Genomic DNA, 57,671 nt, shown 5'->3' with positions numbered 1-57,671 from the left:
TATTTTATTAAATGGTAAAAGAGAGATAGTTTTTTGCTGAAACGCCACCTCCAAACGCGGTTCCCCTCGCGCGGTAGTGGAAATGGGTTTGCCATTTGCCGAGAATATGTTACAAGAATAGTGCGATCCGAAAAAATCCCTTGAACACCCGATTCATTTATAGCAACTGATAGGAAACCTCCAAAAGAATCGGTAAATTATGGGCTCAGGAGGCTGTTCGAGAATGGTCCTTTCCCCAACGCCTTTTTCACTCCTTAATAAATTATCATCAACATATCAGCTATCTGCCGGTAGGAATCGGGTTATAGAATCTCTATCTCTTGGAAAAAACTTTAATTTTTTGATAAACACCCATAAACTTCACAATACGCATGCATTCAAGGGGGCAACTATTTTTGATCTCCCGGCCCTTGGTTGCAATCGGGGACCCAAGTCAAATAAACGGGTTGTTCCTGGTAAACGTGAACAGATAACTTCATTCCCGACGGGCGTGAACCTAAAAAGGAGGATCTAATTTGAAAAAAAATATTTTAGTCGCTGTCGATGCGTCCACCCAATCGAAAAAGGCTGTTAAATACGCCCTTAAAATGAGGTCTCTGATCGAGAATCTGCATTTTACCTTGGTGAATGTTCAACCCGCCGTTTCAGATTTTCTGGTGAAGGATGCCTGTCTTGATTCAAAAGCCAAGGCGGCACTGGAGGCATTCAGGGCAAAAAATGAAAAGCATTCCATGACGTTGCTTGAGAAATACAAAGCCGATATGATTGCCGCGGGTGCCGACAATCAATCCATTGAATTGGTCAGTCTGCCCAGAACCATGGGAGCAGCCAAAGATATCCTGACATATGCGAGGCAACAGCAGCAATCCGCTATCCTTCTGGGTCGAAGAGGTGTCTCGAAACTGGAAGAATTGTTTGCGGGCAGTGTGACAAATGCTGTTTTGGAGCACGCTGACGTCACACCTGTTTGGGCCATCGACGGCGACGTGTCATCTACTAAAATCCTGGTTGCCGTGGATGGATCGCAAAGCGCATTGAATGCCGTGGATTATGTTTGCCAAATGATGGGTGATACCCCCAGCGTCCGTTTTACTCTTCTGCATGTAACCTCATCCGTTAAGGATTTTTGTGCCATTGACTTCCAAGAAGACGTTGGAATTGTGGAGGAAATCATTGCCAGTGGCGATCAAAAATGTCTGAGCAATTTTTATTCTCACGCACAACAGAAATTCAAGGCGGCGGGTGTTGCACAAGATCGGATATCCATCGAGGAGGTCAAAAGCACCGGAAGCATTTCGAAAACCATCGTAGATGAAGCCAAAAAGGGCAACTTCGGAATCGTGGTAGTGGGAAGAACCGGTGCCCATGATTCATTCTTTGTTGGAAGCGTCTCCAGATATATTGTTAAAAACGCCACCAACTGTGCGGTCTGGCTGGTTCCGTAGCAAGTGTTGGCGGCCGTGTGAAAATGTATCAATAATGGCGGGCTAAAAATACCGCCGGAATTGGTATTTCCGATTTCGGTGGTATTTTTTTTGGGCGCTATCGTCTGTCGCTCGAATTTAAGATGTCGCCCCTGGAAAGGGCGCTGATAACCGCTTTTCTTGCCAGGCCGTAAGTTTCATCAGGGGCCTTTTCATCCGCAAGCGGGCCGCCTATGCTGTCGATGCCACTTATATGGCCATCCGCGTTACGGTCGACAAGGACAAGGAGCGGCTCCTTCCGGGCGTTGTTTTTATAAACCATGACGTTAATGGATCTGCCATAGTCTTTTCCTTCCCTTATGGTCAGTATCATTCGGCCCAAAAATGTCGGGATTTCGATATGATAGGCGCAAATTCCGTTCGGGCAGATTGGCACCCCGTTTTTCCCGATATCTTTTATGGCGGCAAACGGTCTGATGATGCCGCAGAGGGTTTTGCGGCTGTTGAAGATGATGACAGGATCTCCCAGGCCACAGAAATTGAATACCTTTTCTATGTTTTTGTTGTCTAATGCAATGCAGCCCTCGGTCCAGTCTGTCTCTCTGGTTTTGCCGAAATATCGAAAAACCCCTCCGCCATGTATCCCGATGCCGCAGCCGAGACCGGTATCACAGGGCATCCAGCCTGATTTTTGAATGGCGTTATATATCCTTTTATATTCCGTGCTGGATAATACGCCTTGAGCCAGGCCCCTGGCCGCATTCGTAAGGTTTGGGTATGATATGCCCAAAAATCGGTGAAAGCGGCTTTTGTGTTTTTTATAGGTAATGAAATACAGCCCTTCAGGGGTCGCGCTGTCAAGCGCCTTGTATTTGTCTGAATCGGGGTCTATCCCAAAAGCGGCGGGAAATTCGGCCACCTGCTCACGGTCCTTGAATAAGACCAATTTTTTTGGGGCCTTGTCTATTACTACGAAGCGCCTTGCCGTGGCAGGCCATTCCGACGATAGGGCCGTTAAGGTTGAAAAAATCAAGACTAAAAAGATTATGGATTGACTTTTTAAAAAGAAATTCGATAGCATAATCTATAAATAAAAAACGTAACCAAAAGGAGGATAGAAGATGTTGACACAAAAAATGAAGGGGATGTTGTCAAAGGCATTTGTTTTTGTTGCTCTTTTATGCTTCGTAGGGATAGGCGGTTGCGCCAGCCTCTCCAAAGAAGACAGGGCGCTTTTGGAGAGCTCAAAGCAATCGGCTGAAGAGGCTAAGGCCGCTGCCGCCAGGGCTGAGGCTGTTGGTAATAAACTTGAAGACATGGGCGCTCGCCTCGAAAAGGCCGCATCCAGCGCTGAACAGGCTGCAAACAGTGCCGAAATGGCCGCCACAAAGGCGATGGACGCAGCAGAGCGTGCGGAAGCTGTGGCCAACAAAACGGAGCGCATCTTCAATAAATCTCTTAGGAAGTAGGCATACGCCGGTTAAGGTTTTTGTAGGCGCGCAACCTCCGTAGGCACGCCGGTTTTATCCTTCAAGGCCCTCCCTAGGGCCTTGAAGTCAACTTTAAGAGGACCTAAAGCTGTTTCACAGTGAGAAAGCCCGCTCAAAGCCTTTGGAAGCGGATTAACCATCTGGTTGTCAAAGTCATCAAATACCTGTATCCAACACTTTCCATCCCCCCATCCGACCTTGATCGGTTCATAAATGACATAGACCTTCGTTCCCACGGGTACCATGGGATAGAAAGCGCTTATGTCTTCCGGGTACATGCGGATACAGCCATGACTCACTCTTCTGCCAATGCCCCATGGTTTGTTTGTCCCGTGTATTGCGTATTCAAATTGAGATAGACGGAGTGCAAAATCGCCCAGCGGATTGTCCGGCCCCGGCGGCACCTTGTCCGGCAGATCGGGTTCCGCTTCCTTGATTGACGCCGGTACCACCCAGGTTGGGTTAGGCGTCTTGCTTTTTACTTTATAAGTGCCCAATCTGGTGAGAAAGCCCTCTGTGCCGATGCCGATGGGGGCCGTGAGAAAATAATCGTGGCCTCCCTCCGAGAAAAAGTAGTAAAGGCGCATTTCCGCCAGATTTACGACAATGCCGGTACTTATACGTTCCTGAGGGAGCACAAAGGCCAAGGGCGTAATTACAAGGCTCCCCTTGGGCGGCACCCAAGGGTCAATGTTCGGGTTCGCAGCAATGATCTGATTATAACCAAGGCCAAAGTCACGTGCGATGTCCAGGAGTGTGTCGTTTTCATTCACCTTTATCCAGCGTGTTGCGCCGTATAAGGTCCTGTCAGGCGATAAAATAAAACATTTCAACGCCCATGAGGAATGGGAATAAAACAATATCCAAATAAAGGTTGCGACTGCGAACAACAACGGGCTGTTTCGCTTCATAACTGTTTTCAAAAACGCTTCCCCTCCGACAAGCACCGCATGCGGAATGAACCTTACAGGGATGGATACTCCGCATCAGGCACAACTTCGGTCATCCGCTCAGATAGTGCAATGACCGTTCAACAACAGGCCGCTTTTGGGTAACGAAAAACTGTTTATAGCGCGCGTGAAAAGCACAAAAAGAGGACGCCAAGCACGAAAGTGGACTGTGGCGGTCATCGGTTTTCCTTTCATTCCGAATTGTTGGGATACGGACTGCGGCGCATTTTTACCTCGCTTTGAAATTCATAAAAAGATAAACTTTTTATATCACATTATTGCTACTATTACAAGTGGTTAAATTGCACTTGAATGGGACGAAGCAGCATGATGGTAGCGAACAAAAAAGGGCTCGCAATGTCCGCCACAACTTCGGCCTAATTGAAAAAGCTGTCGAACCAGAAGCGATCTCCTTGAAAAGCTCAGATTCAATACCTCAAGTTTACGGTTGCCGAGGTTTTGTACTCAACCGGTGGCGTTAAACCTTGACACAAAAGATCGGTTCGCCTATAGTCCATGCTATAGAAGAGCCAGTCCTTATCCACTTGCAATGTTTTGAAATAATGCCACAAACAGAAATAACGAAAAGGCTGATGCATTTTTCTATCTTTTTTCTTACTTTTGTATTGCTTTGTTTTCAGGGGCATGCCGCTCCTGCTGCTCAATTCGACAAGTCTTCGACGCCGACATTGGCGTTATCTTCCCCGAAGGTTCAAATCCAGGACCATGCCGTCCGAGCCGGACTTTTATACGACCTTTCTACAGACACCGTTGTTTGGAATAAGAATATGCATCAGGCCTATCCCATTGCATCCCTGACCAAAATGATGGTGGGCCTTCTGGCTGTTGAAGATATTCATGCTGGAAAAATATCCTGGAATACTATCATTCAGGTCACTCCCGACGCGACCCGTGTGGGGGGGTTCATGGTTGGGCTGACATCAGGCAGTTCTCTTTCCGTGGCGCATCTTTTGAAAGCCGCCCTCATATCCTCTGGCAATGATGCGGCATATTTGCTGGCGAAATTTTTGGGGGGGACGGAGCGAAAATTCGCGCATCGCATGAATCGACGCGCTCAACAACTGGGGATGGAATCAACCCGTTTTTCCAACGCTACCGGCATGCCTGCACCGAATAGTCGCAATGACAATCATTCCAGTCCTTCGGATCTTCTGATCCTTTGCAAGGAAATACTCAAACATGATGAGTTGCTGCGCATTACCCGCATGAGTGAATCCTCGATCTCTCAAGGTGGAAAAATCATCAGGCTGAGAAACCATAACCGGCTTCTATCTATTTATGAAGATGTGGACGGATTTAAAACAGGCTTTACCAATAATGCAAAATTCTGTCTGGCAGCCACTTCGAACAAGAACGGCCGACGAATTATCGCCATTGCTTTAGGTGTTGATTGCAAGCATGTAAGGAATAAATTTATCGCAAATATACTTTCCCAATCCTATGTTGCCTTGGGTATGGGATCTCTCCAGCCAAAAACCGCCTCTACCATAGCCTACAAACCTAAAGCAAGCCATTCTGGACCCGGCGCTTCAACTATCCATCAGGTAAAAAAGAGAGATACCCTTTATGGTATTGCAAAACTTCATGGATGCTCGCTTGCACAATTAAAAAGTTGGAACCGGCTTCAAGGAAACAAGATCAAACCGGGGCAGAAATTGCACATATACAAAAAAACCCGGGCAATTCATGCCTCCGTGTCTCAACCCGTTGGGTCAACCGTTATTTATTACAAGGTCCAGCCCGGCGACACACTATGGGCAATTTCTCAAAAATACAACAAGGTGTCAGTAGACCGATTAATGCGGCTCAACAGAATAAAACGGGCCAGTGATTTGAAAACCGGCGATACCGTCAAAATCGTTCTCGATATCGGGTAATGGCTGTTCGAGACCCTTCTTCATGGCAACTTAAGGGCTGCAGAAACAATAAATTATTGCAAATTGCGCCGGCGGTAGGTTCGTATTCAAGGCGAGCCGACCGGAGAGCTGTTGGCATCGTTTATAACCGCTTGCGGATTGCGTTTCAATACACTGGTGCATAGTACGATCCCTGTTTTACCTTGATCACTGCGGCGGATCCGCTGCGTCAAAAAGAACGCCGGCACTATCCCGTTCATCCAGCACCTCCCGAACAGCCCCAGCCAAATCCCGAAAAGAAACCGGTTTCATGAGCAATCTTTTAAATCCGAGTTTGACGGCCTTGTCGCGGTCCATGCCCTCGCTGAACCCAGTCATGATGATAACGGGAAAGTCCGGGTAGATTTGGGCCGCCTGCATTCGCAGTTCAATGCCGGTCATATGCGGCATGTTCATATCCGTAATCAGAAGGTCGAAATGGCGAGGTTTGGCCCTGATCAGCGCCAACGCTTCCAGGCTGCTGGTTCTGAACTCGACAACATAGTGCATTCTCTCGAGCACGTCCTTCATCATTTCTATGATCGCCGGTTCATCGTCCACCAGAAGGATTCTTTCCGATCCGCCGGCAATTTGTCGGGCCGTCTCGCCGGTCATATCGGCATCCGCGATCGCGAGGGGCAGATACACATGAAAACTCGACCCGTTTCCGGGTTCACTTTCTACCGTGACGCAGCCCTTATGACCGCTGACAATACCGTGAACCACGGACAGCCCCAGGCCGGATCCCCGGTCTTTTTTGGTGGTAAAATAGGGCTGAAAAATTCGTTCGAGCACCTGCTGATCCATGCCGTGGCCGGTGTCCGTTACGGTGATGAGCAAGTAATTTCCCGGCTCTATTTCAGGGTGCAATTCGGCGAATTTTTCATCCAGGTGCCTATTGGCCACGGTGACGTCGATAAGGCCGTTTCCCGAGGTAATGGCATGATACGCGTTGGTGCACAGGTTGATGATGATCTGATGTATCTGGGTCGCATCGGCAATCACCGTGTCCTTGTCGGCTTTGATGTGCTGTCGGATTTCAATTCTTGCGGGAACAGTGGCGCGAAGCAGTTTCAGGGCTTCCATGATGATTGGTATGATCAAAACGGGTTGTTTTGAGTCTTCGGATTGACGGCTGAAAGTCAGAATCTGATGGATAAGATCCTTGGCCCTGTGTATCGCTTTGCGAATTTGTTCCAGATAAGAATTTGATTTTTGATCCCAGGAGATTTCCTGCAGCTGCAATAGATCGGTATATCCAAGAATGCCGCCTAAAATATTATTGAAATCGTGAGCGATGCCGCCGGCGAGGGTGCCGATGGCTTCGAGTTTCTGCGACTGTTGATGCTGCTTGTCGGTCAGCATCCGTTGTTGTTCGGCTTCAATCCGCTCGGTTATGTCCCTGATAACCATCAAGGATACTTTTTGTCCCTGCAGTTCAAAATGCCGGGCCTTTATTTCGCACGGAAAAATGGTGCCGTCTTTTTTCCGAAGATATCGGATCGGTGTCCGTTGAATCCGGTTACGCATAAACGCAAGGGTTCTTTCCGGTTCGGCCGATAGTGGTAAAGCGTTCGCACCCAACAAGTCCTCCCGGGAATAGCCAAACAATTCGGTGGCGGCCTGGTTGACCTCAAGAATCCGAAAGGTTTCGCTTTCGAGCAGGGCAAGGCAATCCGACTCCATTTCGAAGAGCGTACGATATTTCGTTTCGCTCATTTGAAGGCGTTCATCGAGAATATGACGTTCGTTAAGTTGCAGGGCAAGGCCCCTGCTCAAATCACTCAGCCGGCCGACCATCACGATGGTGATCAGGCCGGCAAACGGCCCGATCAAACCGCCTTCAAATTGAAAATGGAATTTTTCGTGAAGCAATAAATTGATCAGGAAAGTAACGGCCCCGGTAGCCAGCCCCCCCCATAGGCCCCATAACAGTGCGGCAAGCAGAAGGTAAACGATAGGCAGGAGCCGCACGGCGGGGCCAAGGGTCTCAAAAAGGTAGGGAAAGGCGATCGCGTAGGAGAGCATCAAGCCGGCAATGAAAACAAGAGAGGCGGTGTTGACCAGGTAATTTTCTCTACCCCAGTTATTCGTCAAAAGAATGAATTTTGTCATGGCCCTTTTGCTCCCTTGATTCGTTCATGCTTTATTCCTGTTCAAAAGGCTGACGGTTAGCCGCTTGACGGTTTCCATTTCGTCCGTCCGGCCGATGGCGACCATTTACGTCAGACGGATAGCTTCTTCGCCACTTGCGCAACGTGCGTTCCCTGAAACCGGGCGATTTTTATCTCGTTCTCGGACGGCTGGCGGCTGCCGTCCGCTCCGGCAAGGGTGCCTGCCCCATAGGGGGACCCGCCGGTGATCTCACTCATATTCGTGAGCTCTTGGCAGGAATAGGGAACCCCCACGATGATCATGCCGTGATGCAGCAGTGTTGAATGAAACGAGGTGATCGTGGTTTCCTGCCCGCCGTGCTGTGTCCCCGTTGAGGTAAAGACACTGCCCACCTTGCCGACCAACTTTCCGCCGGCCCATAGCCCGCCGGTCTGGTCCAGAAAATTGCGCATTTGCGCGCACATATTGCCAAAACGCGTCGGCGTGCCGAATAGGACGGCATCGTATTCCGCCAGTTCGCCCGGTGTTGCAACCGGCGCCGCCTGGTCCAACTTGGCGCCGGCCTTTCGTGCCACATCTTCCGGAAGCAGTTCGGGCACACGTTTGACGATCACCTCGATACCCTCGACGCTGAGCGCGCCTTCAGCCACCGCATACGCCATGGTTTCGATGTGGCCGTACATGCTGTAATAAAGAATGAGAATTTTTGTCATTTTGTGCCTCCTGTTTCATTGTGTTGCCGTCAGTGTGCCTAAAGGCCAAGACCGTCGCCCGGGTCAAACCAAGTTATCATGCGGGATCTTGGCGGGCGTGCGCGGCCAATTACGAGCCGCCGCAAGCGCTGGTGTCGTTATGTTTTTTCTCTGTATTCAACAAACCCATCCATCAATTCCTTGAACGATTTGGGGCTATATTTTTCAAAACTGTCTTCGTCGACAAACACGCAGTCAAATACGGTCATCTGCTGTGACCGATTGATGTCTTCGCACCATTGCCGCAACCGGGCCATTTTAAGCGGGACTTCGAGGTCTTCCCGGCCTTTGGTTTCGACAATGACGGTATGGTTGTCAGAGAGCTTGACGATGAAGTCCGGGTAATAATTCGAGATATCCCCATCGGCGGTCACATAGTCCAACTTGAAATGTACGGCCAAGTAATTCTTCGCGTAAGAAATCACATCCTTGCAATCTTCCAGGAATGCGGCAAAGCGAAGCTCCAGGTGGCTGTCACCAATGATTCGGTTGAAAACGCTCTTCTTCGGGACCAGATAGCCCTGGTCTTTGGCCACAAAGGGGCGGGTTTGACGTAGCTTGATGGTGTCGCGGATTTCGGCGTTGCCTTTGTCTTGCACGGTCAATGCGTTGATGACTTTTTTAAAAGTTTCGAAAAGCATTTTGGTGGTGGCCATCTCGGACAGGTTGCGCAAGGTGTTGGCGCTTTCGAGATTAACCGCCCGGTCAAAGAGTTCGTCCTGAACAAAGGCTTTGACTTTGCCGTAGAGAACATCGTAGCCGCTGACCAAGCGAAGGTCTTTCATGAGGGTTTGCGCAAAGTAGCCGATCACACTGCGGTAATCCGCGACGCCGGCGGTGTCGAGAAGGGTGGTATGGGACACTTCGCCGGTGGTGATGTCTTTGAAGACAATTTCCCGCTGTTCTTCATCGCTGAACTGCCGGTAGGCCATGTGCTGGTGGCCCTGGGCGGCCACGTTCAGATCGTTGAGGTTCTTGTATTCCCGGTAGACGCGGGGGGTGAGGACCGGGATTTCAATGTCGAGAGCGGCGATGTTCTTCGTTTCATTCCCGTTGTCAACTTCCACCACCAGCGGCGTTTTGGGCTCAGTCCCCGCGCCCATGGCCTTGCGTTCCAGGACCACGCCTTCAGCCTGGATCGATTCAACGAAGTCCATAAAGGCATCTGTGCCGACGACGCTGACATATTCTTCAGTGCCGTCCGGGTACATCTTGCGGAGCCCGCGGCCGAGCGTCTGTTCCGGGAGGATGTTGCTTTTGGCTGAATAGGCGCGCAAGCCCACGATGGTGGTGACATTGCGCACATCCCAGCCTTCTTTCAGCATCATGACCGAGATGATCGCCTTAAAGGGGTTGTCGGCCGCGTCAATGTCATTGGCCTGTCTGCGCAAGGCGTCCAGTTCTTCTTTGGCCTTGCCGGACCGGGCTTCGGAAATCTCGCCGTTGTTTTTTGTGTGGATGACGAGAACGGAATCTTTCAAGTCCGGATAATGACCTTCCAGGTACTCGGCCACATCATCGCAGTTGCGGGTGTCGTCGGTCATGACGAACAGGATGGCTTTCTTGCCGAGCTTCTTATGTTCGGCATGAGCCTTGCGCCATTCGATGACCCCAAGATCGATGTAGTCGGCGTATTTTTCGGTATATTTGGCGCTTTGCCGTTCAGTGAGTTTTGCGCGGCTGGGCGCATCGGGCAGGACGGGGTGTTTGACCACGTTTTGCGAGATGGCTTCGACCAAAGGGTAATCGGCGACGGTCTGAACGAAGATAGCGCCGTTATTATGTTTCGGGGTAGCGGTGACATCAAGCTGAAGGGAGAGGGCGGCATCTTTCTGTTTGAGGCGGTTGTGGATGTCTTCGATGGATTTGAACCAGGCCATGCCGGGATCATGCATATGATGCGCTTCATCATTTAAAATCATGAGCTCGTTGATATCGCGCACGATCATGCTCAAATCCACCTTGGAATCCGTGGTTGCGCCAGTCGGCCGCTTGCCCAGGAAATAGTCCATGCTGTTTTCGTCGTCGGGCGAGGGCGGGATATCGTTGCCCGCATAGACGCGGTGAATATTGGTCAGAAAGATATTGCCGGTCGGCCGGGTGATCGTGACCTCATCCTGTTTATGCAGGGTGAGTTGAAAATCGTCGCGCCAGTTGCGGCCGTCCACGCCGTTATCGGGGAGCGCCGGATCCGCAAAGAAAATCCGAAGTCCCTGAAAGTCTCGATAAATGCGATCGAGCACGATAATGTTGGGGGTGATGACCAGAAAGTTTCGGGCCAGTTGGGAATCGGGCTCATAGCGTTTATGAAAAAAGCTCCACACCAGGGCAAGGCTTAAGATCTTTGTCTTGCCGCTTCCGGTAGCCATCTTGATCACAAAGCGCCGCCATGTCTCGTCAAACATGCTGCCGGATACAAGGCCGCCGGCGTCAAAGCGCATCATATCGTGCTTATCCTGAACGCCTGCAACGTCGTACAGGAAAACGATTGTTTCCAATGCTTCACGCTGGGCGAAATAATACTGAAACCGGGACATGGTCCCATCTGCCTGCTCAAGCATGTGCGGCGTGTTGAACCACCAGTTGAGAAGGCTCCTGCTGGTATCGGCCGCGCCCGCATAGCCGCTGTCGCGGAACGTCTTCACCTTCCTGCGGAGTTGTGAGACCAGGGGCGGCATGAGTTTTTCCATGCTTGTTTCGCGCAAGGCCTCATCGGCCGGAAACCAGCGAATGTCCGGGTCGAGGACGGCGTGGGGGGAATCGGGGAAGTTCTTGTGCAAGGCCATTATTTGTCCCCCGTTACAAGGCGCTTGAGCCCGGTTTCGTTTGTCAAAATTTTCATCTGCTGTATGGCAATCCGGTTCAGCTGACGGAGCCGCTCTGCCTGCGGCGTCTTTTCCTGGATAAAAAGCGCGTTCAGGTTTTCCAGGTTGGACAGGCACACGAGTTGGGATATATTCGCGTAATCTCTAATATTGCCCTTATCGCCCGGATGGTCGTCGCGCCATTGTTTGGCGGTCATGCCGAACAAGGCCATATTTAAAACATCCGCTTCCGAGGCGTAAACCAAGTTTATCTGATGTGGCGTGAGTGCCCGCGGGATCAAGTTCTCTTTGATGGCATCGGTGTGAATCCGGTAGTTTATTTTGGCGAGGTTTCGCTTAATATCCCACCCCAGTTGTTTGAGTTCCTCCTCCTTCAGCCGCTGAAACTCCTTGATCAGGTAGAGCTTAAACTCCACCGACACCCACGAGGCGAACTCAAAGGCAATGTCTTTATGGGCGAAAGTGCCGCCATATCGTCCTCGTTTAGATATGATGCCGATGGCCCCTGTGGCGGTTATCCATTGCGTTGGCGTAAGGACGAAGCTGTTCAAACCAGCCTGTTTTTTAAACCCCTCGAATTCGAGGGGTTTAAAATCCGGATTGTTGAGCTTCTCCCAGATGCCCAAAAATTCGATGGTATTTCGGTTGCGAATCCAGTTCTGAATCACATGATCCGTCCGTTCCGGTTCCTGATAACGGGCAATATCGGTGATGCAAATATAATCATCCTCGTGCATTCTTTGCACGGTGACGGTCTCTTTCAAGACTTCAATTTGTTTAATTTTGTTCATACCCGAACCTCCACAATGGTCATGGTATCGTTGCCGAAGATATCCACCACCTTGACCGCGATCTTACGCCGTCCGGGAGGGCACTCATGGAAAACGCTCGTCAGTTCCAGGGTGCGGTCTTTTTTGGTCCGGAAGGATTGCCATTCGTTTTCAAAGATGTAGTCCCCGGTCCAACGTTCTTCCCATTGGCCGGTGTCTTCGTTCCGGACCCGGATAATTTCACGCTTGCTCTCGAAATTGAAATCCACGGCCCAGTAATCGATCCAGTCGGTCCAGGTCTTTGTAAGCACCTCGCGGGTGACAATGCCGTCCTTGTCCTTGCTCACCTTCACGATCTGCCCCTTTTCCACCACGATGCGGCTGGCCTTGTTCTTGATGGCAGCCTCGGCGTTGGCAATCGAGTCCTGAGAATAAAACACTGAAAAGTCAGTCAGTTCCACCGCAATTGAGGCGGGTTTTTTCTTTTTACCTGCCTTTACAATCGGCTTGACCTCAATGAACGCCACATCGTGAAACACGACCTGGTTCTTCTCCACCGCCCGCTTATCGAAAACCTCGGCCGGGATGTATTTCGGGGCAATGTCAATGCCCTTGGCGCGCGCCTCGTCCAGCACGTTCGGGAAAAGCCCCATTTCAAATTCAAAGCCCAGGATGTCCACTTTCGTAATATGCTTCTTGCGGCATTCCAGAATAACCTCTTCCACAAACAGCCGCGTCACCGGCAGGTTGACCGGGCCGACGGCCACGAGCCGACCGGCCTTCTTGCCGTGGAAAGCGGCGAAGTTTTCCACCTTCTCCGCCCGGTAAGCCTTGAGGATGAGATCGACAAAGGCCTTTTCTTTCTCCTCGATCATCCGCCGCGTCATCTCCGCCCGTTGTTCATCCGCAGATGGCGCAGATTGTCGCAGATTATTTTTTACTTTTTCTCTTAAATCTGCGTCCATCTGCGTAATCTGCGGATTGATGCCGATGTAATGTTGACGTTCATACTTGCCCAGGTTGAGAATCTCAAAGGCCCGGTAGTCCTTTCCGTCCTCCTTAAGCTTGCGCTGCACCCCGATCAGGCGCTTGCGGGTGGTGTGGATGGCGAACTTGCCCAGGTCGGTGGCGATCCACTTGCGGCCAAGCTTTTCGGCAACGGCGGCTGTGGTGCCGGAGCCGCAGAAAAAATCGGCTACGAGGTCGCCTTCGTTGGAAGATACTTTGATAATTCGTTCGAGGAGGGCTTCGGGTTTTTGCGTGGGGTAATCAATTCTTTCAGCGGAAGTATTCCCAACACGCCCGATATCTGTCCAATTCGCAATTAACCTTTTCCCACCTTTCGTTTCATCTAAGTAGGTTTTCAACCCATCTAACCGAGGAGTTCCATCCTGTTTGAGCAAAATACGGCCTTCATTCCACCACATTTCGAGTTTCTCTAAATCTGCTCCCCATGAACGATTATCCGGTGGTTTTGTCCCTCTCCATTCAAATTGTCTATTTGGATTTTTACCTGAAAAAGTTAAGTCTCTACCTGTGAAAAGCCGCCCATTCACATCTTTTTTGTACCTACTCAATTGAGCATCACTATAATCTGTATATTGCTCATTAAATGTATACTTGTTGCCGACTGAATAAAACCAAATAGTATCGTTCGACCGAATATATCCATCTGTTTTCATATTATGTGCATTGGTTCGTTGCCACACTATTTCATTGCACAACCGTTCTGAACCAAGAACCTCATCCAGCACCAGCCGAATATGACTATTCACCCGCCAATCACAATGCACATAAATGCTCCCATCCTCCGCCAGCAGATCCCGCATCAACACCAGCCGTTCATAGATCATGGCAATGAAGGAATCCGCGCCCCTGCCCCAGGTGTCACGGTAGGCGATTTCTTCAAGGATGTTGGGCTTCTTGGTGAAGGTGTCTGTTTTATCTCCTGAGCCGATCTCGATATCCATGGAAAAATCCGCGCCCACGTCAAATGGCGGGTCGATGTAAATCAGCTTCAGACCGCCCTGTTTTTCGATCTCTTCGCGGAGCGGCCCGTTCTTGAGTGATGACAGGATCAACTTGTTGTCGCCCCAGATCAGCTTGTTCGTCCACCCCTTTAGCTGACGGCCGCGCTCGTCAAAGAGGGACATCTGCGCTTCGGTATCCTCAGGTTTTTCGGCTCTTGGTTCGTCCACCTGCTCGATCACCTGAAACGGAAGAACGATATTGCAGACCTCGTTGGTCTTGCCGTTCCAGACCAGCTCCACCTCGCGCTTCTCGTCGAAAAGAAGAAAACGGTATTTGTCCGGCAATGGCTTATCCGCTTCGATGTAGCGGATAAGCTCCTGTTGTTCCTGTTCAGTCAGTCTCGGCATTTGTTTGTCCTTCATTCACTTCCTGATGGTATCCGCCTTTAAGACATAACACTATTCTTTACGTCCTAGAAAATTTAGCGAATACGGCTCGATCAGTCATATAAACAAAAACAACAAGAAATATGAATGGCTAATATGTGATTGAAAAACAATTAGATAAAAGAGTTAAAGGAAATAATGCCATCAGGATAGCGCTCCCGCTGAATTCAATCAAAAAAGGCTCTGTTTGCTTATAGTTAAGTTTAGATTTGTGTCAATAGGCACAAATGCCTATAGGTTGAGCCCAAAAACGATATTTATCCAAAAAATTTAATAGGATTTGGCAATAATTCTAACAACAGCGGTGAGAAAAATTTTCGAGGTTGTTTCATGGAAACGGATTAAAGTAAAAAAGGTCGGGGGCTGGTGCACCGGGTGGATTTTTTGTTTTGGTCCCCCACCAGAGAGGGGGACCAAAACAAATTGCTTTAAATGGTAGGCACGATTGGGTTTGAACCAACGACTTCTACCGTGTCAGGGTAGCGCTCTCCCACTGAGCTACGTGCCTTAATAATGGGCTCTCCGATAACATTTGAATCCGGGATCTGTCAAGGGAAATAAGCCCCTCCGGCCGCGATTGAATTGGGGCGGCGCGGATTTTGGGCGCCGGGCGGGGGAACAAATGCCGCGATAAGGCGCAGCAAAACCATTGACAGGAAAAAAATCTTTATTCTATATTAGCGATCGATTTTGTTTTAACAATTAAAAACAGTTGCTTAATTTGAGAAAGGATTTGGCATGCCGATTTATGAGTTTTATTGTGGGGTTTGCCATACCATTTATAATTTTTTTTCCAAAACCGTCAACACCGCCGCCGTGCCTTTTTGCCCGAAGTGCAAGAGCGACACCCTGACCCGCCAGGTATCCGTTTTCGCGGTGACCGGTCGGGCCTCCGATGAGGCCGACACGGATATGCCGATCGATGAGCAAAAACTGGAGCGCGCCATGGCGCTGCTCGGCCGGGAAGCGGAACATATCAATGAGGAAGATCCCCGTCAGGCCGCCGATTTAATGCGAAAACTCACCGACATGACAGGGCTTGAACTGGGGCCGGGCATGAGCGAAGCCCTTCGCCGCATGGCGCAAGGAGAAGACCCGGATTCCATTGAAGCGGAGATGGGCGATGTACTGGAAAGCGAGGATCCTTTCATTCTGCCGGATGGCAAAGGAAAAACGGGCCCGGCCCAGAGGCGCTCCTTGCCGGCAAAGGATGATACGCTTTACGACCTGCTGTGATGCCTGACGGATCAACAAAGGACGGGATGAAACATGCAAAAATCGATTCTCGATAAAATGGAAATTGTTTGCGGTGACATTACCCGCTTGAAAGTGGATGCCATTGTCAATGCCGCCAATAAATCGCTGCTGGGCGGCGGCGGCGTGGACGGCGCCATTCACCGGGCTGCAGGTCCGGAGTTGTTGGCAGAATGCCGAACCCTGGGCGGATGTGCCACCGGAGAAGCTAAGATCACTAAAGGATATCATCTGCCGGCCCGATATGTTATCCATACGGTCGGGCCGGTTTACAGTGGAACCGAAAAGGATGCCATTCTACTGTCCGCCTGTTACAAAAACAGCCTGAATCTGGCGGCGGCGCATTCACTGACCACCATTGCGTTTCCCGCCATCAGTTGTGGTGTTTACGGGTATCCGATGAATGCGGCCGCCCGTATCGCGATTCGCACAACGGGTGAATTTCTGGCTAAAAACGATTTAATCAAAAAAGTAAGTTTTGTTTTGTTTTCCGAAAAGGACGAAAGGATTTATCGCGATCTCCTTTTGAGCAAAACGTAACAAACAAGGAGAGTCGTCATGATTCGGGCCGAAAGACTGGTGGCCTTTTTAGCGATATTTCTTGCCATTGAAATTGTTGCCTATATTGCGCTGACCAACCACCCCATTCCCTATAAGAAGCCAAAAAGCACGCTGGAGTCCATTCTCGAAAAGGGTGTTCTGACGGTTTTAACCAGAAATGCGCCCACCACTTATTACGTGGGATCGGTAGGGCCGATGGGATATGAATACGACATGATATCCCAATTCGCCGACCATCTGAAAGTCAAGCTTTCAATCAAAACGATGACACATGTCGGCGAAATCCTTCAGGCGATCGAGGCGGGGGACGCCGACATCGCTGCGGCCGGTATCGCCAAAACCGCTGAACGGAGTGCCGCCCATCTGTTCGGCCCGGTTTACCATTCGGTTCAGCAACAAGTGGTTTACCGCCGTGGCGCCCGAAGGCCCAGGAATGCGAATGAATTGGCCGGATATCATATTTTGGTCATCAAAGACAGCCGCAATGAGGCGCTATTAAGGGAACTTGAAAAAACAGTGCCGGGGTTGACCTGGGCGGCGACCGATCACCTGTCCATCGAAGAAATTCTTGAAAAGCTGTGGCGGAAAGAAATCGATTGCACGATTGCCGACTCAAATATTGTCGCGATCAACAGGCGATATTTTCCGGAACTGGCGGTCGCTTTTTCTCTCAATGAAGAAGAGCCGCTGGGGTGGGTGCTGAAACCGGGCAGCCGTTGGCTTCGGGAGGAATTGGCGGATTGGTTTGAGCGGTTTCACGCTTCCGGAAAACTTTCGGAACTGAACGACCATTATTTCGGAATCAAAAACCTGTTAAATTACGTCGACTATAAGATGTTCCATCGCCGGATTAAAAGCCGGCTGCCCAGACTCATGCCTCTGTTTCTCGATGCCTCGGTGAATAGCCGAATGCCGTGGGAGCTTCTGGCCGCGCAGGCCTATCAGGAATCCCACTGGGATAACTTGGCCGAAAGTCCCACCGGCGTCAAAGGGATTATGATGCTGACGGAAAAAACCGCGGCAGCGATGGGGATTAATGACCGCGTCAACCCGGAAAACAGCATTAAGGGCGGCGCGGCGTACCTGACGGAATTATTGACTCGCATACCGGAAACCGTGAATGGAGAAAACCGGGTAAAATTTGCACTGGCAGCCTATAATGTCGGGTTGGGGCATATCACCGACGCCCGGGACTTGGCGGGAAGGTTGGGGAAAAATCCGGACTCATGGAAGGATTTGCAGGAAGTCTTGCCGCTGCTGACCCAGGAAAAATATTACGCGTCCCTTAGAAACGGGTATGCCCGCGGCATGGAGCCGGTCCAATATGTCAACGCCATCTATACCTATCGGGATATTCTGGAAAAATATTTTTTATTGTTTTGACGGCAACAGTACGCGGGCCAGGGCCGGCAACAGAAAAATGGCGCCCAACATATTGACCAGGAACATGAAGGTCAAAAGAATGCCCATATCCGCCTGAAATTTCAGCGGGGAAAAAATCCAGGTGGCCACGCCGATGCCCAACGTCAGGCCGGTGAAGAGCACCCCGACGCCCGTAATTTGAAGGGTGCGATGAAAGGCCTCCTCAAGGGGTTCCCCGGTTATCAGAATGCTTTCCAGGCGGTTGTAAATGTAGATGCCGTAATCCACACCGATGCCGACACCCAGGGCCACCACGGGCAGCGTGGACACCTTCAGCCCGATCTCAAGCGCGCTCATCAGCGCATAAGCCAGAATGGAAACCAGCCCCAGCGGTAGAACAATACACAGCGTCGCCCGAACCGACCGAAAGGTCACCAGGCACAGTAAAATAATAGCGGAAAAAAGGTACATCAGGATCGGAAACTGAGAGGCCGCAACCTCTTCATTGGTGGCCGCCATGACACCGACATTGCCGGTCGCAAGTCTGAACCGTACTTTTTCCGTGCCATGTTGAGTCCGAAAGGATTTAACCGCGGACACGATTCCGGAAATGGTTTGAGCCCGGTGGTCCCGGGTGAAGATCATGACCGGCATCACGGAGCCGTCCGTGTTCAACAGGCCGCTGCTCGTGGGCACATAGGCGACCGCCTGAACCATCACATCCCGATTGCGCGGCAGAATGCGCCATTTCATGCTGCCCTCGTTCCACCCGGCGTTGATCGTTTTGGCAAGTTGCGGCAAAGATACGACCGATTGAACGCCGGGCACATTTTGCATATGCCAGGCAAATCGATCGATCAGGGTCATGATGTCATAATCAATGCAGCCTTCCGGGGCGGTTTCCACAATCACCGAAATCATGTCCACGCCGATGGAGAATTTTTCACTGATAATCCGGCTGTCGAGGTTATATTGCGAATTGGCCCGCAGCTCCGGAACACCGCTGTGAAGATCTCCGATTTGAACGCTGTTGGCCTTAAAAAGACCATAAACAAGAAACCCTCCTGCAATCACCAGCACGAGCAGCGTCACCTGCGGATGGGTGACATGGGCCAAGCCGCGCCATAACAGCCGCAAATGCGCAGTGCGCGCCGCCAATTTCTCGATGTACCGGGCGTTAAAGGTAAGATAGGAAAGCAGCACCGGAATCAGTATCAGGTTGGTAAAGATGATCGCCGCCACGCCCAGGCTAGCCGTAATGGCAAGTTCCTGAATAATCTGAACCGTGATCAACAAAATGGTGATAAACCCAAGCGTATCGCTGGCCAGGGCGATGCCGCCCGGCACCAGAAGCCGCCGAAAGCTTTTACGCGCTGCATCAAAGCCGGTGACCCCGTCAAAAAGCTCGGCCTGGACGGCGCCGACCATTTGAACCCCGTGGCTGACGCCGATGGCAAAGATAAGAAACGGCACCAGGATTCCCATGGGATCCATGCCGAAACCCAACACCGTTACCATGCCAAGCTGCCACACCACGGCCATCAAGGATGCCGCCAGGGGAATGATCGTCAGTTTAACGGATTGCGTATAGAAAAACACCAACAGGGCGGTGATGATGAAGCTGACAGCAAAAAAGAGCACCACGCGGCCGGCGCCGTCGGATATATCCCCAATCACCTTGGCAAACCCGATGATGTGAACCGTGACATTCTCGTCGCGGGCTTCGAATTTGGCTCGCAGCTTTTCCTCCAACTCGTGCGCGACATCGATGTAATTGAGCTTCTCGCCCGTGTTCGGATTGATCTCAAGAAGCTGGGCGGAGATAATGGCGCCCGAAAAATCATTGGCGACCAGCCTTCCCACGATATTGGCCTTGAGCATATTCTTTCGGACGGTGGCCAACCCTTCCGGAGTGGGGCGAAAATCATCAGGAACCACATTTCCGCCCGAAATGCCGTCTTCCACCACCTCCGTAAACCGGACATTGGGCGTAAAGATGGAATACACCTGCGCCCGATCGACGCCCGGAATAAAAAAGACTTCATCGGTAGCGTCTTTAAAAAGCGCAAAAAACGACTGAGTGAAAATATCGCCTTTTTTTACCATGCATGCGATGAGCACCCGGTTCGCTCCGCCGAATTCCTGCCGATGCATCATGTAGGTTTTCATATATTCGTGTTGCAGCGGCAAAAGTTTGCTGAATCCGGCATCCACCCGCAGCTGAAAGGCAAAGTAGGCCATTACCAGGGTGACGGCAAGAAAAAAGCCGATGACCCATGGGCGATGAGCAAAAATGAACGTTTCAAGGCGCGAAACGGAAAAGGAAAAATGCATGCTGGTTCCTTAATGAACGGACACTCATGGTATCAATCGAAGGTGACGGGAATCTTCTTAGCGCCGCCTTCGCCAAACAACAACAGGTGGTTGTCCTGCGTCGGCACAAGGCAAGAGATCCCTTTTCGGTCCGCCTGCGGGTGCAGGGTGAAACTAAGGCCCTCATCCCGGCTGACGATCAGCGTCCCTTCATTTCCCGCAATCACGATCCGGCCGTCTGAAAGCCGAACGCCCGCGTTGAGCATCGCTTCCGTGCCGGTCTCGATTTTTTCCCACGCGTCCCCGGCATCTTCGGACCGAAAGAGATGCCCCCGCAAGCCGAACAACAAAACCGTGTCATGGGCAAGGGGCAACAGGCCGAAAAAAGAGCCTTCATAGGGGGCACGGATATCCTGCCAGGTTTGGCCGGCATCCACGGAACGCAAGGCCAGGCCGGCTTCGGCGGCGATATAGAATTTGCCATTTGATGCGGCAGCCACCTGATTTAAATGGCGATCTTCTTCAATAATGACGTGCGGCCGCCAGGTGTTTCCCCCGTCATTCGTTTGAAGAAACAAGCCATAGGCGCCGACGGCAAACCCGTTTTGGCTATCAACGCACCATAAATCCAAAATGGGTTTTTCTTCCTTCGGGGCGTCACGCAGTTTTTCCCATGTTTTTGCACCGTCACGGGTCATCAAAATCACGGCATCGTGACCGGCGGCCCAGCCCGTGGCATCATCATGAAAGGCAACGCTCGTGAGGGTGGCCCGAGTGGGAACTGCCACCTGATGCCAGCTTTCCCCCTGATCATCCGAATAGAGAATATGCCCCCGCTCGCCCACAACCACGCACCGGCCGCTTTTCAGCATAACGCCGTCGAGCAGCAGGGATCGGGCGGCAAGGGGCATGATCTCAGCGGATTCGGATTCAGATTCAAGGGCCGCTGCCGGGTCGCCCCAGATCATGGTCAGGGCTACACCGGCATACAACAGCCATTGAATCCGCCGACAGGTCATGACGCGCATCAGCGTTTGCCTTCCCGCCTCAATGCGGCAGGCACATAATCTTCAGCCGTTCGCTGAATATTAAAGTCGTACATACTGCTTTCATTGTCCAGGCCGATGGCCAGATAGCGCCCCGATTGAAGATCCGTGTGCACTTCAAGTGTCGTCCAGAGGGTGGGTTTTTCGTAATAATTGATGACATGGCCTTCCGAAACCCGCCACAACTGATCCCGGTTATCATAGATATCGACCAAGAGCACCTGCCAGGAATCTTCGTCCACATAAAAGGTGCGGCGTTTATAAAGATGACGGGCACCGTCCTTTAGCGTGGCGTCCACCACCCACACCCGGTGAAGTTCGTAGCGGCAATAATCGGGGTTGATGTGCAATGGGGTCAAAATATCCTTGTATTTCAGCTTGTCACTGTGAAGCTGATAGGAATTATACGGCACATAGATCTCTTTTTTTCCGACCAATTGCCAATTATACCGGTCCGGAGCACCATTGAACATGTCGAATTGATCGCTGGTCCGAACGCCGTCCGAAGCGGTTCCGGGATTGTCGTAGGCCACATTGGGCGCCCGCCGGACACGGCGTTGGCCCGGGTTGTAAAGCCAGGCTTTTCGGGGTTCTTTGACCTGGTTGAGGGTTTCATACACAAGAAGAATGCCCCCGGCGAGTCGGGCCGGTGCGGTAACCGTCTGCTTGAAATAAGCAATCCGATTATTGAGCCCTTCTTCGGTCATCCCCACATGGCAATACAGCAAATCGAACTCATCTTCAAATTGAACCAGCGTGTATTGGCCGTTTCGGGTCGGCGCGGCCTGCGCGAACAGTCTGAGTGCGATCTCTCCCCGGTACCGAACCAAATGATTCCAGATGACTTCAACCCCTTGTTTGGGAATGGGAAAGGGAATGCCGATCACGGTGCCTTGAACGCCGTCCCCGTTGTTGACGATCTCGGCCGTGGCCGCCACTTTTTTTGTGGCCTCATAGATGCGCTGAGGGACGGCCGCGCTGCGGTGGGTCGGATAAACGTTGAGTTTAAAGGTGTCATAGAGTTGCAGCATGGCCTGGTGACCGGGCGTGAGCTTGTCTTTATACTGATTCATATTGGCGGCGGTAATCGTAAAAAGAACGGTATCCGCTGCATAGGGGTCGGGATGATGCATGCCGATCGTATACCCTTCGGGTGGCTGCGTGATGCCGCCGGTCCAGGGCGGAATCGTGCCGTCTTGATTTCCCGCCATTTCACCCCCCAGCGGGGTCAACTCCTTGCCCAGCCGATCAATCTCCTCGATAGACAGCTTGCCCACGGCCACCGAGGCGCCGACAGCGAGCAGCAGGGAAAGACTGAAACAAATAAAAACATTTTTAACCATAACATCCTCCCCTTTTTTCAGAATGAGTACTTGATATTGGCCCCGATAAAATCGCGGTCATTGATCAGGTTGTATCGGCTGCCGCCGAAAAAGCACGTATAACTGATATCCATGGTCAGGTTCGTCAGATAACCGGCGGTCAGTCCCAAGGTAACCGCTTTTCTCCCCTCAAGGAAATTGCCGCCCGGACCGGGGCTGTTTCCCTGCACATCGTGCTGCCAGGCAAAATGCGGCGTCAAGCCGACGGGACCAACGGCGTTGCTGTACTCCAGCCGGCCCGCGATTCGATATCCCCAGGAATCCTGATCCGCAAAGTTGTCGGAGGGCTCGCTGGCAATTCCGGCGTGCGCGCCGCCGAAGGGTTTCGTGGGGTCTGTTCCCGGCAGAATACTTTGAGAAGCGTTTCCGCTGGTGTAGGTGCCGGAAGATTCCAGCCGCAGCTCGTCCTTATCGGGCATGTTGTGAACATGCGTCCAGCCGACTTCTCCCACCAAAATAAAGGTGTTCGCCCGAAGGGTCGGCCCGAAAGCCTTGGTTGCAGTGGCTTGCACCTGGGTGATGTCCTTTTCGATATACCCGTGAATGGTCTCGTCGGCACCGAACACTCTCAGTTGGTTATCTTTATAGGCGGGGTTAAATCCGATGGGTGAGAGGGCCGCAAGCAGCAACTCAATATCATCCACCTGCAACGGAACATCCCGGCGATGGGAGACTTCCCCCTGCAACGCGATGCCGGAGGTGCCAAGATCCGTGTTGAAGCTGACGCCGAAGAGTTGAATATCTTCCGGATACTCCAGAAAATACCGGGCCGTTTGGGAATAGGCATCGACAGACAGGCTTGCGGCGGTGGAAACAGCCGTGGCGTAGGGGAAACCCGCCGCCGTCAAATTGGCGACCCTGGCACCGAATGCGGCTGAGGAGGATAAGTCGACCCCGGCCACCGTTCCGGTTTGAGCACTGATCACGGGAACCCGGCTATGATAATTCATAAAGTAAAAGCCGAACTCCGCATCCGCCAGCATCGGTGTAAACAAACGAAGTGCGACGCCGAACTGGCCGTCATCGTCCGCATCCTGATCGGCCGCTCTGCCGACCGCCAGAAAATCCGGATCAAATCCCAGCGGTCCCAAATTCGTCCCGAACTCCCACACCCTTCCCCACCCCAGCATCACGCGGCTGCCGCCGTCACCGGCAAAATCGCTGGTGCTGAAATAGGAGCCGGGCGGGTCAATATCCGTGTTATCCCAGTCATAGAGATAAAAGCCCTCTACCGAGATCATCTCGCTCAAGCCGATGGCGGCGTAAATCATGCCTTCGGGCAGCAGCGCTTCTTTAAGCTCCGCGCCGGGCAAACGAATGGCGCTGACATCCACGGGGTTGATGGTGTTGATGCTGTTCTGAAAAAAGGTGCTCTCTCCCCAACTGACGAGCTGCTCGCCGATTCGAAACTCAACGGGTCTGCCCAGCAAATCAAAGCCTGCGGAGAAATAGGCATCCAGCAGTCGCACATCCGAACCGACCAGGTCCAAGGCCTCGTCGGTCAGATCTATGTGATCCCTGTTGCCGTCCTTGTACTCAAAATCGTAAAACCCGGAGCCTCTGACGAACACACCAACGTTTTTGTACTTAAGGTCCAACTCCGAAGTCGCTTTTACGGCATTGCTGAAAATTTCTCTTCCGAAATTAAGATTGCCGTCATCCCCATTGACGGAGTATGCCTTGCCACCGTTGGCCAGACCGACAATCTCCTCGTCCCTCTCCGCCACACGCCAACTTAGGCCATAGGAAAGCGTGGTGTCCAGGCTGCCCTGCATGTCTCCGGCATTAAACTGAAACCCCGCCGCCGGTGAAACCAATAAGAACATCACGGCAAGGCCCCACAATAAATGGCCGGCAGGTCGTTTCCGCCGGCAAAACGGGTTCATGGACTTGCGTCTCATAGGCTCTCCCCCCTTATGGTTTAATTGGTGAAAGAATAATCCATGGTGCATCGGCCTGTTCATAGGGTGCTACACAACGATCATGCGTCCTGTTTATGGGTGCTTGTGCTGCGATGAAATTAGGGCGAAGGAAGACAATCGGGACGTCAGTTAACGCGGGCCGCCGCCGATGGTCATGTGCTGTGCAACCGATAGCAAGTCATATCGCTCACACTACCGTATTGCCGCTTCTGTTTAACGGGCTTTTTCGTTAAATCTCTTTCAAATTTAGATAGTTGTCAAGCAAAAAGTCATTCGAAGCCGTTTTTCCTGAATCTAACGCGCGGTTATGGTATATGAAAAGAAAGGTTAGTCCCAAATCGGAAAGCGGTTATCCATTCGTTTCTTTCCGGGTTTGCCACCCGGGTACGGTGATTTTCAGAAAGTGTAAAGGGGACTGGCTTTTATTGCACCCGGTGACTTCGGATTGACAACAACGGCGGCGTGTTTATTTTTCTATCAATTAAAACAGATGGTTTTTATAGGGGGAAGAAAATATGCGCTTTGATAAATTAACCATAAAAGCTCAGGAATTGCTCAGCAACGCCCAATCTCTGGCCTCAACCAGAGGGCACCAGCAAATCGAGCCGGAGCATCTGCTGGCGGCGATGTTGGAGGAAAAGGAGGGCATCGCCATCGGCGTTTGCCGCAAACTCGGCGTGTCCCCCGGTGTCGTATTGCAGGAAGTCAACCTGGCCTTGGCTCGATTTCCGAAAATCAGCGGTGGCATGGATGACGTTTATTTATCCAAGCGGGCAAAGGACGTTTTGGATAAAGCCTTTGCCCAGGCGGCCAACATGAAAGATGAGTATGTCAGCATCGAGCATGTGCTGCTCGCCCTATCGAATGAAAAAGAAGGAGACGCCGCCGCCATTTTAAACCGAAACGGCATTGGGTCCGAATCGATTTTAAAGGTATTGATGACGCTCAGGGGCTCACAGCGAATCACAGACCCCAACCCGGAAGAAAAATACCAGGCGTTGGATAAGTTCAGCCGGGATCTGACCGATTTGGCCCGGCTGGGGAAGCTCGATCCGGTCATCGGCCGGGATGATGAAATTCGCCGAATCGTGCAAGTGCTTTCCAGGCGAACAAAGAACAATCCCGTGCTTATCGGCGAGCCGGGGGTGGGGAAAACCGCTATCGTCGAGGGGTTGGCGCAACGGATTGTGGCCGGTGATGTGTCGGAAACACTCAAAAACCGCCGACTGGTCGCACTGGACATGGGCGCCCTCATCGCAGGCGCCAAATACCGGGGTGAATTTGAGGATCGGTTAAAAGCGGTCTTAAAAGAGGTAGAGCGTGCCGAAGGAGACGTGATTCTGTTTATTGATGAATTACACACCCTGGTCGGGGCCGGCGCCGCCGAGGGCGCAATGGACGCCTCCAATATGTTAAAGCCCGCTCTGGCGCGGGGAACACTTCGGTGCGTGGGGGCCACCACCTTGAACGAATATCGCAAATATATCGAAAAAGACGCGGCCCTGGAGCGCCGGTTTCAGCCGGTACTGGTCACCGAACCCACCGTGGCGGACACCATCTCGATTCTTCGGGGGCTTAAGGAAAAATATGAGGTTCACCACGGCGTAAGAATCAAGGACTCGGCCATCGTGGCCGCCGCGAAATTATCGCACCGGTACATCTCGGACCGGTTTTTGCCGGATAAGGCCATAGACCTGATCGATGAATGTGCTTCCGGCCTGCGAATTGAAATCGACAGCATGCCCGTTGAAATCGATGAAATTCAGCGGAAAATCATTCAAGCTGAAATCGAACGCGAAGCCCTGAAAAAAGAAACGGACCCGGCGTCGCGGGAAAGACTGCAAACGCTGGAAAAAGAAATTGCCGACATGCAATCCGACATCACTGGCATGAAAGCCCATTGGCAAAATGAAAAGGAGTTGATTCAGACCCTTCGTCGAATCAATCAGGCACACGAGCAGTTGAACATGGAAAGCCAGCAGGCCGAGCGCAACGGGGATCTGGCCAAGGTGGCCGAGATTCGCTACGGAAAGCTTGAAGAACTTAAACGGCAACTCAACCAGACCAATGAGCAGCTGTTGAAACTGCAGGCGGATCGGAAAATGCTCAAGGAAGAGGTCGATGACGAGGATATTGCCGAAGTCATTTCCCGGTGGACCGGCATTCCCGTCAGCAAGATGCTGGAGGGGGAAAAGGAAAAACTCGTCCATATGGAGCAACGGCTTGAACAGCGCGTGGTCGGCCAAAGCGAGGCCATTTCCGCTGTTTCCGATGCGGTGCGCCGCGCCCGGTCCGGATTGCAGGATCCGAACCGGCCCATCGGCTCCTTTATCTTCATGGGCCCGACGGGCGTGGGAAAAACCGAGCTGGCCAAGGCCCTGGCGGAGTTTTTGTTCGACAGCGAGCTGGCCATTGTCCGAATCGACATGTCCGAATATATGGAAAAGCATGCCGTTGCGCGACTCATCGGCGCCCCGCCGGGTTACGTAGGCTATGAAGAGGGCGGATATCTGACGGAAGCCGTCCGCCGCCGCCCCTATTCGGTTGTGCTTTTTGACGAGATTGAAAAAGCACATCCGGAGGTGTTCAACGTGCTGCTGCAGATTCTCGATGACGGCCGCATGACGGACGGTCACGGCCGCACCGTCAGCTTCAAAAACTGCATCATTATCATGACCTCCAATGTGGGCAGCCAGTGGATTCAGGAATTGGGTGTAAATCGGCGCGAGGAGTTGGAAGCGCGCATTACGCAAGCGCTTCGAGCCAATTTCAAACCGGAATTTTTAAACCGGATCGACGAAACCATTATCTTTCACAATCTCACGCCCGAGCTGATCGGTCGCATTGTGGAGATTCAACTAACCGGATTGCGTGAAAAGCTTGCCGAACGAAAGGTAACGATTGAATTATCCGACGATGCGTTGGGACTACTGACAACACTCGGCTATGACCCGATTTATGGGGCGCGCCCCTTAAAGCGGGCCATTCAAAAACACATGGAAAATCCGCTCTCCATGGCGATTTTAAAAGGGGAAATTCGGGAAGGAATGAAAATTACCGTGGAAGAGGCGAATGGCGCGCTGGTTTTTAAGTCTGCCTGACACTCAATGCGCCGTTTGCCGAGAAAAACACGGCAGCCGCATCCCACATAACAGGGTGCGGCTGCTTTATTTTAAATCAGATGGACTCGACTTGCGCCATGAAAAGATCCTGATATTTACGATCGTCTTCGGGCGTTATCTCCGTCGGAAGCTTCTCCATGGCAGCGGCAACAGCCATGTCGACCAGTTCAGCCATAAAGGAGGCTCTGGCAAAATGGATTTTGCTCTCTACGCGCCGTTTGGCGCTTTCGAGCATCAAGCGACTTTGCGCCATGGCCTCTTGAATCATCCGTTCTTTTTCAGCCTCCGCCTGACGAATGATTTTCTCTTTTATTTCAGCCGCCCGAATATCGCTTTGCGCTAAGAGGGTTCGGGCTTCCTCGACCTTTGACTGAACCGCCGCCTTTTCATTTTCAAGCGACTTGATTTCAACCGCCACATTTTCCTTTTGCCCTTCCAGAAAATTCTTCAGTGGGGTCCGGCCGAATTTCACAATCAAAAAGGCCAAAATAAAAAAGTTCAGCCATTTCATTGCCGTATCGTAGGTTCCCCGCCAACTGGCGGCGCCTTCAGACGCCAGTGCGGTCTGGCCCCATAAAAGAAGGCCGAGCACCAACAAGGCGACAACACATTTCGAATAACGCGAATAGGGATTAGACTTCATGATGCCAGCCTCCGATCCAACATCTTTTCCATGATGGAAACGGTCAGCCGCTCGGCCTCCTCGGTGATATTGGCTTTGGCGGCGTCGACCATTTTCGTCACATCGTCTTCGGCCTTTTTCCGAATGGCGTCCATTTCCCTGCTCGTGGCTTTCAGCACGGCGCCGGCTTCCTGCTGCGCGCTCGCTTCCAAACTCGCCTGAACCTCAAAAGCGTCCGCCTTGATAGCCGATTCTCTTTTTTTCGTCTCCGCCGATACGGTTTCCAGCGCCTGCTCCGCCTGATCGATATCCTTACGAATTCGATCGATCAACGCGCCTCGTTCCTCAACGGTCCGCCGAAGCGGCCGAAACATGATCCGATTTAAAAGAAACACCAGTATGAGAAAGGAAACAACCTGAACAATCAGGGTTTCATTGATACTGATCAGGGCAATGTTGCTTACGATTTCCATAATCTTTTTCCAGATAAAATATGTTGTCCGTCCGGATTAGACGACAAACAGGAGCAACAGGGAAATAACGAGCGCATAAATGCCCGTGGACTCCGATACCGCCTGACCTACCAGCATGGTCCGGGTCAACAGCCCTGCTTCCTTCGGATTTTTTCCAATGGCCTCGCATGCCTTTGCCGCTGCCATGCCTTCACCAACCCCCGGCCCGATGGCACCCAGTCCCATGGAAATACCGGCGCCCAAAAAAGCCGCCGCTTTTACAATGTCCACGCCTTCAATCGCCATGATGTGATCCTCCTAGAATTTTTTAAATTTCGCCGTTCGGCAACCCCGCCGACAGCCTATATGACAAAAATCAATACCAATGCAACAACCAGTGAATAAATGCCCGTGGACTCGGCTACAGCCTGCCCCACCAGCATGGTTCGAACCAGGGTGCCACGGGCATCCTCGTTTCTTGCAATCCATTTTACCGCATTATGCCCCGCAAAGCCTTCCCCGACGCCCGGACCAAACGCACCAAGCCCCATACAAATACCTGCCGACAGAAGCGCTGCGCTGGGTGCAAGCAATGTAGTAGACGGAAACTCTTTGAATATCAGAATAAAACTAATCAAAAGGCTGTAAATGGCCGTGGTTTCGGTCACTGCAAGCCCAAGCAGCATAATGTTGGTAATGGGCCCGGCTTCAGATGGATTTCTGGCCACCCCCTCACAGCCCGCACCGGCCACCAGCCCCTCTCCGATGCCGGATCCGATCGCGCCCAGCCCCATGGACAGGCTCGCCCCGAGAATTGCGGCCCATGTGGGGGAAAATGGATGCGTGCTGAAATTAAAAAAGAGTAAAATCAAGGAGGTTACCAATGCAAAAATGGCCGGTGTCTGACATACCGCCGACCCTACCAGCATGGTGGTGGTCAAGCGCTTCATGGACGCCGGTTGGCGACCGATGCCTTTGCAGGCTTGCGCTCCGGGAAATCCGGACCCAACCCCTGAGCCGATCGCGCCCAACCCCATGCACAGCCCGGCCGCCAGCAGCGAAAAGGCCACGGTGAGATTGCCCGTGGGCGCCGGTGTAAACAGCAGCAGCATGGCAACAACCAACGCAAAAATAGAGGCGGATTCGGCAACCGCCTGCCCCACCAGCATGGTTTTAAAGATGTCACCGGTGGATTCCGGAGTCCTCGAAATCGCCAGGGTGGCCTCGGAGGCCACGTATCCCTCACCAATGGCGGCACCCATGGCACCAAACCCCATGGCGGCGGCAGCGCCGATAAATTGTGCCAGCCTTTCCCAGACATGGATATCTTGTATCATTTTTTAATTAACCTGAACCGAAATGTAGACGATTGTTAGCATGGTGAATACAAAAGCCTGAACCGTACCCACAAAAAGGCCGAAAAACGCGTTCAAAAACGGGGGCAGCAACACGCTGTAAGTCAGATAGGAAACCACCAGGATGATGATGGAACCGCCCATGATATTTCCGAAAAGACGGAACGAGATCGATACCACCTTTGCCAGCTCACCAATCACATTCAGCGGCATCATGAAAAACATCGGCTCGAAATAGGCTTTCGTATAAGATTTCAATCCCTTGGCGCGAATACCCGCCCAGTGGGCAATCACAAAGCCCAACAACCCGAGACTCAACGGCGTATTCAAGTCCTTGGTCGGCTCCTCCAGATGGGGAATAATTCCCAACCAGTTGGAACATACCAGAAACATAAATAGCGCACAGATCATCGGCGCATATTTTTGGGCCAGTTTTTTGTCCAAAGCATCGTCCGCCAGTCCGTACAGGTTGGCAACCAATAGCTCGCCTACCACCTGAAACGGATTCGGCAGAATGCCGCGCTTTCGGGTCGTCATGTAGCCGAACAGAACCAACGCCAAAATGACAATCCATGTCATGATGATGACCTCGAGATTGAAAGTCATTTTATATCCACCGACGGAAATCAGCAGCTGATGTATTTTGCCTAGTTCCTCCATGCCCCTTACCCTTATTTTTTAGTCAATGGTGTGATCAACCGTAAAATTTGTTCTCCCAGAAGAACGAATTGAACCATAAATATGCCGATTATCGCAGCCGCCACATTGAACTCGGGAAATCTGACGCCGATAAATATCGGTATGGCAAGCAACGCGTATCGGAAAAGAATGGAAACTGCTGAAATGGCCGTGGCTTTATTTTTGGATTGGCCGACCCGCCAGGGAAGGGTTTCCCCCATCAGAATAAAATTGAGGATGCCGAAGAGTGTCCCGAGAATCAGCCCCTTGCCAATGGGTTTATATCCGGCCAAAATAAACCCCAACCCTAAAACTATCGCCAGGATAATGGCACGGGAACAATACTTTTTCTGTATTTGACGAATCGATTCCAACGGCTACCCCTCGTTGTCCGGTTCGTCCGGTTTCTTTTGAGATGATGTCATCGTCTCATCTATCTGCCGATAAACGGTAACCCCGCCGCCGGCAATCCCCAGAAGTATGAAAATCGTAGTAAAAACGCCCTTCGTGCCGAGCCACTGGTCCAGCTTGATACCGAGCCACAGACAAAACAGTATGCAACCGACCATCGTGAGCCCGATTTGCATTAAAATATGAAGATTGTCCGTCCATGCACGATTTTTTTTGAAATCGAATAACACGCGTATTCACCCGGAGACTTCCTTTACACCAGGGTTTTTCATGAAACAAAGCACAACCGATTGCTGAATTTCCACCGGCATGTCGGATGCCGACCGATCGTAAAATCATTAAAATTAAGAAAGTAGGTTTATCAACGCCTACCTTTTGTTGTCAAGGGGAAAAAAGAAATCCATGTTTCCGAATGTTGAGGCTGGTTCATTGGAATACATTTGTGTTATAGTAGGTTACAGAAATAAAATTCTGATTGATGCCTGAAGAAATAATTCAGTATGCCATAAGTCAGAAATGAATTGAGTTTCGCATTCGTTCTAACCCGTCATCGAGGAAAGGGAACACCCATGGCCCTGTCGGCACAGGAAAAACTGAGGAGATTCTACGCGGTTTTTAAAGGAGACGACCAGGTTCTGATCGTTATCAATGCGGACCCGGACGCCATTGCCAGCGCTATGGGTGTCAAACGGTTATTATGGCGTAAGGTTTCCGGCATCGTGATAACGAATATCAATATTATCAAGCGACCGGACAATCTGGCCATGATTCGGTTATTGGGGGTGCAATTGGTCTATATTGAAAAGATCGATCCCTCGCGATTCAGCCGAATCATCATGGTCGATTCGCAGCCGGAGCATAACAAGGCCTTTTCCCAGCTTGCGCCGCATGTCGTTATTGACCATCACCCGGCTACTGCCTGCAATGCCGCTTTTCTGGATATAAGACCCACCTATGGCGCCACAGCCACCATCATTACCGAATACCTGCGGGCAGCCGCCATCAAGCCTTCGGTCAAGTTGGCAACCGGGCTGTTTCATGCCATTAAAACCGATACCAGCAATTTCGAACGCCCGGCGCTTGTCGAGGATATTCGGGCCTTTCAATTTTTATATCAACACGCCAACATTCAACTGGCCAAAAAAATAGAGCACGATGAAATTCGGCTCGACTTTCTGAAATACTACCGAATCGCCCTGGAAAACATGCGTATTCGAAAAGGCAGGGTTTTTGCGTATCTCGGCCCCGTGGCCACACCGGATATCTGTGTGCTGATCGCGGATTTTTTCATGCGCGTGCATCAAATCAATTACAGCATTGTCTCGGGCATTTACGAAGGCGTTCTGGTCATCATTTTTCGAAATGACGGGTTACGAGCCAGCGCCGGAAACCTCGCCAAACAAAGTTTCGGGCCGTTCGGTTCCGCAGGCGGCCACAAAAGCATGGCCCGCGCGGAACTCAATGTCGCAAACCTGCCCGAAGGCGTAGCGGCTTGGAACAACAAAGTCCTATTCAAGTGGATCGTGGATCAGATTGAATATAAAGGGGGTAAAAAGCCTCCCCGCGAAAAAAAGAAAAGCACCGCAGGGGATAGTTGATTGAGACGACCGCACACCCGCATAACAATTCTTGGCTCCGGCACATGCGTCCCTTCGCTGGCGCGCAGCGCCTGCGCCGTACTTGTGGAAACCGGAGAGGCCAAAATCCTGCTGGATGTCGGGCCGGGCACCATGCACCGGCTTTTAAAGGCCGGTCTCCGTGTTTTCGAGATATCTCATCTGTTTTTGAGCCATTTTCACCCGGATCACACGGGTGAATTGGTTTCGTTTTTATTTGCCAACAAATATCCTGAAAAAGTGCTGCGATCCGGGCCGCTGACCCTTGTGGCGGGAAAGGGGATTCACACTTTTTTTAATGGTCTCAGGGCGGTATATGGCGAGTGGATTGAATTGCCGTCCCCCTTTTTTGATATTCTGTCAATGGACACCGCCGGCGCAAATTCCATTCAATTTCAGGGCATCCGCGTAGATTCGATGCCGGTGGACCACCGGCCCGAAAGCCTGGCCTATCGCATCACTGGCGTGGACGGCAGATCAGTGGTATATTCCGGCGACACGGACATGAGCGAGAACCTGATCAACCTGGCCCGAAACGCCGATGTGCTGATTTGTGAGGCGGCCTTGCCGGATGCGTTAAAAACCCCGGGGCATCTGACCCCGTCGCTGGCCGGTTCGATCGCGGCGCGCGCCGGCGTTAAACAACTCGTGCTCACTCACTTTTATCCGGAATGCGATAGGGCCGATATGCTGGGTCAGTGCCGGAAAACCTATGACGGGCCGGTGGCACTGGCCAAGGACTTAATGCGCTTATGAGGTATTATCCCATCAATCTGGACATTAAGGGGCGGCATTGCCTCGTGGTGGGCGGTGGTGGTGTCGGGTTCAGGAAAGTCACAACACTGCTGGCCTGCGGCGGGCTGGTTACGGTGGTCAGCCCCGCGCTGGTTCCCGAATTGCAGGCCCTTGCGGATTCCTGCGATATCACCTGGCATTCGCGCGGCTACCGGGCATCCGATCTGGCGAATATGTTTCTCGTTATCGGCGCAACGAACGATGAACAACTCAATAACCAAGTGAGCACCGACGCACACGGCCAGAATATGCTTTGCAACATTGCCGACCGGCCCGCTGCGTGCAACTTCATTCTCCCTTCGATCGTCCATCGGGGGGATCTGGTGCTCACCATTTCAACCTCGGGCAAGAGCCCGGCATTTGCCAAACAGCTTCGAAAAGAGCTTGAAAAGCAATTTGGGGCGGAATATAAGGCCTTTCTTCTGTTGATGGGCGCGATCAGAGATAGACTCCTCTCGCAAGCCCACGAACCGGAAGCGCATAAGCCGCTGTTTGAAAAGCTGATCAACGCGGGATTGTTGACGCGCATTCGGGAAAACGATACGGACGGCATTAACCGCCTGCTTTTTGAAACGCTTGGTTCGGGATATGAACTGAATCGTTTGATCGATAAGGACTGATCGCAACCCCTTAACTTTGATTTGAAAGTGTATCGTCTCATGCAGGAAGCCAATTTGTTCACTTTCTTTTTTTATTTGCTGAGCATGGCCGCTTATATCGCCTATCTTTTTTTTCAGCATGACCGCCTTCAAAAAATAGGGTACCTGCTGATGCTCACGGGCTTTGTCAGTCACAGTCTTTCTCTTTTGCTCGGGTATTTCACGACCGGTTTTTTCCCCGGGCACAACCTGTATCAGACACTTCTGATCGCAGGGTGGGCGTTTACGGGTGTGTTTTTACTCTTTCAATACCGGTTTAATTTAAAAATACTGGGTGTTTATGCCGCTCCGCTGGCAACTGTAATCATGGCGGTATGTTTGCGTGCACCGGAACCTGCGGAAAATGTGGCGGTTTTTTTTAAAAGTTTTTGGCTGTTTTTTCATGTGATCACCATCTTTCTGGGAAATGCCGCCTTTGCGCTGGCCTGCGGCATCGGTGTGCTCTATCTGATACAGGAGCACAATATAAAGACCAAGCACCGCGGATTTTTCTTTCGGCGGCTACCGTCCCTGGATCTTCTGGACAGCACCGGACACGGCTGCATTATTGCGGGATTTACATTGTTGACCATTGGACTGGTAGCAGGGATTTTATACGCCAAGGCAATCTGGGGCAGATTCTGGAGTTGGGATGTCAAGGAAGTCTGGTCCGGCATCATGTGGCTGTTTTATGCCGCCTTACTGCATGAGCGCCTGACCGTGGGGTGGCGGGGACGTAAGGCAGCCGTCATGTCCATTATCGGATTTATGGTATTGCTCTTTACCTTTTTCGGCGTCAACTTTCTTCTGGGCGGTCATCATGGTGACTTTACCCGATAAAGAGCTGTGCCGCCTTTTCCGGACCGGTGCTTTTCCTTATCAAAAACAAAGATTAACAAAATTATAATGCACGATATATTTCTTTTAGGACTCAACCATAAAACCGCCCCCGTAGCAGTGCGCGAATGCCTCGCGTTCACGGCTCCCGAGAGCGTTCAAGCCATGGCTTGGCTTCGCAAACATGCGGCCATTGGCGAAGTAGTCCTTTTTTCCACCTGCAACCGCGTTGAAATCCTTTATACGGCCAGGGACAACGCGGCGGCGCTGGCTGCAGTCAAGGGGTTTCTTTCCGAATACAAACAGGTGTCCACGCATCAATTTGAATCGTCCCTTTATTTTTACTCGGGAGAGGAGGCGGTTCGCCATATATTTCGCGTGGCGGCCAGCCTGGATTCCATGATGGTCGGAGAACCCCAGATTCTCGGACAGATCAAGGCGGCCTATCGCACCGCCACTCAGGAGAAAAGCACGGGCGTGATTCTTAACCGCTTGCTTCACCGAACCTTCTGGCTGGCCAAGCGCATTCGCAGTGAAACCGGCATCGGGGATCATGCGGTTTCCATCAGTTATGCGGCCATTGAGCTGGGTCGAAAAATTTTCGGCAGCCTGGAGAAAAAGAAGGTATTATTAATCGGTGCCGGAGAAATGGCGGAACTGGCTGTTGAACACCTGATCCGCAACCGCGCAGGGGATATTCTGGTGGCCAATCGAACCTTTTCCCACGCCGTGGAATTGGCCGGCCGATACCGGGGGCAAGCCATACGATTCGAAGAAATTGCCAAGGCCCTGGCAACGGTGGACATTATCATCAGCTCTACCGGCGCACCCGGATTCGTCATTTTGCCCGACCACGTCAAGGGGGTCATGCGGGGCCGGAAAAACCGGCCGTTGTTCTTTATCGACATTGCGGTTCCCCGGGATATCGATCCGAAAATCAATCGCATCACCAACTCCTACGTATACGACATTGACGATTTAAAGGGGGTTGTGGACGAGAACATCGAGGATCGGGGGCAAGAGGCCATCAAGGCGGAGCGGTTGGTGGATGAGGCAGTTATTCAGTTTCATAAATGGTATAAGGGGCTTGAAGTCGTTCCCACCATCGTGGCCTTGCGGCAGCAAATGGAAAAAATCGTGGAGGCGGAAATCAATCGAACCCTTCATGGTCTCGGGTATGAAACCGAAACGGACCGCGAGGCATTCAGCCGCATGAAAACCGCACTGATCAACAAAATACTCCATTATCCAACGCTGTTTTTAAAACAAAAGGATACGCACGGCGATACGGCCGCCTATCTAAATACGGTTCGGCGAATGTTTCAATTGGATGAAAACAATGATTGCGGAGGTAAACATTGAAAAAGAAGATAGCCTTTTTATTCCCGGGTCAGGGGTCCCAGAACGTGGGCATGGGGTTGGATTTATATCGGGAATTTGATTATGTCAGGGAAATTTTCGACATGACGGATGAAACGGCCAAAACGAGTATCGCCAAGCTTTGCTTTGAAGGCCCGATGGATGCGCTGACGCTGACGGTCAATCTGCAACCGGCTGTAACCGCAGTGAATTTGGCCTGTCTGGCCGTGCTGGAAAAAGAGGGCTTGGCGCCGGATTTTTCCGCCGGTCATAGCCTGGGCGAATTCAGTGCCCTCTCGGCAGCCGGCGTGATCAGCAAGCCGGATGCATTGCGACTCGTCTTTGAACGGGGAAAATTGATGCACCGGGAGGCGACAAAACACACAGGCGCCATGCAAGCCGTTATGGGGCTGCCCATTGATGCGGTCTCGAAACTGGTGGCTGAGGCCGCAGCGGAAGGCGTAGTCTCTGTCGCGAATCATAACGCACAAACCCAGATCGTGATCACCGGCGCTCCGGAAGCCGTAAATAAGGCCGGCGCTCTGGCAAAGGAAAGAGGCGGAAAAGCCATCGCGCTGAAAGTCAGCGGCGCCTGGCATAGTGCCCTGATCAAAGGCGCTGAAGCCGAATTTGAGGCATATCTTCACACCATCGCCTTTAGTACACCTAACAGCCGGGTGATTCACAATGTCACGGCCGCCACCGCTGATACGGCCGAGGAGATCAGGTCCCTGATGGCCAAGCAGCTTTGTTCGCCGGTTCGTTGGTACGATACCATGACGGCCCTGATGAATGCGGACATCGACATCTATGCCGAGGTGGGACCCGGAAAGGTGCTTACCGGTCTTCTGAAAAAGACCTTGCCGCCCGGTCATTCAGCAACTATTCATAATATCAGCGACTTGAAATCAATCGAATCGTTTTTGAATGCCGTTTCATAGCCCACGAACCCCCAGGCGGCCGACAAATTTTCCACCTTTACTTGCTCTTTATGATATGTTACAGAAAACGACTTATGAAATGGACCTGATGTAAGGGAGAAACGCTGATGGATAAAAAAGACCTTGACTACTTTAAAGAATATCTTTCAGATCGTTTAAAGGAGCTTTTGTCCCAGGCGGACGATACCGTTTCCGATATGACCGGTCCGAGCGACAGTTTCCCGGATCCGACGGACAGAGCTTCTCTTGAAGCGGACAGAAATTTCATGTTGCGGATTCGCGACCGCGAACACAAGTTGATTAAAAAGATAAAAAAAGCGCTTGATCGAATAGAAAACGGCACCTTCGGTATTTGCGAGTCATGCGGCGAGGAAATCTCCGTTAATCGGCTCAAGGCCAGGCCGGTCACCACCCAATGCATCGATTGTAAAACCAAAGAAGAGGCCATGGAAAAAGCCCTTGGTATTTGATTCGTCCGCACCCATTGACCTGCATATTCACTCAACGGCATCGGACGGCTCGCTTTCGGCAGTTGAAATCTTAAGGACGGCCCGGCAGATAGGTCTGGCCGCCATTTCCATCACGGATCATGACACCCTTGAAGGCGCTAGGGATGCGCTGAAAATCGGCGTGGCCGGCGACTTAAAATTTCTTCCCGGTGTTGAGATCAGCGCCGGCCCACCCGATAATCTGCCCATTTCAGGCAGCATGCATCTTTTGGGATATAATATCAGCTTGAATAACCAGGCGTTAAATCATGAGCTGGCCAAACTTCAGGCGGCCCGCGCCAATCGGAATCCGGAAATCGTTCGCTTGCTCAACGAAATCGGACTGCCGATGTCGTATGAATCCTTGCTCGCTTCTTGGGACGGGCAGCTCTCTCGCCCCCACATTGCCAGCCATATGCTTGAAAAAGGCTATGTAACCAGCATTGACGAGGCCTTTGACAACTATTTGAGCCGGGGTAAACCCGCCTACGTCGATAAATATCGGGTGGATTGGCGGCGCGCCATCGAGGTGGTTCGAAGCGCCGGCGGCGTTTGCGTGTTGGCGCATCCTTCTTTATTGGAGCTATCCGATGTGGACACGCTTGAAGGCCTGATCGTAACGCTGAAAACAGCGGGTTTGGGCGGCATCGAGGTTTTTTATCCGGAACACACACCGGAACAAACCGAATTCTATAAAACCCTTGCCCTTCGATATGATCTTCTCATGACCGGCGGCTCCGATTTCCATGGTGCAATCAACCCACACATTCGAATGGGCGTCGGCAGCGGTGATTTATCCGTTCCTTATTCATTGTATGAAAAGCTAATTTATGCCTCATCATGCAACAAGATATAATCGACATTCAGGAAAAACTCGGATACCGGTTTTCCGATCCGGCCTATTTAGAAGAGGCCTTGCGGCATAGCTCCTACGTCAACGAGCTGTCCGAAAGCAATATTCGGGACAACGAACGTTTGGAATTTCTGGGAGATGCCGTTGTAAACCTGCTGGTAGGTCACCTGTTGATGGATAAGTATCCGAATCTCAAAGAAGGTGATTTATCCCGCCTTCGCGCCGGTCTGGTCAATGAGCAGGAGCTGGCTGCCATTGCCCGCACCCTGAACCTGGGCAAGCATTTGAACCTCGGCAAGGGAGAAGCGCAAACCCACGGTCATGAGAAGCCGTCCATTCTGGCCGATGCGCTGGAGGCGGTTTTGGCCGCGGTTTATCTGGACGGTGGGTTAAAATGCGTATTTGACGTGTTTTCAGACCATTTTATCACCAAACTGGCGGATACAAAGCCAACAGTTCCCCTCGATTATAAAAGCCGGCTTCAGGAACTGGTGCAACTCAAACGGCGAATAACCCCTCAATACCGGCTCATTGATGAAACCGGACCGGATCATGACAAAACCTTTCGCGCACAAATCATCGTCGGCGAATTGATCACCGAGGGCCTCGGCAAGAGCAAAAAAGCCGCCGAGCAGGATGCCGCCCGGCAACTACTCACTCTCATTGAAGCGTCTACATGAAATGGCCTCCGTTGACGCACCGCTGATTGTTCCGATCTTTTTGCCTTACGCGGGCTGTCCCCACCGTTGCGTGTTTTGCAACCAGGAAAGCATCACCGGAAACCGTGCGCAACCGCTGGCTCATCAAACGATCAAAAGCCGTATCGATCATTTCCTGAAGGGATGCCGCCCGTCATCCCGCCGCATTCAACTGGCGTTCTACGGTGGTAATTTCCTAGGCATGGCACCCGAGGATGTTTTATCTTTGCTGGAAATGGCTGCCGCTTATGTAAAGGAGGGAAAAATCCATGGCATTCGATTTTCAACTCGCCCGGACACAATCGATTCGCATCGCCTTGACTGCTTATGCGCCTATCCGGTGGATGCCGTCGAGATAGGGGCTCAGTCCATGAACGATGAGGTTCTGCGCCTTTCCAGAAGGGGCCATACCGCCGAAGGCACTCAGCAGGCCGTCGCCCTTTTAAAGTCAAAAGGCTTCGTTACCGGGCTGCAACTAATGGTGGGCCTGCCCGGCGACGATGAACGCCGCGCCATGGCAAGCGCTCGCAGCGCTGCGGCCTTATCGCCCGACTTTGTCCGCATTTACCCCACCGTCGTATTGAAGGAGAGCCCCCTGGCCAAATTATATACCAGCGGCCGATATATCTCCTGGACGATAGAGCGGTGCGTATCCATCGTTAAAGAGATGCATGGGGCCTTTCGGGAAAAAAACATACCGGTGATTCGTATGGGGCTGCAGGCAACGGTCGATCTTGACAGCGATGCGTGCATTCTCGCCGGCCCCTATCATCCGGCGTTCGGCCATTTGGTCATTTCCCGAATCTTTCTCGACAAGGCCGTGTCCACACTGAAAGCCTGCGCTCAACTGCCTGAAAAAGCGCAACGCGTAACGTTCTGTGTTCACCCCCGCAGCGTGCCGCGCCTGCGCGGACAGCACAATGAAAACATTAAAAAACTGAAGCAAATGTTTGGCCTGGTCACTGTCGATGTCCGATCAGATCCACTTCTTGCGGAAGATGACGTCAAATTGACGAAGGTGTAAGGCTACAGGTCGGATTTAAAAAAATCTTCCGGACCGGCCAAGGTGCCCGGCGCTTCGGAGTACTCGGTGGGTTGAGTTCCCTCTTTGAAAACTTCAAACCGGGTTTCTCCGGACTCGGCTATGGGGAGCAAGCCTGTTTTCGCATCGATTTTTGCGAACACCACCCCATCGGGCACCTCGAACACCTGCACCGGTTTATCCGCAAGAATTCTTTTCATAAACCCGAGCCATATGGGGAGGGCTGCACGGCCGCCGGTTTCTCCCCTTCCCAGGGTTTTTTCCTCGTCAAACCCGACCCATGTACCGGTAATATAGCGTGGCGTATATCCGATAAACCAGGCATCAAAAAGGTCGTTGGTGGTGCCGGTTTTGGCCGCAACCGGCCGATGCAATTCCTGAACCCGCTGTCCGGTGCCATCTTGAACGACACTTTCAAGCATACTCGTCACAATGTAAGCCGTCGTTTTATCGATTGCTTTTTTCCTTACCGAGCTGTTGAGTTCCAGCACGTTTCCATCCCTGTCCACGATTTTGATGATAAAAATCGGGGAGACCAGATACCCATGGTTGGCAAAAACCGAATAGGCCGTAAGCAATTCCAAAAGCGATACGCCTGAAGAGCCCAACGCGATGGACAAATTACGGCTTAAGGGCGATTCGATGCCCAGTTTCCGGGCATAATCAATGGCGTAGCCCACACCGATTTGCTGAAGGAGCTTGATCGAAACAATATTGCGTGAGTGCGCCAGCGCGTCTCTCAGCAGCGTAGGGCCGTTAAATTTCTCTTCGTAGTTTTTCGGCTTCCATTTGATATTGCTTTCGGAGGCCGTAAACACAATCGGCGAATCAACAATCATTGAGGCGGGTGTAAAGCCTTTATCCATCGCGGCAGCATAGATGATCGGCTTGAAGGCCGAACCAGGCTGACGCCGGGCCTGAATGGCCCGGTTGAACTGGTTTTCCTTGAAATCATAGCCGCCCACCATAGTTTTGACATGGCCCGTCTGCGCCTCGATGCACATCAATGCGGATTGCACGGCCGGGGTCTGCTCCAGAGCCAGTTGAAACAATCCGGTCTCATCAGCCACCGATTTGATCGAGACCATAATGACATCACCGACAGCCAGCACGTCGCCGGGGTTTTGAGCGGACGCCTTTCGTGCCCAGCGCATATCGATCGGCGCAAGTGAGCCGATTCCGTCGGCCAGGCGCACCCCTAAGATTTTTTCAGTATCATTTATGGAAACCACAACACCGGTCGTCAACGCGCCGGGGGTTAGGGCGACCGGTTCCGTTTCGGACTTCAGGGCCTGAAAAAACGGTTCGATTTCCGAGGGCGCAAGGTGCTTAACCGGCCCGCGATACCCCTGCCGTTTATCGAGGGCTCTCAACCCGGCACCCATTTCCTCCCGGGCGATTTTCTGCATCTCAATATTGACGGCCGTATAAATCTGAAGCCCCTCATTATACAGCTTATCCGCGCCATAGGTTTTTTCAACATAGCGGCGAACATGCTCCGCATAATGGGGGACCTCTTCGATATACCAGTTGCGGCGGGGTTTGATGTCCAGTTCCGTATTGATGGCCTCGGTGGCTTGAATATTGGTGATGATCCCTTCTTCCACCATTCGGTTGAGAACATAGATCTGTCGCTGTTTAGCCCGTTCCGGGTGCCGGAAAGGCGAATCGCGGCTAGGCGCCTGGGGCAACCCAGCTAAAATAGCGCATTCCGCCAGATTCAAATCGCTGACCGATTTTCCAAAATAATTCTCAGCCGCGGCCTCCACGCCATAGGCGCCGTGGCCCAGATAGATTTGGTTCAAGTATAGATAAAGCACCTCCTCTTTTGAGAAGGACTTATCGATTCGATAGGCCAAAATGGCCTCCTTGATCTTACGCGCATAGTTTCTTTCCGGCGTTAAAAAAAAGGATTTGGTCACCTGTTGCGTGATGGTGCTGCCCCCCTGAACAATGGTGCCCGCCTCGATATTCTTAAACAGCGCGCGAATAATACTAATAAAGTCGATCCCTTGATGTTTATAAAACCGGGAATCCTCAGCCGCGATAAACGCTTCAGTCAGCATCCGGGGCATCAGTGTAAGCGGCACCACGATCCGCCGCTCCTTGGCGAATTCAGCAATTTTGCGATTATCGTCGGCATAAATGGTACTGATGACCGGCGGGCGATAATCGGCAAGGGTCGATATTTTGGGCAACGTTTCGCTGATATGAAAATAAATGCCGGCTGCCACGACACATCCGAGAATAAAAAAGAAAAAGCAACCCCACGCTGTCCATTTGAAAAAAGTCGCTATCATTCCACCCGGGCCTTTTTTGACACGGGCCTTTTTGATTTCTGATTTTGTTTTTTGTTTTTGCATTTCAGTGTAACCCCTAAAACGGTTGCTCCAAAAAAACCCTTGCGGAGCCAATTCAAGCACTCGCGGAAACTACCAAAGATGAGCGCTTAAAGCAAGCTGACAACGCGCTGAAAAATAACTTGACTTTTATGGGGTCAGCCGCTATTTTTCTCTATTTTTATAAGAGCGTTATGCTTTTGGAAAATAGCGCCTTGAGAATGCCTGCGCTGATATTCGGCCTCCTGCTTTCGATGTGCCCATTCGGAAACGGCCTTTTTAGGCCCTGACCGGTGTTACCGCTCCGAATTAAACCCCAACCTTTCCGGATGGACATAGATGTGTGCGGCTCAAGGTTCATAACGGTTCTGATGACGCCGTAACTAAGGACAAATTATAATGATGCTTGAATTTAGCAAAATGGGAGGGCTTGTTCCTGCGATTGTTCAGGATCACAGCACCGGGGACGTATTGATGCTGGCTTTTATGAACGAAGCTGCTTGGTTGCACACACTGAAAACAGGGAAGGCAACCTTTTGGAGCCGAAGCCGAAACTCCCTTTGGATCAAGGGGGAAACCTCCGGGAATGTTCAACTGGTAAAGGAGATTCGAGTGGACTGCGACAACGACACCGTGCTGCTGAAGGTCGAGCAAGTGGGCGGCGCGGCCTGCCACACCGGTCATCGAAGCTGCTTTTATAAACAAGTGAGCAAGAACGGAGAAATCAAAATTATTGGGGCGCCGTTATTCGACCCCGAGGAGGTATACAAAAAATGACGGACAAATTGAAGCTGGGAATTCCCAAGGGAAGCCTGCAGGATGCAACCATTGAATTATTCAAGCGCTCCGGGTGGAAGATCAATGTCAACGGAAGAAGTTATTTTCCTGAAATAAACGATGATTCGATTGAATGTGCGATCTGCCGCGCGCAGGAAATGAGCCGGTACGTGGAAAACGGCACGCTGGACGCGGGCCTTACCGGAAAAGACTGGATCGCCGAAAACTGCTCCGACGTTCAGGTGGTGTCCGATCTGGTCTATTCCAAGGTGAGCGCCCGGCCCGCCCGCTGGATTCTGGCGGTTCCTTATGATTCATCCATAAAAACACTGGAAGATCTAAACGGTAAAAAAATCGCCACGGAACTCGTCGGATTCACCAAACGATATTTCGAGGAAAGAAACATTCAGGTCGATGTCGAGTTTTCCTGGGGCGCCACCGAAGCCAAGGTCGTCTCGGGTCTGGCGGACGCCATCGTGGAAGTCACCGAAACCGGCAGCACCATCAAAGCACACGGCCTTAAAATCATTAAAGAATTGATGCAGACCAACACGCAGCTCATCGCCAATCACACGGTCTGGAAAAACACGGTAAAAAGGGAAAAGATCGAGCAAATCGCCCTGTTGTTAAAAGGCGCGCTTTTGGGCGACAAACTCGTCGGGATCAAAATGAATGTTCCCCAAAACAAGCTGGAAGGCGTGATCGCCCTGCTGCCGAGCCTCAATGCGCCCACCATCGCGCACCTGTATCAGAGCGACTGGTTGTCCGTGGAAACCGTGGTGGAAACCCATGTCGTGCGGGATCTGATTCCGATGCTGTTGAAAACCGGGGCGGAAGGCATTATTGAATATCCGCTCAACAAGGTCGTATAATCCGAATGGTCCGGCAGTGAGAATGGAACAAAACGACACCTTCAAGAGGATAGGCTTTAAATGATCGCCAAACGCGCCGAAGATATTCCGCCGTTCATTGTCATGGATATCCTTGAAAAGGCTCAGGCCATGGAGCGAAAGGGAATTCGTGTCATTCACCTGGAAGTCGGGGAGCCGGACTTTGACACACCTTCGTGCATCAACGAGGCCGCCATTCGGGCACTGGCCGACGGACAGACCCATTACACGCACAGCATGGGTATTCTCGAGTTGCGCGAAGCCATTTGCGCGCACTACCATCGAACCTACGGCGTCAGCGTCAGCCCGGACCAGATCATTGTCGGCAACGGTACCTCTCCGCTGTTTTTCCTCATTCTTTCCGCACTCCTGGAAGTGGGCGATGAGGTCATTCTATCGGACCCCCACTACTGTTGTTACCCGAATTTCATCAATTTTCTGGGGGGAAAGCCGGTCACGGTTCCCGTGTATGAAGCGGATGCGTTTCAATTCAGGGCCAAGGCCATTTCAGAAAAAATCACCGACCGGACCCGGGCCATTCTCATCAACTCACCCTCGAATCCCACGGGAAACCTGTTGTCCGAAAGCCGAATGAAGGCGATTGCCGCTTTTTCACCCTATATTATTTCGGATGAAATCTACCACGGCCTGGTGTATGAGGGCGATGCGCACTCTATTTTGGAATTTACGGACCAGGCCTTTGTGTTAAACGGGTTTTCCAAGCTTCACGCCATGACCGGCTGGCGCCTGGGATATGTGATTTCCCCTCCGGAATTTGTCCGGCCCCTGCAGAAGATCAATCAGAACTTTTTCATCTCCGCCAACACCATGACGCAATGGGCCGGCATTGCCGCGCTGACCGAAGCCGACGCGGATATTCGGCAAATGAAAGAAACCTACAATCAGCGACGCCGCTTCATGATCGATCGGCTCAAAAAAATGGGCTTCGGCATCACCGTTGAGCCCACGGGCGCTTTTTATGTGTTCGCCAATGCCAAACGGTTTTCCCGGGATTCGGTTCAACTGTCCCTTGATATCCTCGAAAAGGCCCATGTGGCGGTTACACCAGGCATTGCGTTCGGGAAAAACGGCGAGGGCTATATCCGGTTTTGTTATGCCAATTCCATCGAAAATATCGGCGAGGGAATGGATCGGCTCGAGACCTATTTAACTAATTTATCATAATGATAATATGGTGACGCCGCCTTGCAGATTCACCACAATGGCCCCGTGCAGGCGTTAGGCCTTTTCGATAACCCCTTTATCAGAACCATGCGCAATAACAAGCATGTATCATTGGAGAAGGTCGTTGGCCGCCAAGCGGTCCAGCCGCCCAGCTTCCGGCTTTGCCGGGTTAGGTGTCTATCGATGATTATTTCATCCGCAGAATTTATCACCAGTGCCGTCAAGCCGGAGCAATATCCGCCCCCGGCGCATTCGGAAATCGCTTTTTGCGGGCGCTCCAATGTCGGAAAATCCTCTTTGATCAACACCCTGGTGAATCGGAAACATCTGGTAAAAACCAGCCGTACGCCGGGTCGTACGCAGTTGATTAATTTTTTTCTGATCAACCAGGCCCTGTCTTTCGTGGATTTGCCCGGATTCGGATATGCCAGGGTGCCCGCGGCAGTTCAAAAGGAGTGGGGACCGATGATCGAGACCTATCTGACCTCCCGGGAAAATCTGAGGGGCGTTGTCAGCCTTCTGGATATTCGCCGAATACCCGGCCGGGAGGAACAGGATCTTATGAACTGGCTTGCCGCTTACCAGATTCCCAGTATCTGGATCCTGACAAAAGCGGACAAATTGTCAAAAACAAAACAAGGCAAACAATTGCCGGCCATCAGCCGCGAGATCGGACTGCCGCAGGAAAATCTGATTCTGTTCTCCGCCAAAACCCGTCAGGGCCGCGATGCGGTTTGGGAAAAAATTAATGCGTTATGCTTGTCCGCTTAACGGGTCAAGCCTGAGCAACCACCTTGAGTTAAGGATCCTATGAACGATACGAAACCATTCAAATCCGGGTTCGTGGCGATTGTCGGAGCGCCCAATACGGGCAAATCGACGTTGATGAACCGCATGCTGGGAGAGAAAATATCCATCACCAGCGCCAAGCCGCAAACGACCCGAAACCGGATTCTCGGCGTGATTCACCGGCCCGACGCACAGCTTGTTTTGCTGGATACCCCCGGAATTCATCAGGCCAAAGAACCCCTTAATGTTCGCATCGTGGATGAGGCGGTGTCCGCCATGGCCGATGCGGATGTGCTCTTGCTGCTGCTGGACGCGGATCACCCGGACGAAACGTCCGAAACGCTACTGTTAAAAAAAATCACCGCTCTTTCCGTCCCGGTCATTCTCGCCATCAACAAAGTGGAGCTCATCACCAAGGAAGCGCTGCTGGCCTTAATCGACAAATGGGCCAAGACCTTTGATTTTAAGGCGGTGGTACCGATTTCGGCCGCCACCGGGGATCAGGTGGATCGGTTGCTGAATGAGATGGAAGCGCTCATGCCCTGGGGGCCGCCCTTTTTCCCTGAGGATACGCTCACGGATCTGCCCCAGCGCTTTATCGTCGCTGAAATTATTCGGGAAAAGGTGTTTCGGCTCACGGGTCAGGAAATCCCTTACGCCACGGCCGTTACGGTCGATTCCTACAAGGTAAAAGGCGGCGGGAAAATCGTTCACATCAACGCCACCATTCATCTCGAGCGTGATTCCCAGAAAGGGATCATCATCGGTAAGCAGGGACAAAAGCTGAAAAAAATCGGAGAAGACGCACGCCTGGAAATCGAGCGCATGATTGAAACCCGTGTATTTTTAAAACTCTTTGTGCGCGTCCAGAAAAACTGGAGCCGCGACACCAAGGCCCTGAGGCGGTTCGGATACGGATGATTCTCTCTTTTCACCCCCTGATCATCAAAGACGAAAACCGGTTATGCGCGGGCCGGCAGCCCAATGCGGAAGACCTATCCGCCATCAAAGCCGCCGATGCGGTCATTCTTCCCCAGGGCTGCTATCGCGCGCTTTACGATATGGCCCGCAACAACTGCCGCCATGTTTTTCCGGATTATAGCGCCCGGTTTGACTTTCCGGGGAAAACCGGGCAGGCGCGGTTATTTCAAAAAACCGGGGTGGCCCATCCCGCAACAGAAATCTTTTTGAATGTGGCCGAGTTTAAACAAATGTCCACACCCCCACCCCGTGCCTATCCCCTCGTATTCAAATTCGACTGGGGCGGCGAAGGCGAGGGCGTCTTTCTCATCGAATCCGAAAGGGCCATGGAACCGGCGCTCTCCAGAGCCGAAGCCTTTGAGAAGACCGGCCAAAGGGGATTTGTGCTGCAAGCTTATATTCCCACAGCAGGCAGATCCCTGCGGGTCGTCGTCATCGGCAACCGCCTCATCTCCTATTGGCGCGTCATGCCGGACAAATCCGCTTTTGGCACCGGTGTATCGGCCGGCGCCCGAATCGATCCGAAAACGACCCCCGAGCTTCAAACCATCGCAAAGGATGCCGTGGCGGACTTTTGCCGCAAAACCGGTATCAACCTGGCCGGCTTCGATATTCTCTTTTGCGCCGACAATGCGGGCCGAATGGATGCCACACCGCTTTTCCTTGAAATCAATTATTTTTTCGGCCGCCGGGGGCTGGGGGGATCTGAGGCCTATTACCCATTGTTTCACGATGCGGTGGAAAAATGGCTTCAATCACTGCCGGGCACATAAGAAAAGGGAACAATGGACTTTGATTTAAACGACTGGGACGATGACGCCATTCGCGCCGAGCGCCAAAAGGCCCGGGAACTTCGCCAATCCCAGTGGTGGAAGCGAAAACTTGCCAAAGGCGAATGTCATTATTGCAAAAAACCGACGCCGCCCAAAGAACTCACCATGGATCATCTGGTTCCCCTTGCCCGCGGCGGCCGATCCACCAAGGGAAACGTGGTACCCTGTTGCAAGGAATGCAACACTCAAAAAAAACAACTTCTCCCCACGGAGTGGGCCGAGTATTTGGCGAAACTCGAATAACCTTTTACGGGTGTTCAAGGTGTTTTAGGTGAGCCAAAACCAGCTTGATTTCACCGTAGGAACACTCATCGCCGAGGGCCGTTTTGAGCTCCTTTAATGAATTTCCCGGCATATCGGCGATCTTTTGCGTTATGGTTTGCCGCTTTTCATTCGTCAGCAGTCTGTCGATGTTAAGCTCACCCCTGGACACGAAATAGGCCAGATGACCTTCGATTGTGGCGACTGCCAGTTGCCGCCGGGCGGCTATTTCGCTTAGGCTTAACCCTTGTTCGAACAATTGGAGGCTGACCTTTTTGGTGTCTTCTTTCACCTTGGATTCTGCTTTAGGCGCCGTTTCAGCCATAATGGCGGCCGGTTCGGGCAGGGAGACCTTCTCGATCCGGTGTTTCCGGCGATACTCGGCGACCATGGCCGTAAGTTCTTGACCGTATTTTTCGGCCAGACGCGGACCGATGCCCTTGATCTTTTTCAAAGCGGAAATAGCGTCGGGAAGATGGATCGCGATCTGCACCAGGGTTTTTTGGTGCAAGATCTGAAATGGCGGAACCCCTTCCCCGGTTGCCTTGTGCTTGCGCCATTCCCGCAGATTGTCGAAGAGTTCCGGGTGCCCGACGTCCGCCTCGGAATAGAGGATGGTTTCGGCTTTTGGTTTGATCTCGCCCGCATCGATAGCCGCGACCGAAAGCGCCCGAAGATACCGCTCCGTTGAAAACCCGTCCTGTAAGGACCGCACCGCGGCCAGCTTCACGGCGGTTTGCTCTCTGAGTTGCTTGACGGTGTCGTTGATTTTCTTGCGAAGGTCCTTGTTGTCCGTTTCTGCCGAGAAGGTCTCAAGATAGGGGCATAAAATTACCGCAAATTTTTCCTGAAAATAACCGGAAGCCTTGCAAAGCCTTTCCCGAATGGCCGAATCTTCGGCCGGTTGGCGCGCATCGGCGAACATTCCCTGCAACTGCCGCTTGAACTTTTCACCGACAGCACAGATTTCCGCCGTCGTCCGCTGCCGAATATTCAAAATATCGTCTTTGCCCGCAACCTGAATCACGCCGGCATTGCCGCGAAGAAGCCCCGTCAACCGGCCAAGCAGCCAGTCCAGTCGCTCAAAGCTGAAACACTCCAGCATAAGCTGCTGCTGATAAAGGCTTTTCGCAGCGGCCACCTTTTCCGGTGACGGGGTATTGTTTTCCGCCTCTGCCACGAAGCGCCGAATGGCGGGGTCGGTTTTCACGGCCAGCGGTGTCAGCGGGGAGCTGAGCACCATTCCCTCGAAATTTCGACAGCGGCTCAAGGCCACGTATACCTGACCATGGGCAAAGGCGGCCCGGGCGTCAATAATCGCTTTATCAAAAGTGAGTCCCTGGCTTTTGTGAATGGTGATGGCCCAGGCCAGTTTCAGGGGGTATTGGCTGAAGGTGCCGATGACCTTTTGTGAAATCTCGGCGGTTTTCGAATCGACGGTGTACTCGATGTTCTCCCAGGTGGTTTTCTCGACCGTGATTTTATCCGAATCTTCCGGGCATCGGACCTCAATGGTATCGCCCCACATGCCGGTGATTTTGCCGATTCTGCCGTTGAAATAGCGTTTCTCGGCCGACATGTCATTGCGGACGAACATCACCTGTGCCCCGATTTTTAATTCAAGTCCGGCCGCGGTCGGATAGGCAAACTCCGGAAAGTCCCCGCCCAGTTCGGCGTCAAAAAAGCGGCTTTTGCCGGGCAGGGATTTTAACTTGGTGTGGTTAATGGCATCCGCGCCGCTGTTGTGGGTACAAAGGGTGATGTATCCGTCCCCGTCCCGGGGCGAAAAATCCGGAATATGACGGGAATTGATCCGCTGCAGGGTGGGCGGGTCAAGCCGGTTGTTGCGAACGCAATTGAGCAGTTCAATAAACTGAGGGTCCGACTGCCGAAAGACGTGTTTTAGCTCGATGGGAATCAGTTCGGTCCGGCCGAGGGCAGTGCTGCTGAAAAAATACGGGGAATCGTAATAGGGTTGCAGGAGCTGCCATTCCGTATTTTTCACCACCGGCGGAAGCTGGTGCAGGTCACCGATCATCAACAATTGCACCCCGCCGAAAGGCAGATCATTCCGGCGGCAGCGTCTAAGAACGCTGTCCACCCCGTCAAGCAGATCTGCTCGGACCATGCTGATTTCATCGATAACCAGAAGATCAAGGCTTCTGATGATATTTTGTTTCTCCCGCCGGAGCCTGTGCCGACCGGTATGCGCTTCACTGCCGGGGACAAAGGGACCAAACGGCATCTGAAAAAAGGAATGCAGGGTGACGCCGCCGGCATTGATGGCCGCGACACCGGTCGGAGCCGTTACCACCAACCGTTTATGCGTTTTTTTTTGAATGGAATGGAGAAAGGTGGTTTTGCCGGTGCCGGCTTTGCCGGTCAGAAAGATATGGCAGTTGGTATGCTGGACAAATTCTTCGGCGATCCGGAGTTCGGGAGTCGGGATGTCCATTTCATTCAAACGCTTTTGGTTGCCCGGTTCATGACTTGAGAAAAATACGCAGCCCTGCCGAAAATATTCTCAATCTTCATGGATAGTAATTCGCTTTTTGTCAATGAAAAAACGGAACGGGCTTTCTCGCTAAAGGAAATGTAAGATTGGCCGATATGAGACTTAGCCAATTATTTTATTTAGGAGGGACTGCATGGAAATCGTTATCGGGGCTACTCAGCGGCTTGACTTGCAAGGAAAAAGACCGGAGGCCAAGGAAAATGTCATAGAAGCAAAGGTGCTCAATGCTCGGCCTCCCAGAAGACGTCCGTCCGGAAACAGACCGGTGGAGCGGCGTCATGGCCAGCCGGCCTATGATCCGGCGGCCGGGCGGGTGTTGGTACTGCTCGTGCCGGAAGGGTACGCTATCCCCCAGGATATTGATTCCGGTAATTACCGGGTATTTCTCAGATTTACCCCTAAAAGAAAATAGGGGGGTGTTTCTGGTTTGACAGATCGGGAAGTGGTAGCATATATATCGAGAAACCTATTCGAATGATGTTAAAGCCGTCGCATGACCTAACCGTGCGTGTGTTGAAGGATGTATATCCATGACCTCGACCGAGGAGAGGAAGTTGCCAAATCCTGAAAAACGGTTGGCCCCGAGAATACCCTTGTCCATGGCGGTCAATTACGCCGCTCAAGGGGAAGCCTACGAGGATTTTGTTCAGGATATCAGCGCCGGCGGTATTTTTATCGAAACGCAGATTCACTTTGTGCTGGGTCAATCGCTCGCCATTACCCTGCCACTGCCGGGTCATCAGCACTTCATTCAGGTTACCGGTGAAGTAGTCCGTCAAACGCCGCATGGCATCGGTGTCAGGTTTAATAAAACCGTTCGAGAGCTTCTTGCTGAACCATCGTTCCCGGATTTTAACTGATTGTGCTTTTCTTTCGGCTCATAACCCCATGAAATGGATTGAAGCAAAGGCATTGTTCAGATCTTCGGATCGCCGTCTGGCAACAGAGATTCTTGCCAGCGCCTATTACGATGCGGGCATTAAAGGGGTTGTCATCGAAGGGCCGGATGAGGCGCCGGTCGAGGGCTGGGCGCCGGATATTCCGGAACCGTCAAAACCCGATGCCGTTATCGGGTACATTCCTCAAAACGACACCACCGTCGAAATCTGCCGGGATCTTGAAAATCGCCTTTCACGCATCGGCGCATGCCATGATATCGCCATTGAGATTCGCTATAAGGATCTGGACAAGGAAGACTGGGCCGAATCCTGGAAGGCATTTTTCTGGCCGAGCAAAATCAGCCGGCGCATCGTCGTCAAGCCGACCTGGCGTGACTATTCGCCCCAACCCGGCGAAATCATCATTCTGCTGGATCCGGGAATGGCCTTTGGCACCGGAACGCACCCCACTACGTCTCTTTGTGTTCACCTGATCGAAACGTATCTGAAAGAGGGAGATTCTTTTCTGGATATCGGCACCGGGTCGGGTCTTCTGCTGATCGCAGCGGCAAAACTGGGCGCAGCGCATGCCCTGGGAATTGACAACGATGCCGTCGCCGTGACGGTGGCCAATGAAAACATAGAAAGAAACGGGCTCGACAGGAATCTATTCCATGCAGCCTCCGGCGATTTGGCCAACGGACTGGCAAACCGTTTCAGCCTGGTGGCGGCCAACATCCTTTCGGAAGTGATTCTTGTCCTTCTGGACCATCTTTCCCGGGTAATCCTGCCCGGCGGAATCTTCATCTGCTCGGGCATCATTGAAAAAAACGGCCCGGCCGTGGTGGATAAAATGAAGCGGATCGGCTTTGAGATTTTAACGGAGCAACGGCAAGAGGGCTGGGTGGCCATTGCCGGAAAATACAATAGGGTGACCGAATGAACCGGGACGCCATGATGCTTCAAATTTCCGATTCAAGCATTCTGTGGGACGTGGCTGTGATCGGCGGCGGCGCCACCGGCCTCGGGGTGGCGGTTGAAGCGGCGGCCAGAGGATACCGCACCGTGTTGCTGGAGCAGGGTGATTTTGCGCAGGGCACTTCGAGCCGCAGCACCAAACTCATTCACGGTGGCGTGCGATATCTGCAACAGGGGAATATTTCTCTCGTACTTGAAGCGCTTCACGAACGGGGGCTGCTGCTTCGAAACGCCCCGCACCTGGTGCGCCACCAAGCCTTTATCGTGCCCAATTACGAGTGGTGGGAAGGACCCTTTTACGGCATCGGGTTGAAATTTTACGATATGCTGGCCGGGAAATTGGGGCTGGGCCCTTCGCGGCATCTTACCCGGGAAGAGACCCTGGAACGAATTCCCACGCTGGAGCCCAAGGGGCTTCGCGGCGGAATTATCTATTACGACGGGCAATTTGACGATGCCCGGTTAGCGATCATGTTAGCCCGAACGCTGGTCGATTTGGGCGGATGCGGGGCGAATTATGTGCGGGTAACGGGGCTTCTGAAAAAAGAGGGCATGGTGCGCGGCGTGACGGCCGTTGATGGCGAAACCGGCGCCACTTACGATATTTCAGCCCGGGTGGTTGTCAATGCCACCGGGATTTTCGTGGATGACATTCGAAAAATGGATTTGCCTGATACCGGATTGCTGGTATCCCCGAGCCAGGGCATCCATATCGTGCTAGACCGTTATTTTCTGCCGGGCGATTCGGCGATCATGGTGCCGCATACGGATGACGGCCGGGTCTTGTTCGCCGTTCCCTGGCAGGATGTGGTCATCGTCGGTACGACCGACACGGCAATTTCAAAACCAACGCTGTCACCCAGAGCCTTTCCGGAAGAAATCGATTTTCTACTGAGCCATGCGGCAAGATATTTGTCCAAGGACCCGGCTGCGGAAGATGTTCGAAGTGTGTTCGCCGGCATTCGGCCCCTTATTGAGAACACCGGCAGGGAAAAAACCGCCGTGATTTCCCGGGAGCACCAGGTGCTGGTGTCCCGGACAGGTCTCGTTACCATTGCCGGCGGAAAATGGACCACGTATCGCAAAATGGGCCAGGATGCCGTGGACATGGCCGCTACCATCGGCAGACTTGAGCAACGGCCGTCTCGCACCGAAACCCTGCGGCTTCACGGGTGGACCGATACGCCGGGAAAAAACAGCCCCTATGTCAGTTACGGCACGGATGCCGTGGCACTGATGACACTTTCCCGGTCCTTGCCCGAACTGGAAGAAGGGATTCATCCGAATTTGCCTTACCGGTATATTGAAGTTTTATGGGCCATACGATATGAAATGGCGAGAACGCTTGCCGATGTGCTCTCCAGGCGGCTTCGGGCGTTGATTCTCGATGCGCGCGCCGCCATGGCTGCGGCGCCCAAGGTCGCAGCGTTTATGGCCCGTGAGCTGGGGTGGGACAAGGAGTTTGAAGCGGAACAGGTCACATCGTTTTGTGAGTTGGCCGCAGTATATCTTATTACAGACGCTACAGACTAGAAAGGAATTCTTAACATGAAAAGATGTGTCATCGCTTTTGTGCTTTGGTTGTCGATCGCCTCTCTCGCTGTTGCGGAATCCAAATTGCCCCAGGTCCGGCTGGAAACGAACAAGGGGGCCATTACCCTTGAACTCAACCGCGACAAGGCCCCCAAGACCGTGGAAAATTTTTTATCCTACGTTGAAAGCGGGTTTTATAACGGCACCATCTTTCACCGGGTCATCAAAGGCTTTATGATTCAGGGCGGCGGGTTTACGCCGGATATGGCCCAAAAAGACACGCGAGGTCCCGTGAACAATGAGGCCGATAACGGCCTTTCCAACAGTCGGGGCACCATCGCAATGGCCCGCACCAATGATCCGCACTCGGCAACGGCCCAGTTTTTTATTAATGCCAAGAACAATCCGTTCCTGAATCATACGGCAAAATCCGAGAGCGGGTGGGGGTATTGCGTGTTCGGCAAGGTTGTGCAAGGCATGGATGTGGTGGATGCCATTGAAATGGTGGAGACCGGCAGCCAGGATGTGCCGACAACGCCGGTCGTCATTACACATGCCGTGGTCTTAAAATGAGAAAATTGCGCCGCCTCGGGCAAAGGGGGAAGGAAGATGGAAACGACCAAAACCGATTTTTCTCTGATCGATCGACCTGAAATTTTGCAGATTCTGTTTCACCCCAGGAGCAGTGCCTCGGGAGAGAAACCGGCAAGTGGTGCGGCCGTCTTGCAGCAGATTCCGGTTGGTGAAGCGATTGAAATCGGCGCTTGTTTTCACATGAAGGACCGGGTTTCTCCCAATATTCTCTTTTTTCACGGGAACGGCGAAATCGTTGCGGATTATGATGATCTGGGACCGATTTACAACCAATTGGGAATTAATTTTCTGGCGGTGGATTACCGGGGGTACGGCACCTCAACCGGGCGGCCCACGGTGGCAGCCATGATGGCAGACTGCCACAAAATTTTTCATTTCGTCAAAACCTGGCTTTCGGCAAACGGATACATCGGGCCGTTGCTGGTGATGGGCCGGTCCCTCGGCAGCGCGTCCGCGCTCGAGCTTGCCGCGACGCATTCGAATGACATCAGCGGGCTGATCATCGAAAGCGGCTTTGCGTATGTGGGGCCGTTGTTGGCGCTGCTGGGCGCGCCGCCCGAGGTTACAGCCGATGAAGATGCCCTCGGGTTTAGAAATTTAGGCAAAATAAAGCTGTTTACCAAACCGGCATTGATTATTCACGCCGAATTGGACCATATTATCCCCTTTGCCGACGGCCGGGCGCTTTACGATGCCTCCGGGTCGCAGGAAAAAACCTTTTTGAAAATCCCCGGCGCCAATCACAATGATATCTTTGCCAGGGCCTTGTCGGAGTACATGACGGCGGTGGCGAATCTGGCCTATAAAACCATGCCCGGGTCCGCAGTGCGGTAACCTGTTCCGGCTGTTGCCGCATTCTTCCCGCAACCGAAACAGTCTTCGCGACGGGCCATCTTCGTTTCAATTCACGGCTGCCGATTGACGCTTTGATATGGGTCGACATTGACATTCAAATGAAATTCACTATTATGGGGACGGTATCGGGCTGTAGGCGGCCCGATTTTTTTATGCCGTAAAGGCGTATCCATTGGTAAAAATTCCGGGTGATCGGAATTTCAAGATCGTGGCCATTCGATAGAATTTGACAGAATCAAGAGGATGTAGTGGATCGACACAACAAAGAACAAATTGATCAGCGCCGGACATTCGGCATCATCAGTCACCCGGATGCCGGAAAAACCACGCTGACCGAAAAATTGCTCCTTTTTGGCGGCGCCATTCAGATGGCCGGCGCGGTAAAGGCCCGAAAAGCCGCCCGCCACGCCCGAAGCGACTGGATGAGCATTGAAAAGGAGCGCGGCATTTCCGTGACCTCATCGGTCATGAAATTTACCCACCAGGGCTATGAAATCAATCTCCTGGACACGCCGGGCCACGAGGATTTTTCAGAGGACACCTACCGGGTGCTCACCGCCGTGGACAGCGCCCTGATGGTCATCGACAGTGCCAAGGGCGTTGAGCCGCAGACCGAAAAACTCATGGCGGTTTGCCGAATGCGAAATACGCCGATCATTACGTTTATCAACAAGATGGACCGTGAAGGGCTTTTGCCGCTGGATGTGCTGGGCGACATTGAAGAAAAGCTTCAGATCGAATGCGCGCCCATGACCTGGCCCATTGGTGCGGGCAAGCGCTTCAAGGGCGTTTATAACCTGTATGAAAGCCAGCTTCAGCTTTTTACCGCCGGCCGCGAAACCGTCTCCCATGACACGATCCTCATCAAGGATATTCATGATTCCCGGCTGGATGAGATTCTCGGCACTCAGGCGCGTGAGCTTCGCGACGATATCTCGCTGCTGGAAGGGGCCGCCAATCCCTTTGAGATGACTGATTTTTTGAAAGGCAGCCAGACGCCCGTTTTTTTCGGCAGTGCGGTAAACAACTTCGGCGTCAAGGAGCTTCTGGACGCGCTGGTTGCGATGGCGCCCGGCCCGGGGCCGCGACCCGCGGACACCCGGATCGTATCCCCCTATGAGTCCGACTTTTCGGGATTTGCATTCAAAATTCAGGCCAACATGGATCCGGCACACCGGGATAGAATCGCCTTTATCCGCATCTGTTCCGGAAAATTTGTCCGGGGAATGAAAGTGCGCCATCACCGTATCGGCAAAGAGATCTCGCTCGCCAACGCCACGATTTTCATGGCGCAGGATCGCACCCATGTGGAGGAGGCGTTTCCGGGAGATATCATCGGCATTCATAATCACGGCACCATCAAGATCGGGGATACCTTTTCTGAAAAAGAACCGATCAAATTTACCGGTATCCCCAACTTCGCGCCCGAGCATTTCCGGCGCGTGTGGCTGAGAAATCCGTTAAAGAGCAAACAGCTTCACAAGGGCCTGATTCAACTGGCCGAAGAGGGCGCAATTCAGGTTTTTCGCCCCCTGACCGGCAGTGATTATATTCTCGGCGCCGTCGGGGTGTTGCAGTTCGAGGTCACAATGGCCCGGCTAAAGGATGAATACGGCGTCGATGCGGTCTATGAACCGGTGGAATTGGCCACGGCCCGATGGGTGGATGCAAAAGACGCCAAGCGGTTAAAGGAGTTTGAACGGAAAAACCAAAACGCTCTGACCCGGGATGCCGAAGGAAACCTGGCCTTTTTGGCGGCCAGCGAATGGCGGCTCGAACACACCATGGAGCAATGGCCGGAAATCGACTTTTATAAAACCCGGGAATTTGCCTGATGCACCAAAAATCAAAGGAACG

Annotated in this window: 51 protein-coding genes and 1 tRNA gene; 31 read left to right on the top strand and 21 right to left on the bottom strand. The window is 52.2% G+C overall.

Features of this window, described 5'->3' with window-relative positions:
• Positions 1-515: 515 nt before the first annotated feature.
• Positions 516-1,445, top strand: coding sequence for a universal stress protein (locus RBT11_03310; GenBank protein ID MDX9785781.1), 930 nt, complete (start codon positions 516-518; stop codon positions 1,443-1,445).
• A 97-nt stretch (positions 1,446-1,542) separates the two neighbouring features.
• Here the strand turns inward: RBT11_03310 and RBT11_03305 are convergent, their stop codons facing one another.
• Positions 1,543-2,505, bottom strand: a complete 963-nt coding sequence (locus tag RBT11_03305; protein ID MDX9785780.1) for a L,D-transpeptidase — start codon at positions 2,503-2,505, stop codon at positions 1,543-1,545.
• 40 nt (positions 2,506-2,545) lie between these two features.
• On the opposite strand from RBT11_03305, the gene RBT11_03300 reads away from it, so the two are divergent.
• Complete coding sequence (locus tag RBT11_03300) at positions 2,546-2,893, top strand: hypothetical protein (GenBank protein ID MDX9785779.1); 348 nt, start codon at positions 2,546-2,548, stop codon at positions 2,891-2,893.
• An 11-nt stretch (positions 2,894-2,904) separates the two neighbouring features.
• Here RBT11_03300 and RBT11_03295 read toward each other — a convergent pair whose 3' ends face one another.
• A complete protein-coding gene (locus tag RBT11_03295; GenBank protein ID MDX9785778.1) occupies positions 2,905-3,687 on the bottom strand; it encodes a L,D-transpeptidase family protein in 783 nt (260 codons plus the stop codon).
• A gap of 662 nt (positions 3,688-4,349) precedes the next feature.
• Here RBT11_03295 and RBT11_03290 point away from each other — a divergent pair.
• Positions 4,350-5,762, top strand: a complete 1,413-nt coding sequence (locus tag RBT11_03290) for a LysM peptidoglycan-binding domain-containing protein (protein ID MDX9785777.1) — start codon at positions 4,350-4,352, stop codon at positions 5,760-5,762.
• Positions 5,763-5,948: 186 nt separating this feature from the next.
• Here the strand turns inward: RBT11_03290 and RBT11_03285 are convergent, their stop codons facing one another.
• From RBT11_03285 to RBT11_03260, 6 genes are all read right to left on the bottom strand, one after another.
• Positions 5,949-7,895, bottom strand: a complete 1,947-nt coding sequence (locus RBT11_03285; GenBank protein MDX9785776.1) for a response regulator — start codon at positions 7,893-7,895, stop codon at positions 5,949-5,951.
• 110 nt (positions 7,896-8,005) lie between these two features.
• Positions 8,006-8,608, bottom strand: coding sequence for an NAD(P)H:quinone oxidoreductase (gene wrbA / locus RBT11_03280; GenBank protein ID MDX9785775.1), 603 nt, complete (start codon positions 8,606-8,608; stop codon positions 8,006-8,008).
• Positions 8,609-8,745: 137 nt separating this feature from the next.
• Entirely contained in the window at positions 8,746-11,433 is a 2,688-nt protein-coding gene (locus tag RBT11_03275; protein ID MDX9785774.1) for a DEAD/DEAH box helicase family protein, read from the bottom strand.
• Entirely contained in the window at positions 11,433-12,263 is an 831-nt protein-coding gene (locus RBT11_03270; GenBank protein MDX9785773.1) for a KilA-N domain-containing protein, read from the bottom strand. Before RBT11_03270 ends, RBT11_03275 begins: the two co-directional genes overlap by 1 nt.
• Positions 12,260-14,635, bottom strand: a complete 2,376-nt coding sequence (locus RBT11_03265; GenBank protein MDX9785772.1) for a site-specific DNA-methyltransferase — start codon at positions 14,633-14,635, stop codon at positions 12,260-12,262. Before RBT11_03265 ends, RBT11_03270 begins: the two co-directional genes overlap by 4 nt.
• Before the next feature lie 457 nt (positions 14,636-15,092).
• Positions 15,093-15,167: transfer RNA gene (locus tag RBT11_03260), tRNA-Val, on the bottom strand.
• Between the two features lie 230 nt (positions 15,168-15,397).
• Here RBT11_03260 and RBT11_03255 point away from each other — a divergent pair.
• Genes RBT11_03255 through mltF form a run of 3 tightly spaced genes read left to right on the top strand, consistent with a single transcriptional unit; the run spans position 15,398 to position 17,857 of the window.
• Positions 15,398-15,895 carry a zinc ribbon domain-containing protein gene (locus tag RBT11_03255; protein MDX9785771.1) on the top strand — a complete coding sequence of 166 codons (498 nt, stop codon included), beginning with the start codon at positions 15,398-15,400 and terminating at the stop codon, positions 15,893-15,895.
• Between the two features lie 33 nt (positions 15,896-15,928).
• A complete protein-coding gene (locus RBT11_03250; GenBank protein MDX9785770.1) occupies positions 15,929-16,453 on the top strand; it encodes an O-acetyl-ADP-ribose deacetylase in 525 nt (174 codons plus the stop codon).
• 18 nt (positions 16,454-16,471) lie between these two features.
• Positions 16,472-17,857, top strand: a complete 1,386-nt coding sequence (mltF, locus tag RBT11_03245) for a membrane-bound lytic murein transglycosylase MltF (protein MDX9785769.1) — start codon at positions 16,472-16,474, stop codon at positions 17,855-17,857.
• Here mltF and RBT11_03240 read toward each other — a convergent pair.
• The 4 genes from RBT11_03240 to RBT11_03225 are packed head-to-tail and all read right to left on the bottom strand — an operon-like array spanning position 17,846 to position 24,478.
• Positions 17,846-20,170 carry an MMPL family transporter gene (locus RBT11_03240; GenBank protein ID MDX9785768.1) on the bottom strand — a complete coding sequence of 775 codons (2,325 nt, stop codon included), beginning with the start codon at positions 20,168-20,170 and terminating at the stop codon, positions 17,846-17,848. The two genes, mltF and RBT11_03240, sit on opposite strands and share 12 nt — an antisense overlap.
• Positions 20,171-20,202: 32 nt before the next feature.
• Positions 20,203-21,177, bottom strand: coding sequence for a YCF48-related protein (locus RBT11_03235; GenBank protein ID MDX9785767.1), 975 nt, complete (start codon positions 21,175-21,177; stop codon positions 20,203-20,205).
• Positions 21,177-22,538, bottom strand: coding sequence for a DUF1329 domain-containing protein (locus RBT11_03230; protein ID MDX9785766.1), 1,362 nt, complete (start codon positions 22,536-22,538; stop codon positions 21,177-21,179). Before RBT11_03230 ends, RBT11_03235 begins: the two co-directional genes overlap by 1 nt.
• A gap of 17 nt (positions 22,539-22,555) precedes the next feature.
• Entirely contained in the window at positions 22,556-24,478 is a 1,923-nt protein-coding gene (locus RBT11_03225) for a DUF1302 domain-containing protein (GenBank protein ID MDX9785765.1), read from the bottom strand.
• A gap of 536 nt (positions 24,479-25,014) precedes the next feature.
• Between RBT11_03225 and clpB the strand changes: the two genes are divergently transcribed.
• The gene (gene clpB, locus RBT11_03220; GenBank protein ID MDX9785764.1) at positions 25,015-27,600 is read left to right on the top strand and encodes an ATP-dependent chaperone ClpB; all 2,586 of its coding nucleotides are present in this window, start codon (positions 25,015-25,017) and stop codon (positions 27,598-27,600) included.
• 76 nt (positions 27,601-27,676) lie between these two features.
• Here clpB and RBT11_03215 read toward each other — a convergent pair whose 3' ends face one another.
• Genes RBT11_03215 through RBT11_03185 form a run of 7 tightly spaced genes read right to left on the bottom strand, consistent with a single transcriptional unit; the run spans position 27,677 to position 31,369 of the window.
• On the bottom strand, positions 27,677-28,264 hold the full coding sequence (locus RBT11_03215; GenBank protein ID MDX9785763.1) for an ATP synthase F0 subunit B: 588 nt from the start codon (positions 28,262-28,264) through the stop codon (positions 27,677-27,679).
• Positions 28,261-28,716 (bottom strand): ATP synthase F0 subunit B, encoded by a 456-nt coding sequence (locus tag RBT11_03210; GenBank protein MDX9785762.1) that lies wholly within the window; start codon positions 28,714-28,716, stop codon positions 28,261-28,263. Before RBT11_03210 ends, RBT11_03215 begins: the two co-directional genes overlap by 4 nt.
• Positions 28,717-28,752: 36 nt before the next feature.
• Positions 28,753-29,001, bottom strand: a complete 249-nt coding sequence (gene atpE, locus RBT11_03205) for an ATP synthase F0 subunit C (protein ID MDX9785761.1) — start codon at positions 28,999-29,001, stop codon at positions 28,753-28,755.
• Between the two features lie 56 nt (positions 29,002-29,057).
• Entirely contained in the window at positions 29,058-30,032 is a 975-nt protein-coding gene (gene atpE / locus RBT11_03200) for an ATP synthase F0 subunit C (GenBank protein MDX9785760.1), read from the bottom strand.
• 3 nt (positions 30,033-30,035) lie between these two features.
• Positions 30,036-30,710: a F0F1 ATP synthase subunit A gene (gene atpB, locus RBT11_03195; protein ID MDX9785759.1), complete on the bottom strand. Its 675-nt coding sequence runs from the start codon at positions 30,708-30,710 to the stop codon at positions 30,036-30,038.
• An 11-nt stretch (positions 30,711-30,721) separates the two neighbouring features.
• Complete coding sequence (locus RBT11_03190; GenBank protein ID MDX9785758.1) at positions 30,722-31,102, bottom strand: ATP synthase subunit I; 381 nt, start codon at positions 31,100-31,102, stop codon at positions 30,722-30,724.
• Positions 31,103-31,105: 3 nt separating this feature from the next.
• Complete coding sequence (locus RBT11_03185) at positions 31,106-31,369, bottom strand: AtpZ/AtpI family protein (GenBank protein MDX9785757.1); 264 nt, start codon at positions 31,367-31,369, stop codon at positions 31,106-31,108.
• A 339-nt stretch (positions 31,370-31,708) separates the two neighbouring features.
• On the opposite strand from RBT11_03185, the gene RBT11_03180 reads away from it, so the two are divergent.
• The 10 genes from RBT11_03180 (at position 31,709) to RBT11_03135 (ending at position 40,388) form a co-directional block, all read left to right on the top strand.
• Positions 31,709-32,737 (top strand): DHH family phosphoesterase, encoded by a 1,029-nt coding sequence (locus tag RBT11_03180; protein MDX9785756.1) that lies wholly within the window; start codon positions 31,709-31,711, stop codon positions 32,735-32,737.
• Positions 32,738-33,511: an MBL fold metallo-hydrolase gene (locus RBT11_03175; GenBank protein MDX9785755.1), complete on the top strand. Its 774-nt coding sequence runs from the start codon at positions 32,738-32,740 to the stop codon at positions 33,509-33,511.
• Positions 33,508-34,170 (top strand): bifunctional precorrin-2 dehydrogenase/sirohydrochlorin ferrochelatase, encoded by a 663-nt coding sequence (locus RBT11_03170; GenBank protein ID MDX9785754.1) that lies wholly within the window; start codon positions 33,508-33,510, stop codon positions 34,168-34,170. The genes RBT11_03175 and RBT11_03170 overlap by 4 nt, the downstream gene beginning before the upstream one ends.
• A gap of 54 nt (positions 34,171-34,224) precedes the next feature.
• Positions 34,225-35,028: a c-type cytochrome biogenesis protein CcsB gene (gene ccsB, locus RBT11_03165; protein MDX9785753.1), complete on the top strand. Its 804-nt coding sequence runs from the start codon at positions 34,225-34,227 to the stop codon at positions 35,026-35,028.
• Between the two features lie 66 nt (positions 35,029-35,094).
• The gene (gene hemA, locus RBT11_03160; protein ID MDX9785752.1) at positions 35,095-36,387 is read left to right on the top strand and encodes a glutamyl-tRNA reductase; all 1,293 of its coding nucleotides are present in this window, start codon (positions 35,095-35,097) and stop codon (positions 36,385-36,387) included.
• Positions 36,384-37,325: an ACP S-malonyltransferase gene (gene fabD / locus RBT11_03155; protein MDX9785751.1), complete on the top strand. Its 942-nt coding sequence runs from the start codon at positions 36,384-36,386 to the stop codon at positions 37,323-37,325. The genes hemA and fabD overlap by 4 nt, the downstream gene beginning before the upstream one ends.
• 107 nt (positions 37,326-37,432) lie before the next feature.
• Positions 37,433-37,795 carry an RNA polymerase-binding protein DksA gene (gene dksA / locus RBT11_03150; protein ID MDX9785750.1) on the top strand — a complete coding sequence of 121 codons (363 nt, stop codon included), beginning with the start codon at positions 37,433-37,435 and terminating at the stop codon, positions 37,793-37,795.
• Positions 37,785-38,669, top strand: coding sequence for a PHP domain-containing protein (locus RBT11_03145; GenBank protein MDX9785749.1), 885 nt, complete (start codon positions 37,785-37,787; stop codon positions 38,667-38,669). The genes dksA and RBT11_03145 overlap by 11 nt, the downstream gene beginning before the upstream one ends.
• On the top strand, positions 38,654-39,346 hold the full coding sequence (rnc, locus tag RBT11_03140) for a ribonuclease III (protein ID MDX9785748.1): 693 nt from the start codon (positions 38,654-38,656) through the stop codon (positions 39,344-39,346). The genes RBT11_03145 and rnc overlap by 16 nt, the downstream gene beginning before the upstream one ends.
• Position 39,347: 1 nt before the next feature.
• Positions 39,348-40,388 carry a radical SAM protein gene (locus RBT11_03135; protein MDX9785747.1) on the top strand — a complete coding sequence of 347 codons (1,041 nt, stop codon included), beginning with the start codon at positions 39,348-39,350 and terminating at the stop codon, positions 40,386-40,388.
• 2 nt (positions 40,389-40,390) lie between these two features.
• Here RBT11_03135 and RBT11_03130 read toward each other — a convergent pair whose 3' ends face one another.
• A complete protein-coding gene (locus RBT11_03130; GenBank protein ID MDX9785746.1) occupies positions 40,391-42,769 on the bottom strand; it encodes a PBP1A family penicillin-binding protein in 2,379 nt (792 codons plus the stop codon).
• A gap of 372 nt (positions 42,770-43,141) precedes the next feature.
• Here RBT11_03130 and hisI point away from each other — a divergent pair, with 372 nt between their 5' ends.
• The 7 genes from hisI (at position 43,142) to RBT11_03095 (ending at position 48,443) form a co-directional block, all read left to right on the top strand.
• On the top strand, positions 43,142-43,522 hold the full coding sequence (gene hisI / locus RBT11_03125) for a phosphoribosyl-AMP cyclohydrolase (protein ID MDX9785745.1): 381 nt from the start codon (positions 43,142-43,144) through the stop codon (positions 43,520-43,522).
• A complete protein-coding gene (gene hisG, locus RBT11_03120) occupies positions 43,519-44,394 on the top strand; it encodes an ATP phosphoribosyltransferase (GenBank protein ID MDX9785744.1) in 876 nt (291 codons plus the stop codon). Before hisI ends, hisG begins: the two co-directional genes overlap by 4 nt.
• A 60-nt stretch (positions 44,395-44,454) precedes the next feature.
• Positions 44,455-45,597, top strand: a complete 1,143-nt coding sequence (locus RBT11_03115; protein MDX9785743.1) for a pyridoxal phosphate-dependent aminotransferase — start codon at positions 44,455-44,457, stop codon at positions 45,595-45,597.
• A 183-nt stretch (positions 45,598-45,780) separates the two neighbouring features.
• The gene (gene yihA, locus RBT11_03110; GenBank protein MDX9785742.1) at positions 45,781-46,368 is read left to right on the top strand and encodes a ribosome biogenesis GTP-binding protein YihA/YsxC; all 588 of its coding nucleotides are present in this window, start codon (positions 45,781-45,783) and stop codon (positions 46,366-46,368) included.
• A 39-nt stretch (positions 46,369-46,407) separates the two neighbouring features.
• A complete protein-coding gene (era, locus tag RBT11_03105) occupies positions 46,408-47,307 on the top strand; it encodes a GTPase Era (GenBank protein MDX9785741.1) in 900 nt (299 codons plus the stop codon).
• Positions 47,304-48,140, top strand: coding sequence for a hypothetical protein (locus tag RBT11_03100; GenBank protein MDX9785740.1), 837 nt, complete (start codon positions 47,304-47,306; stop codon positions 48,138-48,140). The genes era and RBT11_03100 overlap by 4 nt, the downstream gene beginning before the upstream one ends.
• 12 nt (positions 48,141-48,152) lie before the next feature.
• Complete coding sequence (locus RBT11_03095) at positions 48,153-48,443, top strand: HNH endonuclease (GenBank protein MDX9785739.1); 291 nt, start codon at positions 48,153-48,155, stop codon at positions 48,441-48,443.
• Between the two features lie 4 nt (positions 48,444-48,447).
• Here the strand turns inward: RBT11_03095 and RBT11_03090 are convergent, their stop codons facing one another.
• Positions 48,448-50,916: a helix-turn-helix domain-containing protein gene (locus RBT11_03090; protein ID MDX9785738.1), complete on the bottom strand. Its 2,469-nt coding sequence runs from the start codon at positions 50,914-50,916 to the stop codon at positions 48,448-48,450.
• 193 nt (positions 50,917-51,109) lie between these two features.
• Between RBT11_03090 and RBT11_03085 the strand changes: the two genes are divergently transcribed.
• From RBT11_03085 to RBT11_03055, 7 genes are all read left to right on the top strand, one after another.
• Positions 51,110-51,388 (top strand): hypothetical protein, encoded by a 279-nt coding sequence (locus RBT11_03085; protein ID MDX9785737.1) that lies wholly within the window; start codon positions 51,110-51,112, stop codon positions 51,386-51,388.
• Positions 51,389-51,506: 118 nt separating this feature from the next.
• Complete coding sequence (locus RBT11_03080; GenBank protein MDX9785736.1) at positions 51,507-51,836, top strand: PilZ domain-containing protein; 330 nt, start codon at positions 51,507-51,509, stop codon at positions 51,834-51,836.
• A 28-nt stretch (positions 51,837-51,864) separates the two neighbouring features.
• Positions 51,865-52,797, top strand: coding sequence for a 50S ribosomal protein L11 methyltransferase (prmA, locus tag RBT11_03075; protein ID MDX9785735.1), 933 nt, complete (start codon positions 51,865-51,867; stop codon positions 52,795-52,797).
• Positions 52,794-54,365, top strand: a complete 1,572-nt coding sequence (locus tag RBT11_03070) for a glycerol-3-phosphate dehydrogenase/oxidase (GenBank protein ID MDX9785734.1) — start codon at positions 52,794-52,796, stop codon at positions 54,363-54,365. Before prmA ends, RBT11_03070 begins: the two co-directional genes overlap by 4 nt.
• Positions 54,366-54,380: 15 nt before the next feature.
• Positions 54,381-54,938 (top strand): peptidylprolyl isomerase, encoded by a 558-nt coding sequence (locus RBT11_03065; GenBank protein MDX9785733.1) that lies wholly within the window; start codon positions 54,381-54,383, stop codon positions 54,936-54,938.
• 36 nt (positions 54,939-54,974) lie between these two features.
• Positions 54,975-55,793, top strand: a complete 819-nt coding sequence (locus tag RBT11_03060) for an alpha/beta fold hydrolase (GenBank protein ID MDX9785732.1) — start codon at positions 54,975-54,977, stop codon at positions 55,791-55,793.
• 269 nt (positions 55,794-56,062) lie between these two features.
• Positions 56,063-57,649: a peptide chain release factor 3 gene (locus RBT11_03055; GenBank protein MDX9785731.1), complete on the top strand. Its 1,587-nt coding sequence runs from the start codon at positions 56,063-56,065 to the stop codon at positions 57,647-57,649.
• The last annotated feature ends 22 nt before the right edge of the window (positions 57,650-57,671 follow it).

The organism is Desulfobacterales bacterium, assembly GCA_034003325.1.
Lineage (GTDB): Bacteria > Desulfobacterota > Desulfobacteria > Desulfobacterales > JAFDDL01 > JAVEYW01.
Note: the sequence above shows the minus strand (reverse complement) of the source record. Positions and strands in the feature narration are given on the sequence as shown.

Bases quoted from the DNA above. Each gene is read 5' to 3' on its own strand.
- atpE (MDX9785760.1), bottom strand. From the start codon at position 30,032: ATGATACAAGATATCCATGTCTGGGAAAGGCTGGCACAATTTATCGGC.
- RBT11_03285 (MDX9785776.1), bottom strand. From the start codon at position 7,895: ATGACAAAATTCATTCTTTTGACGAATAACTGGGGTAGAGAAAATTAC.
- RBT11_03095 (MDX9785739.1), top strand. From the start codon at position 48,153: ATGGACTTTGATTTAAACGACTGGGACGATGACGCCATTCGCGCCGAG.
- RBT11_03270 (MDX9785773.1), bottom strand. From the start codon at position 12,263: ATGAACAAAATTAAACAAATTGAAGTCTTGAAAGAGACCGTCACCGTG.
- era (MDX9785741.1), top strand. From the start codon at position 46,408: ATGAACGATACGAAACCATTCAAATCCGGGTTCGTGGCGATTGTCGGA.
- RBT11_03225 (MDX9785765.1), bottom strand. From the start codon at position 24,478: ATGAGACGCAAGTCCATGAACCCGTTTTGCCGGCGGAAACGACCTGCC.
- atpB (MDX9785759.1), bottom strand. From the start codon at position 30,710: ATGGAGGAACTAGGCAAAATACATCAGCTGCTGATTTCCGTCGGTGGA.
- yihA (MDX9785742.1), top strand. From the start codon at position 45,781: ATGATTATTTCATCCGCAGAATTTATCACCAGTGCCGTCAAGCCGGAG.
- atpE (MDX9785761.1), bottom strand. From the start codon at position 29,001: ATGGCGATTGAAGGCGTGGACATTGTAAAAGCGGCGGCTTTTTTGGGC.
- RBT11_03265 (MDX9785772.1), bottom strand. From the start codon at position 14,635: ATGAAGGACAAACAAATGCCGAGACTGACTGAACAGGAACAACAGGAG.
- RBT11_03085 (MDX9785737.1), top strand. From the start codon at position 51,110: ATGGAAATCGTTATCGGGGCTACTCAGCGGCTTGACTTGCAAGGAAAA.
- RBT11_03180 (MDX9785756.1), top strand. From the start codon at position 31,709: ATGGCCCTGTCGGCACAGGAAAAACTGAGGAGATTCTACGCGGTTTTT.
- RBT11_03255 (MDX9785771.1), top strand. From the start codon at position 15,398: ATGCCGATTTATGAGTTTTATTGTGGGGTTTGCCATACCATTTATAAT.
- RBT11_03215 (MDX9785763.1), bottom strand. From the start codon at position 28,264: ATGAAGTCTAATCCCTATTCGCGTTATTCGAAATGTGTTGTCGCCTTG.
- dksA (MDX9785750.1), top strand. From the start codon at position 37,433: ATGGATAAAAAAGACCTTGACTACTTTAAAGAATATCTTTCAGATCGT.
- RBT11_03305 (MDX9785780.1), bottom strand. From the start codon at position 2,505: ATGCTATCGAATTTCTTTTTAAAAAGTCAATCCATAATCTTTTTAGTC.
- RBT11_03080 (MDX9785736.1), top strand. From the start codon at position 51,507: ATGACCTCGACCGAGGAGAGGAAGTTGCCAAATCCTGAAAAACGGTTG.
- RBT11_03065 (MDX9785733.1), top strand. From the start codon at position 54,381: ATGAAAAGATGTGTCATCGCTTTTGTGCTTTGGTTGTCGATCGCCTCT.
- RBT11_03115 (MDX9785743.1), top strand. From the start codon at position 44,455: ATGATCGCCAAACGCGCCGAAGATATTCCGCCGTTCATTGTCATGGAT.
- RBT11_03230 (MDX9785766.1), bottom strand. From the start codon at position 22,538: ATGGTTAAAAATGTTTTTATTTGTTTCAGTCTTTCCCTGCTGCTCGCT.
- RBT11_03060 (MDX9785732.1), top strand. From the start codon at position 54,975: ATGGAAACGACCAAAACCGATTTTTCTCTGATCGATCGACCTGAAATT.
- hisG (MDX9785744.1), top strand. From the start codon at position 43,519: ATGACGGACAAATTGAAGCTGGGAATTCCCAAGGGAAGCCTGCAGGAT.
- RBT11_03070 (MDX9785734.1), top strand. From the start codon at position 52,794: ATGAACCGGGACGCCATGATGCTTCAAATTTCCGATTCAAGCATTCTG.
- prmA (MDX9785735.1), top strand. From the start codon at position 51,865: ATGAAATGGATTGAAGCAAAGGCATTGTTCAGATCTTCGGATCGCCGT.
- RBT11_03170 (MDX9785754.1), top strand. From the start codon at position 33,508: ATGAGGTATTATCCCATCAATCTGGACATTAAGGGGCGGCATTGCCTC.
- RBT11_03275 (MDX9785774.1), bottom strand. From the start codon at position 11,433: ATGGCCTTGCACAAGAACTTCCCCGATTCCCCCCACGCCGTCCTCGAC.
- clpB (MDX9785764.1), top strand. From the start codon at position 25,015: ATGCGCTTTGATAAATTAACCATAAAAGCTCAGGAATTGCTCAGCAAC.
- RBT11_03210 (MDX9785762.1), bottom strand. From the start codon at position 28,716: ATGGAAATCGTAAGCAACATTGCCCTGATCAGTATCAATGAAACCCTG.
- RBT11_03090 (MDX9785738.1), bottom strand. From the start codon at position 50,916: ATGGACATCCCGACTCCCGAACTCCGGATCGCCGAAGAATTTGTCCAG.
- rnc (MDX9785748.1), top strand. From the start codon at position 38,654: ATGCAACAAGATATAATCGACATTCAGGAAAAACTCGGATACCGGTTT.
- hemA (MDX9785752.1), top strand. From the start codon at position 35,095: ATGCACGATATATTTCTTTTAGGACTCAACCATAAAACCGCCCCCGTA.
- RBT11_03130 (MDX9785746.1), bottom strand. From the start codon at position 42,769: ATGCAAAAACAAAAAACAAAATCAGAAATCAAAAAGGCCCGTGTCAAA.
- RBT11_03240 (MDX9785768.1), bottom strand. From the start codon at position 20,170: ATGCATTTTTCCTTTTCCGTTTCGCGCCTTGAAACGTTCATTTTTGCT.
- wrbA (MDX9785775.1), bottom strand. From the start codon at position 8,608: ATGACAAAAATTCTCATTCTTTATTACAGCATGTACGGCCACATCGAA.
- RBT11_03135 (MDX9785747.1), top strand. From the start codon at position 39,348: ATGGCCTCCGTTGACGCACCGCTGATTGTTCCGATCTTTTTGCCTTAC.
- RBT11_03300 (MDX9785779.1), top strand. From the start codon at position 2,546: ATGTTGACACAAAAAATGAAGGGGATGTTGTCAAAGGCATTTGTTTTT.
- RBT11_03250 (MDX9785770.1), top strand. From the start codon at position 15,929: ATGCAAAAATCGATTCTCGATAAAATGGAAATTGTTTGCGGTGACATT.
- mltF (MDX9785769.1), top strand. From the start codon at position 16,472: ATGATTCGGGCCGAAAGACTGGTGGCCTTTTTAGCGATATTTCTTGCC.
- RBT11_03100 (MDX9785740.1), top strand. From the start codon at position 47,304: ATGATTCTCTCTTTTCACCCCCTGATCATCAAAGACGAAAACCGGTTA.
- RBT11_03235 (MDX9785767.1), bottom strand. From the start codon at position 21,177: ATGCGCGTCATGACCTGTCGGCGGATTCAATGGCTGTTGTATGCCGGT.